The organism is Ectothiorhodospiraceae bacterium BW-2 (assembly GCA_008375315.1).
Classification (GTDB): domain Bacteria; phylum Pseudomonadota; class Gammaproteobacteria; order Thiohalomonadales; family Thiohalomonadaceae; genus BW-2.
The window spans coordinates 2,585,687-2,643,357 of sequence record CP032507.1; the positions used below are offsets into that span (position 1 = coordinate 2,585,687).

At 53.4% G+C, this 57,671-nt stretch carries 50 protein-coding genes, 2 tRNA genes and 4 pseudogenes (2 of these 56 running past the window's edge); 34 read left to right on the forward strand and 22 right to left on the reverse strand.

The annotated features are described in order from the left end of the window. Positions 1 to 1,390 carry the end of a hypothetical protein gene (locus tag D5085_12415; protein QEP43855.1) on the forward strand. It extends 1,628 nt beyond the left edge of the window, so 1,390 of the gene's 3,018 nt are visible here — the last part of the coding sequence; its start codon lies beyond the left edge, outside the window; the stop codon is at positions 1,388 to 1,390. A gap of 44 nt (positions 1,391 to 1,434) precedes the next feature. On the opposite strand, the gene D5085_12420 is transcribed toward D5085_12415, so the two are convergent. The 3 genes from D5085_12420 to rsmA are packed head-to-tail and all read right to left on the reverse strand — an operon-like array spanning position 1,435 to position 4,093. Next, positions 1,435 to 2,790 (reverse strand): YihY/virulence factor BrkB family protein, encoded by a 1,356-nt coding sequence (locus tag D5085_12420; protein ID QEP43856.1) that lies wholly within the window; start codon positions 2,788 to 2,790, stop codon positions 1,435 to 1,437. Then, a complete protein-coding gene (locus tag D5085_12425; protein ID QEP43857.1) occupies positions 2,787 to 3,305 on the reverse strand; it encodes a hypothetical protein in 519 nt (172 codons plus the stop codon). Before D5085_12425 ends, D5085_12420 begins: the two co-directional genes overlap by 4 nt. Beyond that, positions 3,302 to 4,093 carry a 16S rRNA (adenine(1518)-N(6)/adenine(1519)-N(6))-dimethyltransferase RsmA gene (gene rsmA / locus D5085_12430; protein ID QEP43858.1) on the reverse strand — a complete coding sequence of 264 codons (792 nt, stop codon included), beginning with the start codon at positions 4,091 to 4,093 and terminating at the stop codon, positions 3,302 to 3,304. The genes D5085_12425 and rsmA overlap by 4 nt, the downstream gene beginning before the upstream one ends. Before the next feature lie 137 nt (positions 4,094 to 4,230). Here rsmA and clpA point away from each other — a divergent pair, with 137 nt between their 5' ends. Further along, a complete protein-coding gene (gene clpA, locus D5085_12435) occupies positions 4,231 to 6,492 on the forward strand; it encodes an ATP-dependent Clp protease ATP-binding subunit ClpA (GenBank protein ID QEP43859.1) in 2,262 nt (753 codons plus the stop codon). Positions 6,493 to 6,555: 63 nt separating this feature from the next. On the opposite strand, the gene D5085_12440 is transcribed toward clpA, so the two are convergent. Both D5085_12440 and D5085_12445 read right to left on the reverse strand, forming a co-directional pair. Continuing rightward, entirely contained in the window at positions 6,556 to 6,774 is a 219-nt protein-coding gene (locus D5085_12440) for a translation initiation factor IF-1 (GenBank protein QEP43860.1), read from the reverse strand. A gap of 113 nt (positions 6,775 to 6,887) precedes the next feature. Then, positions 6,888 to 8,246, reverse strand: coding sequence for an MFS transporter (locus tag D5085_12445; protein ID QEP45153.1), 1,359 nt, complete (start codon positions 8,244 to 8,246; stop codon positions 6,888 to 6,890). A 178-nt stretch (positions 8,247 to 8,424) separates the two neighbouring features. Here D5085_12445 and D5085_12450 point away from each other — a divergent pair, with 178 nt between their 5' ends. The 6 genes and pseudogenes from D5085_12450 (at position 8,425) to D5085_12475 (ending at position 12,942) form a co-directional block, all read left to right on the forward strand. Continuing rightward, a complete protein-coding gene (locus tag D5085_12450; protein ID QEP43861.1) occupies positions 8,425 to 9,798 on the forward strand; it encodes a S41 family peptidase in 1,374 nt (457 codons plus the stop codon). 3 nt (positions 9,799 to 9,801) lie between these two features. Next, positions 9,802 to 10,692, forward strand: a complete 891-nt coding sequence (locus D5085_12455) for a divergent polysaccharide deacetylase family protein (protein ID QEP43862.1) — start codon at positions 9,802 to 9,804, stop codon at positions 10,690 to 10,692. Continuing rightward, positions 10,632 to 10,739 (forward strand): annotated as a pseudogene (locus tag D5085_12460) (DJ-1 family protein). Before D5085_12455 ends, D5085_12460 begins: the two are co-directional and overlap by 61 nt. A gap of 71 nt (positions 10,740 to 10,810) precedes the next feature. Further along, on the forward strand, positions 10,811 to 11,755 hold the full coding sequence (locus D5085_12465) for a hydroxymethylbilane synthase (protein QEP43863.1): 945 nt from the start codon (positions 10,811 to 10,813) through the stop codon (positions 11,753 to 11,755). Positions 11,756 to 11,765: 10 nt separating this feature from the next. Next, positions 11,766 to 12,485, forward strand: a complete 720-nt coding sequence (locus tag D5085_12470; protein QEP43864.1) for a uroporphyrinogen-III synthase — start codon at positions 11,766 to 11,768, stop codon at positions 12,483 to 12,485. A 70-nt stretch (positions 12,486 to 12,555) separates the two neighbouring features. Further along, a complete protein-coding gene (locus tag D5085_12475; protein QEP43865.1) occupies positions 12,556 to 12,942 on the forward strand; it encodes a DUF2384 domain-containing protein in 387 nt (128 codons plus the stop codon). A 130-nt stretch (positions 12,943 to 13,072) separates the two neighbouring features. On the opposite strand, the gene D5085_12480 is transcribed toward D5085_12475, so the two are convergent. Both D5085_12480 and D5085_12485 read right to left on the reverse strand, forming a co-directional pair. After that, positions 13,073 to 13,768, reverse strand: a complete 696-nt coding sequence (locus D5085_12480; protein ID QEP43866.1) for a mobilization protein — start codon at positions 13,766 to 13,768, stop codon at positions 13,073 to 13,075. A 258-nt stretch (positions 13,769 to 14,026) separates the two neighbouring features. Further along, a pseudogene (locus D5085_12485) lies at positions 14,027 to 14,789 on the reverse strand (hypothetical protein). A 200-nt stretch (positions 14,790 to 14,989) separates the two neighbouring features. Between D5085_12485 and D5085_12490 the strand changes: the two are divergent. Both D5085_12490 and D5085_12495 read left to right on the forward strand, forming a co-directional pair. Next, a pseudogene (locus D5085_12490) lies at positions 14,990 to 15,668 on the forward strand (hypothetical protein). Then, a complete protein-coding gene (locus D5085_12495) occupies positions 15,592 to 16,017 on the forward strand; it encodes a thermonuclease family protein (GenBank protein QEP45154.1) in 426 nt (141 codons plus the stop codon). The pseudogene D5085_12490 and the gene D5085_12495 overlap by 77 nt, the downstream one beginning before the upstream one ends. 56 nt (positions 16,018 to 16,073) lie before the next feature. Here D5085_12495 and D5085_12500 read toward each other — a convergent pair whose 3' ends face one another. Together D5085_12500 and D5085_12505 are read right to left on the reverse strand one after the other, a co-directional pair. After that, entirely contained in the window at positions 16,074 to 16,721 is a 648-nt protein-coding gene (locus D5085_12500; GenBank protein ID QEP43867.1) for an S-adenosylmethionine-binding protein, read from the reverse strand. Positions 16,722 to 16,723: 2 nt separating this feature from the next. Then, positions 16,724 to 17,315: pseudogene (locus tag D5085_12505) on the reverse strand (restriction endonuclease). A 360-nt stretch (positions 17,316 to 17,675) separates the two neighbouring features. On the opposite strand from D5085_12505, the gene D5085_12510 reads away from it, so the two are divergent. Beyond that, positions 17,676 to 17,843 (forward strand): hypothetical protein, encoded by a 168-nt coding sequence (locus D5085_12510; protein ID QEP43868.1) that lies wholly within the window; start codon positions 17,676 to 17,678, stop codon positions 17,841 to 17,843. Continuing rightward, a complete protein-coding gene (locus D5085_12515) occupies positions 17,800 to 18,195 on the forward strand; it encodes a formylglycine-generating enzyme family protein (GenBank protein QEP43869.1) in 396 nt (131 codons plus the stop codon). Before D5085_12510 ends, D5085_12515 begins: the two co-directional genes overlap by 44 nt. Positions 18,196 to 18,202: 7 nt before the next feature. On the opposite strand, the gene D5085_12520 is transcribed toward D5085_12515, so the two are convergent. Next, positions 18,203 to 18,616, reverse strand: a complete 414-nt coding sequence (locus tag D5085_12520; GenBank protein QEP43870.1) for a PIN domain-containing protein — start codon at positions 18,614 to 18,616, stop codon at positions 18,203 to 18,205. Then, on the reverse strand, positions 18,603 to 18,809 hold the full coding sequence (locus tag D5085_12525; GenBank protein QEP43871.1) for a hypothetical protein: 207 nt from the start codon (positions 18,807 to 18,809) through the stop codon (positions 18,603 to 18,605). Before D5085_12525 ends, D5085_12520 begins: the two co-directional genes overlap by 14 nt. A 268-nt stretch (positions 18,810 to 19,077) precedes the next feature. Here D5085_12525 and D5085_12530 point away from each other — a divergent pair, with 268 nt between their 5' ends. Further along, positions 19,078 to 19,305, forward strand: a complete 228-nt coding sequence (locus tag D5085_12530) for a hypothetical protein (protein QEP43872.1) — start codon at positions 19,078 to 19,080, stop codon at positions 19,303 to 19,305. A 126-nt stretch (positions 19,306 to 19,431) separates the two neighbouring features. Here D5085_12530 and D5085_12535 read toward each other — a convergent pair. The 3 genes from D5085_12535 to D5085_12545 form a co-directional block, all read right to left on the reverse strand. After that, positions 19,432 to 19,522, reverse strand: a tRNA-Ser gene (locus D5085_12535). Between the two features lie 13 nt (positions 19,523 to 19,535). Then, positions 19,536 to 19,612, reverse strand: a tRNA-Pro gene (locus D5085_12540). A 116-nt stretch (positions 19,613 to 19,728) separates the two neighbouring features. Further along, on the reverse strand, positions 19,729 to 22,812 hold the full coding sequence (locus D5085_12545; protein ID QEP43873.1) for a response regulator: 3,084 nt from the start codon (positions 22,810 to 22,812) through the stop codon (positions 19,729 to 19,731). An 84-nt stretch (positions 22,813 to 22,896) separates the two neighbouring features. Here D5085_12545 and D5085_12550 point away from each other — a divergent pair, with 84 nt between their 5' ends. Beyond that, entirely contained in the window at positions 22,897 to 24,030 is a 1,134-nt protein-coding gene (locus D5085_12550; GenBank protein ID QEP43874.1) for a response regulator, read from the forward strand. 1 nt (position 24,031) lies between these two features. Here D5085_12550 and D5085_12555 read toward each other — a convergent pair whose 3' ends face one another. Next, positions 24,032 to 24,646, reverse strand: coding sequence for a CBS domain-containing protein (locus D5085_12555; protein ID QEP43875.1), 615 nt, complete (start codon positions 24,644 to 24,646; stop codon positions 24,032 to 24,034). A gap of 74 nt (positions 24,647 to 24,720) precedes the next feature. Further along, positions 24,721 to 27,930, reverse strand: coding sequence for an EAL domain-containing protein (locus D5085_12560; GenBank protein ID QEP43876.1), 3,210 nt, complete (start codon positions 27,928 to 27,930; stop codon positions 24,721 to 24,723). A gap of 191 nt (positions 27,931 to 28,121) precedes the next feature. Here D5085_12560 and flgG point away from each other — a divergent pair, with 191 nt between their 5' ends. The 7 genes from flgG (at position 28,122) to D5085_12595 (ending at position 35,381) form a co-directional block, all read left to right on the forward strand. Next, the gene (gene flgG / locus D5085_12565; GenBank protein ID QEP43877.1) at positions 28,122 to 28,904 is read left to right on the forward strand and encodes a flagellar basal-body rod protein FlgG; all 783 of its coding nucleotides are present in this window, start codon (positions 28,122 to 28,124) and stop codon (positions 28,902 to 28,904) included. A gap of 20 nt (positions 28,905 to 28,924) precedes the next feature. Next, positions 28,925 to 29,587: a hypothetical protein gene (locus D5085_12570; protein QEP43878.1), complete on the forward strand. Its 663-nt coding sequence runs from the start codon at positions 28,925 to 28,927 to the stop codon at positions 29,585 to 29,587. 66 nt (positions 29,588 to 29,653) lie between these two features. Then, positions 29,654 to 30,730, forward strand: a complete 1,077-nt coding sequence (locus tag D5085_12575) for a flagellar basal body P-ring protein FlgI (protein ID QEP43879.1) — start codon at positions 29,654 to 29,656, stop codon at positions 30,728 to 30,730. Between the two features lie 20 nt (positions 30,731 to 30,750). Continuing rightward, a complete protein-coding gene (gene flgJ / locus D5085_12580) occupies positions 30,751 to 31,773 on the forward strand; it encodes a flagellar assembly peptidoglycan hydrolase FlgJ (protein ID QEP43880.1) in 1,023 nt (340 codons plus the stop codon). A gap of 250 nt (positions 31,774 to 32,023) precedes the next feature. After that, entirely contained in the window at positions 32,024 to 33,145 is a 1,122-nt protein-coding gene (locus D5085_12585; protein QEP43881.1) for a hypothetical protein, read from the forward strand. A gap of 241 nt (positions 33,146 to 33,386) precedes the next feature. Continuing rightward, the gene (locus D5085_12590) at positions 33,387 to 34,967 is read left to right on the forward strand and encodes an aromatic hydrocarbon degradation protein (GenBank protein QEP43882.1); all 1,581 of its coding nucleotides are present in this window, start codon (positions 33,387 to 33,389) and stop codon (positions 34,965 to 34,967) included. Between the two features lie 162 nt (positions 34,968 to 35,129). Then, the gene (locus D5085_12595) at positions 35,130 to 35,381 is read left to right on the forward strand and encodes a hypothetical protein (protein ID QEP43883.1); all 252 of its coding nucleotides are present in this window, start codon (positions 35,130 to 35,132) and stop codon (positions 35,379 to 35,381) included. A 19-nt stretch (positions 35,382 to 35,400) separates the two neighbouring features. Here D5085_12595 and D5085_12600 read toward each other — a convergent pair whose 3' ends face one another. Together D5085_12600 and D5085_12605 are read right to left on the reverse strand one after the other, a co-directional pair. Next, positions 35,401 to 36,318 carry a carbohydrate kinase gene (locus D5085_12600; protein ID QEP43884.1) on the reverse strand — a complete coding sequence of 306 codons (918 nt, stop codon included), beginning with the start codon at positions 36,316 to 36,318 and terminating at the stop codon, positions 35,401 to 35,403. Further along, on the reverse strand, positions 36,318 to 37,097 hold the full coding sequence (locus D5085_12605; protein ID QEP43885.1) for an ATP-binding protein: 780 nt from the start codon (positions 37,095 to 37,097) through the stop codon (positions 36,318 to 36,320). Before D5085_12605 ends, D5085_12600 begins: the two co-directional genes overlap by 1 nt. 110 nt (positions 37,098 to 37,207) lie before the next feature. Between D5085_12605 and D5085_12610 the strand changes: the two genes are divergently transcribed. The 3 genes from D5085_12610 to D5085_12620 are packed head-to-tail and all read left to right on the forward strand — an operon-like array spanning position 37,208 to position 41,114. After that, entirely contained in the window at positions 37,208 to 38,116 is a 909-nt protein-coding gene (locus tag D5085_12610) for a MoxR family ATPase (GenBank protein QEP43886.1), read from the forward strand. Positions 38,117 to 38,124: 8 nt separating this feature from the next. Beyond that, on the forward strand, positions 38,125 to 39,093 hold the full coding sequence (locus D5085_12615) for a DUF58 domain-containing protein (GenBank protein QEP43887.1): 969 nt from the start codon (positions 38,125 to 38,127) through the stop codon (positions 39,091 to 39,093). Then, a complete protein-coding gene (locus D5085_12620; protein QEP43888.1) occupies positions 39,090 to 41,114 on the forward strand; it encodes a DUF3488 domain-containing protein in 2,025 nt (674 codons plus the stop codon). Before D5085_12615 ends, D5085_12620 begins: the two co-directional genes overlap by 4 nt. A 5-nt stretch (positions 41,115 to 41,119) precedes the next feature. Here D5085_12620 and D5085_12625 read toward each other — a convergent pair whose 3' ends face one another. The 3 genes from D5085_12625 to D5085_12635 all read right to left on the reverse strand — a co-directional run bounded on the left by D5085_12625 (position 41,120) and on the right by D5085_12635 (position 44,090). Then, a complete protein-coding gene (locus tag D5085_12625; GenBank protein QEP43889.1) occupies positions 41,120 to 41,821 on the reverse strand; it encodes a uracil-DNA glycosylase in 702 nt (233 codons plus the stop codon). A gap of 8 nt (positions 41,822 to 41,829) precedes the next feature. Continuing rightward, positions 41,830 to 43,380, reverse strand: coding sequence for a 2-isopropylmalate synthase (locus tag D5085_12630; GenBank protein QEP43890.1), 1,551 nt, complete (start codon positions 43,378 to 43,380; stop codon positions 41,830 to 41,832). 212 nt (positions 43,381 to 43,592) lie between these two features. Beyond that, positions 43,593 to 44,090 (reverse strand): TIGR00645 family protein, encoded by a 498-nt coding sequence (locus D5085_12635; protein ID QEP43891.1) that lies wholly within the window; start codon positions 44,088 to 44,090, stop codon positions 43,593 to 43,595. Positions 44,091 to 44,390: 300 nt separating this feature from the next. Between D5085_12635 and D5085_12640 the strand changes: the two genes are divergently transcribed. From D5085_12640 to greA, 3 genes are read left to right on the forward strand one after another with little or no spacing between them, the layout of a single operon-like run. After that, positions 44,391 to 45,524, forward strand: coding sequence for a carbamoyl-phosphate synthase small subunit (locus D5085_12640; protein QEP43892.1), 1,134 nt, complete (start codon positions 44,391 to 44,393; stop codon positions 45,522 to 45,524). Position 45,525: 1 nt separating this feature from the next. Beyond that, on the forward strand, positions 45,526 to 48,759 hold the full coding sequence (locus D5085_12645) for a carbamoyl-phosphate synthase large subunit (GenBank protein QEP43893.1): 3,234 nt from the start codon (positions 45,526 to 45,528) through the stop codon (positions 48,757 to 48,759). Further along, positions 48,752 to 49,228 carry a transcription elongation factor GreA gene (greA, locus tag D5085_12650; GenBank protein ID QEP43894.1) on the forward strand — a complete coding sequence of 159 codons (477 nt, stop codon included), beginning with the start codon at positions 48,752 to 48,754 and terminating at the stop codon, positions 49,226 to 49,228. Before D5085_12645 ends, greA begins: the two co-directional genes overlap by 8 nt. An 8-nt stretch (positions 49,229 to 49,236) precedes the next feature. On the opposite strand, the gene D5085_12655 is transcribed toward greA, so the two are convergent. Then, on the reverse strand, positions 49,237 to 49,530 hold the full coding sequence (locus D5085_12655; protein QEP43895.1) for a YhbY family RNA-binding protein: 294 nt from the start codon (positions 49,528 to 49,530) through the stop codon (positions 49,237 to 49,239). 62 nt (positions 49,531 to 49,592) lie between these two features. Between D5085_12655 and rlmE the strand changes: the two genes are divergently transcribed. The 7 genes from rlmE to urtD form a co-directional block, all read left to right on the forward strand. Beyond that, positions 49,593 to 50,216, forward strand: coding sequence for a 23S rRNA (uridine(2552)-2'-O)-methyltransferase RlmE (gene rlmE / locus D5085_12660; GenBank protein QEP43896.1), 624 nt, complete (start codon positions 49,593 to 49,595; stop codon positions 50,214 to 50,216). Positions 50,217 to 50,286: 70 nt separating this feature from the next. Then, positions 50,287 to 52,227 carry an ATP-dependent zinc metalloprotease FtsH gene (ftsH, locus tag D5085_12665; protein ID QEP43897.1) on the forward strand — a complete coding sequence of 647 codons (1,941 nt, stop codon included), beginning with the start codon at positions 50,287 to 50,289 and terminating at the stop codon, positions 52,225 to 52,227. 58 nt (positions 52,228 to 52,285) lie between these two features. Next, positions 52,286 to 53,068, forward strand: a complete 783-nt coding sequence (gene folP / locus D5085_12670) for a dihydropteroate synthase (GenBank protein QEP45155.1) — start codon at positions 52,286 to 52,288, stop codon at positions 53,066 to 53,068. 280 nt (positions 53,069 to 53,348) lie between these two features. After that, positions 53,349 to 54,656, forward strand: a complete 1,308-nt coding sequence (gene urtA, locus D5085_12675) for an urea ABC transporter substrate-binding protein (protein ID QEP43898.1) — start codon at positions 53,349 to 53,351, stop codon at positions 54,654 to 54,656. A gap of 107 nt (positions 54,657 to 54,763) precedes the next feature. Beyond that, positions 54,764 to 56,365 (forward strand): urea ABC transporter permease subunit UrtB, encoded by a 1,602-nt coding sequence (gene urtB / locus D5085_12680; protein QEP43899.1) that lies wholly within the window; start codon positions 54,764 to 54,766, stop codon positions 56,363 to 56,365. Between the two features lie 3 nt (positions 56,366 to 56,368). Beyond that, complete coding sequence (gene urtC / locus D5085_12685) at positions 56,369 to 57,451, forward strand: urea ABC transporter permease subunit UrtC (GenBank protein QEP43900.1); 1,083 nt, start codon at positions 56,369 to 56,371, stop codon at positions 57,449 to 57,451. Continuing rightward, positions 57,451 to 57,671: the beginning of an urea ABC transporter ATP-binding protein UrtD gene (gene urtD / locus D5085_12690; protein ID QEP43901.1), read on the forward strand. It continues 598 nt past the right edge of the window; 221 of the gene's 819 nt are visible here — the first part of the coding sequence; its start codon is at positions 57,451 to 57,453; its stop codon lies beyond the right edge, outside the window. Before urtC ends, urtD begins: the two co-directional genes overlap by 1 nt.

The window sequence follows — 57,671 nt, forward strand, 5'->3', positions numbered from 1 at the left end:
GTCGTTGCAGTTAGCTTGTGAAGGGGCAGGAGGGACTTGGAGTGACTCCCCGGCAGGTTGTGAGACGCAAGTAGTCATTGAGGGGGGCTACACCCTTCCGGCAGGTAAAACACTCTCTATTAGCATGGAGGGGGAGAGTGTTGATGGTAGCTGTGCCATTAATGAGACGGATAACAGTTACCGTTGCACCGCAATTTTGACCAGCAGTTACCGTTGGGATGGCACGCTAAATGCCAGTGGAACTGGGCTTAACTGCCTTTACAATGGTAGTCAGACCTTTACTGAGTTGTATGGCGGGACGACTTCAGGAGCGACCATAGGATGCGTGAACCTAGGTGGAAGCGCTGTGATCAGCGGTAGCTACTCGCTTCCTTCGGACAGCAGCTCTCTGGCTCTCTCTATGAACGGGGAGAGTGGCTACAATAGTGGCGTTTGTGAACTCGATGCGGGCGCTGCAACCTATCGTTGCGAAGTGACCTATGAGGGTGCCGCGTGGAGTGGCTCGGTGGCGGTAACCAGTGCCGTTGATGGTGCCAATGTTCTCGCTTGTACTTCAGCGACTCAGACCTTTACTGGTGTGACGGCAACGGCCAGTGGCAGTGCAATTAACTGTCTGCTGCCAGGAGGTACGGTGGAGATAACCGGAAATTATAGTGTTCCTAGCGGCGATACGCTGCAACTGAGCATGAGTGGTGATAGTGGCTATAGCGCCGGAACTTGTCTTATCGATAGCCCATCGGTAGGTCAATATAGCTGTCGTGCCGACTATAGTGGCGCTGATTGGAGTGGTACGGTGACCGCCTCGACGACAGGAGGGGTTAGCTGTAGCAATGCAAGCCAAGCCGTTACCGAGCAATCATCCAGCGGTGCCACTGTGGCGTGTAAAAATATTGCGACAATTTCTGGGAACTATGCCACAGATGGAGCTATTCCGACATTGACTATCGAGGGGGGGGGTAGTTGTAGTGCCGTCTCGGGGGGATACTCTTGTAGCGTGAGCTTTACCACGGCTACTTGGAGTGGTGATATGAATGCTACCGCAGCAGGCCTAACCTGCGAGCCGGCAACACAATCGTTGAGTGCGCTGGCCCATGGCGACTATTCGGGTGCGGCTATCACCTGTTCTAGTCCTAATGTCTGTAGTGCTGCTGTGGCTGATGCGCCGTACTGCTCGACTAAAACAGCGTGTGATACGGCAGGGCACTGGTGGGATAAGAGTGGATCGGGCTGCTCTGCCATAGCACCAACCACTTCGGCGAGTTGTGGTGGCAATGACTATAGCTGGGAACCCAATAATAGCACCTGTTATCGTACAGTGAGCGATAGACAAGCTCGCTGTACTAGTGTGGGAGGTAAATGGAATTCGGCACAGAACAAATGTAATAAATAGGCTTATTTATGAGGCTTGCGACTCTTTAGCAGCCGCTAGAGACTCTATACCCAGCCACGCCCATCGATACAGGTTCGTAGTGAAAAATTATCAGCGGCTAACTGACTAAAATTTAACGCCCCTAACCGCTCTTCCCTCGCCTCACTTAACGAACTAAATAGCTGCGCGATAGCCGACTCGTGCGCTAACCAAGTGGGGGGAGGGGTATCGTTGCTATCGACAACCTGGAGAAAGTGGTTTAACTGCAACTTCTCTGGGGCGGTGGTTGGCAGATAGCCCTCCGGCTCTTCACGGCAGGTGGCGATAAAGCCGTAGCTGAGCAGTTTTTGCAACAGCAGCTCTAGTAGATCACGCGGCAGTTCGCTCTGCTGATTGAGCTCCTCTAAGGTAATCGGCGGGGCCTCACTCTCAAAACGACGCACGATAGAGACCATAAGCAGTACCATGAGCTGGCGGTAGGCGAGACCGCGCGGCAGAGTGAGCGGTTCACGCCGAATTTGGCGTGGATATTGGATATAGTAGGCGATTTGGGCACCGATGAGCAGAATCAGCCAGTTAAGATAGAGCCAAATCATAAACAGAATGAGAATCGCCAAACCGGAGTAGATGGCGGCATAGCTAGTCGCACCAGCGGCAAAGTGGCCGAAGAGCAGGCCGATACTCTGCCACAACCCCCCCGCAGCGGCTGCACCGAGTAGCGCCGGTCGCAGCCCGATGCGAGTATTCGGGATAAACAGATAGATAAAAAAGAAGGCGGTGGTGACAAACAGAAACGGAATCAGTTTGCCTAGTAGCAGGATAAGGGTACCGAGCGCCTCCATCTCCAGTAACTGCTGCACGATGGTATGGTTACGAATCGAGGCGCTCATCCCCATCGCGGAGAAGATTAACACCGGCCCGACCATAATGACACTTAAGTAGTCGGAGAAGCGGCGCACAATAGTACGAGGCTGTTTGACGCGCCAGACATAGTTGAGCGCCTGCTCAATTTTTTGTACCAACGAAATGACGGTAAAGAGCAGAATCGCCAGCCCGACCGAGCCGAGAACGCCGACCTTCATCCGTTCGACAAACTCCAACACCCGATTAATAATCTCCACCCCCATCTCCCCCATCGGGGCGACAAAGTTAATTAACATCGGTTCAATCTGATTATGGACTCCGAACGCTTTTAGCATCGAGAAGCTGACCGCCAACAGCGGCACTAAAGATAGTAAGGTGGTATAGACTAGACTCATGGCGCGTAGATTCAGCTCACCGATAAAGATATCGCGTCGCAGCACCCACAGCAGTTGCAGCAGTTGAGTGGCGAGGCGCTGCGGTCGTGGCTGCTCGGCCGGATCGGCGTGCCAGAGCCGCTCCCAAAAGGTCGGTTTAGTGTGGGGGTCAGTCGGTGTCATGGTTGGAGGGCACCTGTTAATGGCTCTTGTTGTCGTAGCAGCCAAGTCGGCTCCAGTTGAGGGGTAATTAAGCGGTAGTGTAATAGCCACTGGCGGGCATCATCTGCATCGACGGCAAACCAACGCAGCGGCGATCCTAACCGAAACGAGTAGCCCCACTCAACCATATCGGCCATGAGTCGGGCACGACCGTAGCCGGGGAGCTGTGCTGCTAATAGCAGCGCTAAAAAATTGACCGCACTCTCCTCTAACTCATCGCCGCCTGCATTGGTATGGAGCTGTTGCCGCCGCTCAGGCGCCATGCAGATATAGTGTCCGGCCTCATGTAGCAGCGAGTGGAGGGGGGTGTGGCGGTGAAAATAGAGCCGATTAGCGATTAGCCCCGCCTCGGGGTAGCCGAACCAGCTACCGGGGATAGCGGCGCTATCGACCTGCTGTAGCTGGAGCGAATAGCGATGAAATAGCGTCGTGAGCGACTGCGGCTGCAGGGCTAGATAGTGGCCGACGCTCATCATGGGGTGGGTAGGCTATCTAGGGCGAGAGCTAGCGTTACATAGTCGGCGACCGATACATTATCAGCTCTTAGAGTCGGATTGATGCCGAGCTGCTCTAGTTCAGCGACACTAAAGAGCGGTTTTAAGGTGTTGCGGAGTGTCTTGCGCCGTTGGTTGAAGGCGCATTGGGTGACCTGCTCTAGGAGGGTGCGCCTAACCGACGGAAAGGGCGGATCGCGATAGGGGATGAGGCGAACAATGGCCGAATCGACCTTCGGCGGGGGGGTAAAGGCGGAGGGGGGGACGGTGAAGAGCTGCTCGATCTGGCAATAGTATTGCACTATGACCGAGAGGCGACCATAACTCTTCCTCCCCGGAGCAGAGACTAGCCGTTCCACCACCTCTTTTTGCAACATAAAGTGCATATCGATAATCTGTTCTCGCTGGGCAATAAGGTGCAGAATGAGCGGGGTAGAGATGTTATAGGGGAGATTGCCGACTAGTCGCAGCGGGGTCGGCCATCGGCCATCGGCTAGATCGAGCTTGAGGGCATCGCCACTATGGAGCTGTAGCTGTGAGGAGGGGAACCGCTGCTGTAGATAGCTGACCAGATCGCGATCAAGCTCAATGGCGTGGAGTGAGTCGAGATGGGGCAGCAGCGCGGCCGTCAGTGCGCCGCGACCGGGGCCGATCTCCAGCAGACTCTCCTCGCGACGGGGAGAGAGTGCCGCGACGATAGCCTCAAGCGTGGCCGTATGGTGGAGAAAGTTCTGGCCGAAGCGTTTGCGGGGGCGGTGGATGAGTGTCATGATCTTAGCGTGGCTATTTGAGTAACAGCCATTATGGTGGCTACCCCTTTAAAGTCAACAGGTGGTTTTATTTGGAATCGCTTTAGGGTAACCTCACTCTATAGCTCTACTATCTACCCATTTGTCGAGGAACTGCTGTGTTAAGTCGTGAACTTGAGTTAACTATTAATCGTACCTTCCACCATGCCCGCACCGAACGCCACGAGTTTGTGACGGTGGAGCATCTGCTGCTATCGCTGCTAGACAGCCCGATGGCGGCTCCCATTTTGCGTAGCTGCGAAGCCAATCTCGACCAGCTACGAGAGGAGCTGTCGCTCTTTTTAAGCGAAACCACCCCAATTTTGCAAGATAAGGAGCAGGAGACCCAGCCGACACTCGGGTTTCAGCGGGTGATTCAGCGGGCGGTGTTTCAGGTGCAATCCTCTGAACAGAAGGAGGTGACCAGCGCCAATGTCTTAGTGGCGCTCTATAGCGAGCGCGAATCGCACGCGGTCTATCTGCTAGAGCAGCAAGATGTGACTCGGCTTGATGTGGTGACACTCCTCTCCCATGGCGTTGATAGCACCGAACAGGAGCCGCAACACAGTGGTGCCGAGGAGGAGGGAGAGGAGGAGGAGGTCAAAAGCAATCCGCTGCTCAAATACGCCGTCTGCTTAAACGATTTAGCGATTGAAGGGGAGATCGATCCACTCATCGGCCGACAGCAGGAGCTAGAGCGGATGACCCAAATTCTCTGTCGGCGGCGTAAAAATAACCCCCTGCTCGTCGGCGAAGCGGGGGTGGGTAAAACGGCGCTAGCCGAAGGGTTAGCGAAGAAGATTGTCGATGGTGAAGTACCGGAGGTTCTAGCTCAAGCGACGATCTACGCACTCGATATGGGGGCGCTACTGGCCGGAACGAAATATCGCGGCGATTTTGAGAAGCGACTGAAAGCTATTTTACAGCAGCTAAAGGGGGAGCCGGAGTCGATTCTGTTTATTGATGAGATTCATACGATTATTGGGGCCGGTTCGACCTCGGGTGGGACGATGGACGCCTCTAATCTAATTAAACCGATGCTCGCCTCAGGGCAGTTGCGCTGTATCGGCTCGACCACCTATCAGGAGTTTCGCGGTATTTTTGAAAAAGATCACGCCCTAGCACGACGATTTCAGAAAGTCGATATTCCTGAACCGTCTGTCCCTGAGACAGTAGAAATTTTACAAGGGCTTAAGAGTCGCTTTGAGGCGTTTCATCAGGTCAGCTATCTGGATGAGGCGCTACAGCAGGCGGCGGAGCTCGCCTCACGCTATATGCATGAGCGCCACCTGCCCGATAAAGCGATCGATGTTATCGATGAGGCGGGGGCGAGAGAGCGGATGCAGCTACCTGCGGCGAGGCGGGAGACGGTCGGCGTAGAGCAGATTGAAGCGGTGGTCGCCAAAATGGCGCGTATTCCGCCACGCCAAGTCAGCCGCTCTGATAAAGAGGCGCTACGCAATTTGGAACGCGATCTTAAACTGATGATCTTTGGTCAAGATCAGGCGATACACTCGCTCGCCACAGCGATTAAACTCTCCCGCTCCGGCCTTGGTAGCGAGCAGAAGCCGGTCGGCTCGTTCCTGTTTGCCGGCCCGACCGGCGTCGGTAAGACCGAAGTGACCCGGCAACTGGCCAAAACGCTTGGAATTGAACTGATTCGGTTCGATATGTCAGAGTATATGGAGCGCCACACCGTATCGCGACTCATTGGCGCTCCTCCTGGCTATGTCGGCTTTGATCAAGGCGGTCTATTGACCGAGGCGGTGACCAAAGAGCCCCATGCGGTGCTGCTGCTCGATGAGATCGAAAAGGCCCACCCCGAACTCTATAACCTGCTGCTACAGGTGATGGATCATGGCACCTTAACCGACAACAATGGTCGTCAGGCCGATTTTCGGAATGTGATTGTCGTCATGACCACCAATTTAGGGGCCGAATCGCTCGCTAAACGCTCTATCGGCTTTAGCGAGCAGGATAATAGCAGCGATAGCATGGAGGCGATTAAACGCCACTTTACCCCTGAGTTCCGTAATCGGCTCGATGGTGTGATTCAGTTTAAGCCGCTTGATGATTCGACCATTTTGCATGTGGTCGATAAGTTTCTCATTGAGCTAGAGTCACAATTAGAGGCGAAAGGGGTGACAATGCGCTACGATGAGTCGGTTCGTCACTGGGTCGCGCAACGCGGTTTTGATAAGAGCATGGGCGCTAGACCGATGGCGCGTACGATTCAGGATGAGGTAAAACGGCATCTTGCCGATGAGCTGCTATTTGGAGCGCTAGAGCATGGCGGCGAGGTCGATGTGACGGTGGAGAGTGGCGAACTAAAGTTTACCATTCGTGCGGCCAAGGCTAGCACCGAGGCGGTTAGCGCCTAAGCGGCTCGTAGCAGGAGAGGGAGAGTAGCACAGCGCTACTCTCCGTTGAGAGCTCTTAACAGTTTAACGGGAACGGAAAGTGATCCGCCCCTTAGAGAGATCGTAGGGGGTCATCTGGACGGTAACCTTGTCACCGGTCAGAATCCGAATGTAGTGTTTACGCATCTTGCCGGAGATATGGGCTGTGACTACATGGCCATTCTCCAGTTCAACCCGAAATGTGGTATTAGGTAGCGTCTCAATGACGGTACCTTCCATCTCAATGCCTTCTTCTTTTGCCATACCTTAAATAAATAAACTTGGTTCAAATTAACAGTTAGGGAGGGAGGGGGAGAGTCGTGCACCAACCGATTTTAAGGGCGCGGATACAAGACAAGCGGGGGATTATGCTACATCTACGGGGTAAATTCAAAAACTTTGCGCTCTAAGGCCGCCTCATCGATCTGTTTACGATCAATTTTAAGATAGGCACTCTCATCGCTGCCATCGACTTCAGCCTCAACGACCCCCTCTAGCTCAAGTAGCTGTTGGCGTAGCAGATCGGCCTTTGCGACTGAGAGCGGGCCGACATGGAGAATTAAACTGCTGATATAGGGCGGTTCAGCCATTCCCCGAGCTAGCAGTAGCCATAACAGTAGCGGTAGGGTGGTCGCCCAAAAGAGACCGTGATCGGCGAAATGGTGGTGCAGTAGTCCACCAATGAGGCCCCCGCAGAAGGCACCAAAGAATTGACTACTCGCAAAAACGCCCATGGCACTCCCCTTGCTCGCAGGGGGGGTAAATTTGCTCACTAGCGAGGGCAGCGTCGCCTCTAGCAGATTAAACGCGGCAAAAAAGAGCCCTAGCAGCCCCCCTAGCAGAACGAGCTGATTATCGACGACGCCTAGACCGATCTGGCTTAGCAGTATCACAGCGATAGCCGCGATAAAGCTGCCTCGTAATCGGCGGCGCTTCTCGGCCATAATAATAAACGGGATCGTGACGGCCATCGCCAGCGGCAGGATAATCCCATAGAGCTGCCAGTGATCACTGCCGGCCAACCCCCCCGAAACCAGCCGTAGCGGCAGGGTGACAAAGGTGGCCGTGAGGACAAAATGGAGCACAAAAGCGCCACTATTTAGCCGAAACAGCTCTCTGTCACTCATAATCTGCCATAGTCGAGCGGGTTCGACCTCGGTATCGTGATGAAATCGCTGTCTAGGAGGGGTCGGCACCGCCCACCAGACAATCACCATGCCGACTGCAGCTAGCAGCGCGGTAAGATGAAACAGCCCCGCAATACCGATAAAACGGCTCAGTAGCGGCCCAGCGACCATCGCGACAATAAAGGCAATGCCGATGGTGGTGCCGATTAGCGCCATCGCCTTAGTGCGGTGCTCATCGGCGATAAGATCAGACATGAGCGCCATAATGACAGCGGCGATCGCGCCGGCTCCCTGTAGGGCGCGGCCAACGATTAACATCTCGATAGAGCTTGACCAAGCGGCGACAAGGCTACCGCTAGCAAACAGCAACAGTCCGAGAATAATCAAAGGCTTACGACCAAAACGGTCTGAGGCGATACCAAACGGGATCTGTAGCAGCGCCTGAGTCAGACCGTAGCTGCCGATAGCTAGGCCGATGAGTAGCGAGGTAGCGTGCTCCCTCTCAGCGGCAAATAGCGCTAACAGCGGCAGCAGCATAAACAGGCCTACCATACGAATGGCGTAAACAGCGGCGAGGAGGGTTGCTACGCGCCGTTCGGTAGCGCTCATGGCAGTTTGAATCACAGTGAGTTCTCTTACAGTTAATCGTGGATAAATCGTCGCTAAATAGTCATCGCCATTTTAACAGATTTTTAATGAGTATCGCTTTCGTCTTTATCCCTCTGCCGAAACACGGTACACTGGCGATTAGTTAACAGATTAGCCAAATTGGGAGCAGTTGATTTCAATGATACGATCCATTCGCCACCTTTTGCCACTTATGCTGGGTATCTTAATCGGCACGGTGTTAACCGTAGGGACTACCGTTCTGGCCGACAGAAGTGAGAGCAGCCTTAGTGGCCATCTACCGCTGGAGGAGCTACGCGCCTTTAGTGAAATTTTTGCCAAAGTGAAACAGAACTATGTTGAACCTCCTGAAGATAAAGAGCTGATTGAGGGGGCGATTCGTGGCATGTTAGCAGGACTCGATCCCCACTCCGCCTACCTCAATACCGAAGAGTTTAAAGAGCTGCAGGTCGGTACTAGCGGCGAGTTTGGCGGGCTCGGTATCGAAGTGACGATGGAGGATGGCTTCGTTAAAGTCGTCTCACCGATTGATGATACACCAGCGGAGCGGGCGGGAGTGCAGGCCGGTGATGTCGTGATTCGTCTTGATGAGACGCCGGTGAAGGGGATGAGCCTCTCGGAGGCGGTGAAGATGATGCGCGGCAAGCCGGGTACCGATATTGTCCTGACAATTGTACGGGAGGGGGAGCAGAAACCGCTCTCAATTACCATTACCCGTGATGTCATTAAGGTGACCAGTGTCAAGAGCCGTCTGCTCGATGAGGGTTTTGGCTACATACGGATAACCAACTTCCAGACCCGCACCGCCGAGCAGATACGGGAGAAGCTAGCCGAGCTTAAACAGCAGAGCGAGAGTGAGCTGCGGGGGCTAGTACTCGATCTACGCAATAACCCAGGTGGCGTGTTAACGGCTGCGGTGGGGGTCTCCGACGCCTTTTTGCATCGCGGGCTGATTGTCTATACCGAAGGGCGAGAGGAGGGATCGAAACTACAGTTTAGCGCCAAACCGGGCGATATTCTCAACGGGGTGCCGATGGTCGTGCTCATTAATGGCGGCTCTGCCTCCGCCTCCGAAATTGTTGCCGGAGCGCTGCAAGATCACAAACGGGCGGTGATTATGGGCGATACCAGTTTTGGCAAGGGATCGGTGCAGACTATCTATCCGATGAGTAACCAATCGGCGGTCAAAATCACTACCGCCCGCTACTACACCCCCTCTGGCCGCTCGATTCAGGCGCTGGGGATTGAGCCCGATATTTTGGTACGACCGCTGCGCATTGAAGCCGATGAGGCGGAGTCGGAGCAGAAACTAGATCGTTTAAGCGAGGCGAGTCTTAGTGGCCATCTCGAAAACGGTGACGAGAAGGATCTGAAGGCCAGAGAGCAGAGCAAAGAGGCGAAGATCGCCAAAGAGACCGATTTAGCGCGAAAAGATTTTGTGCTACATGAGGCGCTCACCCTGCTACGAGGCTTGCAGATTCTGCGTAATCAGGGCCACCTGTTGCCGTGCAATAGTGAGCTGGAGAGCTGCTAGCTTATAGCGCCTCTCGTGAGCTACCTCTTCGTTGTACTGCTAGTTAGCCTCTGGCTATCTACCTTAGCGGTCGCGCACGGCACCAACCTGCCCTCTGTTGAGCAGCTATTACAGCCGCAGCTGTTGCAGCAGCTGCGCCAGCTATCACACCGACCACAGGTGGCGATTATTATCGACGATTTAGGCGATAATCTGCGTGAGGGTCAGCAGGCGATCGGGCTACCGGGGGCGTTGACCTATGCGATACTGCCACACACCCCCCACGCCGAAGCGCTGGCAATATTGGCCCACTGCTCCAATAAAGAGGTGATGCTGCACCAGCCGATGGAGGCGCTCAACGGCAAACGGATGGGGCCGGGGGGGATCGATAGCGCGATGGATCGCACCACGATGCTCAACACCCTACAGCAGAATCTACGCTCGGTTCCATACGCCCGTGGGGTCAATAACCATATGGGTAGCCGCTTGACCAGTAGTGAGGCGAGTATGGAGCAGTTTATGCAGCTACTCGCCCAACTTAGGCCGCAGCTCTACTTTATCGATAGTCGCACCACCGCCGATACGGTCGCTCTGCTGAGTGCAAAACGGCACCAGATCGCCTCAACCCGACGCAATATCTTTCTTGACCACACCCCGACCGAGGGGGCGATAACGCAGCAGTTTATGCGTCTAATCGCCCATCTTGCCCGTGAGGGGAGCGCTATCGCTATCGGCCACACCTATCCGCAGACAACAGCAGCGCTAAAGCAGTTACTGCCGCTGCTAGACTATTTGGGCATCGAGCTGGTGGCCACTTCCCGCTTAATTGAGACTCAACAGAGGAGAGATCCGCTATGGCAAGCGTCCTTATCCCGCTCGCCCCCGGCTGCGAACAGCTTGAAGCCGTCACCATAATTGATCTTTTAGTTCGCGCCGGCGTTGAAGTGGTGAGCGCGACTTTGATAGAGTGGTACCCCCCTAGGGGGGTTACCCTCACGCTGATTGAACGATACCCCGATGCAGGAGCAGGTGTGTGACACAAATAGTTAAAGTAGCGACCCGAGATAGCCTGTTAGCGCTATGGCAGGCGGAGTTTGTCGCCGCAGCGCTACGGCACTGCCATGGCGATCTTAAGGTGGAGCTAGTGAAGATAAAGTCGCGGGGGGATAAAATTCTCGATACCCCGCTAGCTAAAATGGGCGGCAAGGGGCTGTTTGTCAAAGAGCTAGAGGAGGCGATGCTAGCAGGAGAGGCCGATATTGCGGTACATTCGATGAAAGATGTGCCGATGGAGCTGCCAGAGGGGCTTGAGCTAGCGGTGATCTGTGCTCGCGAAGATCCGCGTGATGCCCTTGTCTCGACCGAGTTTGGGTCGCTAGATGCGCTACCACAAGGGGCCATCGTCGGTACCTCTAGTCTGCGGCGACAGGCGCAGTTACTCCACTACCGCCCCGATCTACAGATTAACTTTCTGCGCGGTAATGTGCAGACCCGACTGCGAAAGTTGGATGAGGGTCACTATCAGGCGATTATTCTGGCCGCTGCCGGCTTAAAACGGCTGGCGCTAGCGCACCGCATCGCCGAGCTAGTGCCGATTACGACACTGCTACCCGCTGTCGGTCAGGGGGCGGTCGGGATTGAGTGTCGCGCTGAGGATGAGAGAGTTCGGCGGCTACTCGCCCCCTTAAATGATCACCCGACCGCACAGCGGGTGCTAGCGGAGCGGGCGATGAACCAGCGCCTGGAGGGGGGGTGTCAGGTGCCGATAGGGGGGTATGCTGAGATCGATCATGGGGTGATTCTGCTACAAGGCCTAGTGGCGGCGGTAGATGGCAGTGAAGTGGTTCGGGGCGATATTAGCGGTCGTCCCGAAGAGGGGGAGGAGTTAGGTCGGATACTGGCCGAAGATTTACTCGCGCGGGGGGCGGATAGGCTGCTGCGGGCGGTCGGTCTCGGAGAGGCTATCTCTGAACGATAGGGGCACGATTTTGGTGGCCCGCCCCGAACCGGGGGCGACGGCGCTGGTGGCGCAGCTTCATCGAGCTGGGTGGGCGGCGATGGCGTGGCCGGTCATGGTGATCGAGCCGGCTCAAACGCCGCCGCATCTGAGCGATAGCTCGCAGTGGGTGATCTATATTAGCGCTAATGCGGTTCGGTTCGCTCTGCCGCGCTATCCGCAGTTAGTCGCGCTCAGGAGTATTGCCATCGGTCGGGCGACGGCGGCCGCTTTAACTGCTGCGACCGGCAGGGAGCCTATCACCGCTCCCCCCCCCTATAACAGCGAAGCGGCGCTACAGCTACCACCGTTACAGCCGGAGGCGATTGCGGGCGAGTCGGTCACCATTGTGCGAGGGGAGGGGGGGCGAGAGTGGCTGTCTCAGCAGCTAAAACAGCGCGGCGCCGAGGTTAACTACCTTGAGGTCTATCGTCGGCGTCTGCCGACCGCCTCAGAGCTCCCCCCTTTGAGCGAGGTGCAGTGGCAGCAGATAGCGGCTGTGGTTGTGACTAGCGGGGAGGTGCTGCAAAATCTTGTGCAGCTAGTTCCGCCCCTAAAGTATCAACATCGACTGAAGAGACCACTGGTGGTTATCAGTGAGGGGATGGTGCAGCAGGCGCGGCAGCTCGGTTTTGCCGCAGAGGCGATCGTGTTGGCCGCTAATGCGAGTTCCGAGGCGATTATTGCGGCGTTGGGGGCTATATTTGACTAATTTAGTCAGGTAAGGTATGGTGGCCAGCCAATCCAATCCAATCTAACCTAACCACCACAGAGGCCACCTTATGGAACTTACCCTTCAAGAGCGTACGCAGCTTGCGCAGTTAGTTACCGATATTCTCTCGCGCTGGCATATTAGGGAGAGCGATCAGATCGTCCTGCTGGGGCTACCGGATGAGACAAAACCGCGCTATCTGACCCAGTTGCGTCAGGGCAGTAAGCCGATCCCTGATGACGAGAGGGTGATCGATCGTGCTAAACATATTCTTGGGATTCAGGAGTCGCTTGATGTGCTGTTTCCTATGAATCCTAATATGCCCCGTTTCTGGATTCGCAATAAAAACAAGCTGTTTCGGCGCAAAGTACCGCTGGAGATGATGCTAAACGATGGGTTGAACGGGATGGATAAAATTTGGAGCATGCTCGACTGCACCCGCAATTGGGAGAGTTGAACGAGCCAAGATAGGGCACCCACAGGGGGGTGCCCCTACGCAACCACACATCGGGTCAATTGGGATGAATTACCATATCGCCGTAGGGGCAGGCCCCTGTGCCTGCTGATGAAACGATGAACAAGGTCGATTAAGTTAATACCCGATCGAACTCGGCATAGGTTTTGTTCAACCAAACTTTGACGCGCTGTCGCTCCAACAATCCTAGTGTTGGTCCCACCGCTTCGTCTTTGTTATTGGCGGCCGCCCATAAGCTGGCCCCAATACGATCGATTTTACGCATTGCACTAGCGTGTAGTTTGGGTAAGTCAATTATTTTTGCACCGAATGAATCTGCCTTGATTTTTGCTTCAGACTTTTCAAAAGGGGTGAAGTCGCTACCACAACCCCGGTTGCGAACGAGTATGTATTCCGGAGCTGATTGATAGCTGTTAAGTGTCTTTTCTAAAAGACGAATAGCGTCAGTGCCATCGTCCATGACATGCCAGAAAGTGGTCACTATGTCGATTTCTTTGGTTATTTCCATAAGTCCTGACTCAGACATCCATTGGTCAATGTTTCGGGAAGACTGTGCCGCCAAATCCACAATCACATCGCACCCATGCTCTACGGTCACCTCGATGATTTTATCTGCGCTCTCGAAGTGGCTGATATCAACAGGTTGAGCGTAGTCAGCGTAATATCGAATCAATGCCCCATGTGATAAATCACCATCAAAAGCACTAAAGGGCTTATCTCGATCTAAATAGTATTGGGCTAAAGCTCTGGCTAGGACTGATTTTCCTATACCACCCTTTTCTCCGCCGATAAAATGAATGCGGGCCATTATAGTGTTACCTCTAATTTGCTTCTATGCATAATGATACAACAATGTTCTTGGTTACCCATTAACAGAAAATTATTTGCCATCTTTGAATAACCGGCTATAGGTTGTCTCCACTAATCAACGCGCCGAGCCGCAACAAAATGGCCAGGTAGCAGAGTCTGTTCCCCCTTGCCACGGGGCTTAACGACGCTATAGCCGAGGCAAGCTATATTATCAGCTAGTGCAGGCGGAAGCTGTCAAGCAATTTAAGACCAGTGGTTAAAAAAAAGTCACCATTGCCTCTTCGTACACTTTTTCAACCTCAGTAAACTTAGTGACGCTCTCTAGGCGAGTTAAGGTTGTGAGTTTCATCGAGTTTTTCATTGGGCGATGTGGCACATTGGTCACTGGCGTTTGCAGCGAGAGCGGTTTGCCTAGCTCAAATAAATAATACAAATCAGCCGAGCCTGATTTCTTACCCGCTTGATCTTCGGTAATGGCATAGCGTGGTAACACTGTGACTCGCTTAACCGGCCAAAGTTTGTCAATTTGCTTGGTTGAACTTTGGGTGTCAGAGGTAAGCGCTAACGCTAAATAGCGAATTTCCTCGGCGATATGTTGCTTAAATTTCTGCAAAAATGTACTTTGCGGCAAGTGATACCACTGCGCTATGCCTTGCTCAAATTTTTCAAAGTAGCCATTATTACGGCCTCGTTGGCTACCTAATGCCACTGTCATAGTCAAATCAGGGTACAGCACTTGGCGCATGCCGTAATATGGTATGCGTGCAGCTTCTTGTATGTAGAGCCTTTCCGCCATGCCGGCCACTGGATACATAGCCTCATTGCCTTGCCCTGTTTGTGTATTCAGTGCTGTGCCAATTTGGGCTTGCAAGAACTCTAGCAACCACTGGTGACCGGAATAACCGTACTCAGTCTGGCTAGGCAAGAGTGCAAACGCGCCAATACCCACTTCCTCATATTGCGGTTGCGTAGGGGTTTGGTTTTGTAGCTTGAACAAAAAAACCAGGGTATAAACAATACCTTCGCCAAAATTATTCATGCTAGGCAGCCTTAGGTATCTGATTAATACGGCCTCTATTAGCCGCCTGCTGAATAATTTGGTCAATAATAACCGCATCCGGCATTTCTCAATACCTTCGCCAAAAAAATGAGGAGGGCGAGGGGCTAAGGTGATAAGCTTAAGTGACGAAACAACAAGCGAACACCGGAGCCCCAGCCCATGCCAGACATTATGCTACTTTTAACCTGTTTAAGCTACGAGTTAGGAAAAACAAATCAGCGTCGTTTAGTTCGAATCGCTGAAGCGATGCTGTCGATGACAGGCCGAGTCACCATGTTGGGACTTTCCCGCTGGAGCGGTCGAGGGGGGAGCTATCGTACACTTCAGCGTTTTTTTCATAGCACGATTAATTGGCCGCAACTGAATTGGTCGCTGTTTCAGAGTCATCTTTCAGGAGAGGATACAGAATGGGTGATGGCTGCGGATGAGGTTGTGGTCACGAAATCGGGTAAAAAAACATATCAGCAGTGATATCGAATTAGGCTATGAGAAGTTGGTTGACTACTACCGACTCAGATTCCAAATTGAGTTCAATTTTCGGGATGCCAAGCAGTACTGGGGACTGGAAGATTTTATGGCCGTCAAACAAACACCAGTTTACAACAGTGCTAATCTTGCGATGCTGATGGTTAACCTCTCTTATATATTACGCCAGTCCATGCGTGAAGAGTGTCCAGACTTCAGTGTGAACGATCTCAAAGCGGAGTTCAGAGGGCGCCAATATGTCTTGGAAGCTTTAAAATTGCTTCCAGAAATGCCGGATGCGGTTATTATTGACCAAATTATTCAGCAGGCGGCTAATAGAGGCCGTATTAATCAGATACCTAAGGCTGCCTAGCATGAATAATTTTGGCGAAGGTATTGACTGCATTGATACCCCCGAAATAGGGCAGAAGCCGTGGGGCGAGCAGAGTCGGGATCACCTGAGAGCCATTATCGGCAGTGAGATCACCTTAAAACGCCATACCACCGACCGCTATGGGCGGGTGGTGGCGGAGCTGTTTGATGCTACCGGTCAGAGTGTTAATTTGGCTATGGTGCGGGCGGGGAGGGCGGCGGTTTATGGGCGTTATTGTAGTGATGCTGCCTATTTTGCGGCTGAGAGGGAGGCTCGGACGGCTAAATTAGGGATTTGGGCGGTTGATGGGGGGCAGCAGCGGCCTTGGGAGTGGCGGGCTGGGCGGTAACGACCAAGTTCATCAGCTGGTATGGAGCGCAGTGGAATTGACATCTATGAACCTCATCAGCCAGTTCTGGCTTTTTTTATTGGAATTACATTTGATTGAGAATGATTTGAATATGTATCCCAATCAGGAGTGTATTCGTCAGCTTGGTTTCCCCAGCTAAACCAACCTTTTCTTGAACCTCGAGCAAATAGCTCAATACGTGGCCCCCAGCTACATGACTCAATTATTTCATACTGCTCATCTGGTTTTCTACTGTGCTCTCTTTTACGGGAAGATATTATGTTTTCTTGACTTCGGCCTGGTTGCAAAGTGCGTGCGTTTTTACCTCGGACACCGAATAAAATCATTTCTGTGACATTACGGAAGTAGAATCCTACTCCCCTACGATCAGGGCCACCATCTTTTCTAACCTTGTACCAAATTAAGTTGGTTTTATAGGTAAAGCCCCAGTGCTCCATGACCTGCATTCCTTCTGCTAACAGTGCATTAGGAACCCAAAGATAAAGGTGTGCGGTATCTTCTGCAATTGCTTCTACAGGTAGGTCTTTAATTTCCTGTAATGTCATTGTTGGATAACGAGATAATCGTTTATGCTCTGGTGCCATTTTTCCAGTACGGTTTTGAAATTGCCAAGGTGGATCAGCTAAGACTGTTGAGAATTTTCTCGTTCCAACCTCGTTCAGTAAGTCATCTGATGCACTCATGGCTATTCATCCTCGATATATAACTGTTTTGTAATACCGATTACCAGAATTGGGCAGCCAGCACCTCCGCCACCTTCAATTCTTGGCAGTAATTTGCTCATATGAGTTGTTGATGCTCCATAGGATGAGCCTCTTCCAAGATCATTGAAAATTTCTTGTAGCTCATCACACCTTGTAATTATAACACCGACGCTTATCGCCCGAAGATCAAATAACAAACGAAAGTTATTAAGGTCTCTATCGTAGAAAGGGTCTTTATTATTCCATTCAATTTCAAGAGCTACACGATTTTTCAGACAGTCAATTTTATGGGTTGGGGTATCCGTAGATACATCATCAACAACAACCTTTGTTTTAAATTCCTTATTCTTCCCAATTTTTATTATATAAATAGCCATCAATATATGCGGATACCTGAGATTTTCTACCACCTGATTTAGTTATCCAGCTTTTCTTCAACCGAAAGTCAGTTAATACAGAAACAATATCATCCCATTCATTCGGAAAATCTTCTTTAAGGATAGCGCAAGCGTGCTTCCATTCATGAATTTCGTAATTATCTCTTATGAATTGTGGAAGCAAATTAGTGCCCATATTTTCTCCTTATCGTTGGTTGTTCATAACAAGTTACTAAACAAACCCGCCCATTTCCTCATCCTGATGGCTAAAACCGCGATTTCCTAACGGGTTAACTCCGGTTTTTGCAGGATCAGCAGAAACCGCTGATCAATCACGGCTAACCTCAATGAGTATATCAACCCCGCATCCCCTGTCCAGCCTAAATCCCACCTAAACCCTAAAAAACGGCCACTCCCTCAGCCCTCGGCTGCCACTTCTGCCAGCTACCGGTAAACACCGTAGCGCAGTTGTAGGCATCTTGCAGGTACTCCAAATCTTGAACCATTGAGCCGAGATAGGGTAGCATAAACCACAGACAAGCCCGAAGGAGTCCTCATGCGCCATCTTACTCTGCTGTTAATCCTGCTCTGCACCATGCCCGCATGGAGCCAAAACCGTACTGCACTGGTGATCGGTAATAGTGACTATAGCGCATCACCCCTTAATAACCCGGTTAACGATGCCCGCGCGATGCTGTGCTGTGCGGGGAGGGACGACGACTAAATACTATTGGGGTAATAACCCAAGTGGTCGCCATGCAAATGGAAATGAGGCGCATGGTTGGCTAAATGATGGTTATAGCAAAAAAACGGTACCAGTTGGTTCTTTTAAGCCCAACGACTTTGGTCTGTACGATATGAGTGGTAATGTATGGGAGTGGGTGCAGGATTGGTATAGCGGCAGGGCTTATAGCAACCATAGTCGTAACAACCCTACCGGCCCATCGAGCGCCTCCCTCCGGGGCAATCGTGGTGGTAGCTGGAGCAGCGACGCCAGCCGCCTGCGTTGCGTTAATCGCATGTCCTTCTCGCCAGGCCTCCGCAACCACAGCATCGGCCTGCGCCTTGCCAGGTAGAGTTACCTTAGCCCACTAACAACGGATTAATAATCACCAGAGACTCAACCCACTGCCCATGCTGCATATCCTCACTGTAGAGGGTAGTGCAACCGGCTTGTAGCGCTGCCGCAGCAACCTGGCTATCCCAAATAGAGAAGCCGTAACGATTGCGGATGTGCTGTGTCCGGCGAATCGTGGTGCTATCCATCGACTGAACCCGGCAACGCTGCAGCATTCGTTCAATATTGCGGCCAATCGTCGCTTCATCCTCACCATTGCGGCGCATGGTGTTAAAGTATTCAGCACAGACTTGGGCACTTATCACCCTATTCTGGCACTGTTGGGTAAAGTCCCACGCCTTAGATGAGCGTTCATCTGCCGGGGCATCTAGGTGGGCATAGACCCAAATGTTGGTGTCGATAAAGTTAGCGCCGCTCATTGCGCTCTTCGCGTGAAAGTGTAATAACGCGATCTACCCTGCGGCGTTCAAATTCGCTACTCTCTTTATCCGTCCCGATAGAGGTGTCATTGGATAGTGGCCAAATAATCAGCTCTATCCGTTGATGCTGTAAATCTTCCGGTATGGGGATTGAGGCAGGGGCATCATCATAGATTTGTCGGATAGGTTGCATAGTTTAGCTCTCCAGGTAGGTTAGTCCGCTAATCGTATGAGATTTAGCTGCCGCTGTCACCCTGTTCTGCTCACCATGTAACGGCTCTACCGGCTACACCGTTGCCTTCGGCACCTACCACATCAGCCAGTCTACCCACTCTCACTGCTTTCCCTGCGCCCGTACCGCCTGTCACCGGAGGTACGGCCTGAACCACACCACACCCCCTGCCATTTTTAATTGATTATTTAAGGAGGGCAGCAGGGTGGTGTCCGCTTGGGGGTGTGTTATGGCTTCAGGTGCTTTTTGTGGGGTTATAGCAATAGACGAGCGCCACGGCACCCCACGCCAGGCCATCGATGAACAGGCCAAAGCGGCAGACTTAACCCATGCTGCTACTGTTCATCGCATGATTTTAGCTGATTTGATGGATGCAGGGGTTGATGAACGGTGTGCCAGAGCTGTGATTACCGCTATTGCTAAGGGGATGGTGCCGAATGTGACGATTCGTTATTAAGGATAAGCGAGCCAGGGAGGGCTGATTTATTGTCCCACCACAACATTGTGACTGAATCCAAGTGGTGGGATAATTAAATTTAGTTTATTTTTTATTGTTGATAATCAGTGGTTTATGCAATTTAACTGGCGGAGAGCGAGGGATTCGAACCCTCGATAGGCGGTTAGCCTATACACACTTTCCAGGCGTGCTCCTTCAACCGCTCGGACAGCTCTCCTGCAATACGATTTTGGTCGGGATGAGAGGATTTGAACCTCCGACTTCTGCCTCCCGAAGACAGCGCTCTACCAGGCTGAGCTACACCCCGAAGCGGTGCGATTATACTCGGTTGAGTTTAAGTTTCAACTAAAACTGCTGCCGAGGGGGGGGATCGGGTTAGCGTTACGATGGCTGCGGGGGAGAATAGTGTTATGAGTTCGGTAGTTACAGTAGCTGTCGCAGTGCTGTAACCACTTGTGGATAGTGGTCGAGGAGGGCGTCAATGGTGGTCGTATCGATCTCTTGTTGACGCGCCGAGAGCTCGATGGTGAGACAGAACTCGGCGAGTCGCTCCGCACCGAGGGTAGCGCTAGAGGATTTGAGTTTGTGCGCCATCTTTCTGACCTGTTCGCTATCGTGCTGCTCTCTTGCCTGTTGCAGTCGCTGTAGAGTCTCCTCCCCTTGCTGGATAAAGTGGCCTACCATCTGCTCTAGCAGGCCAGGGTTACCCATCTGCTGTAGCTGTAACAGTGGTTGGAGCTTCTCTTGGCGAATGGTTGGGGGGGGTGGGGAGGCGGTCTCGATGGGGTGTTGAGGCTCCTCTGCTGGTGTCGGGGGGGAGGGGGGCTGGCTGGCGGGGGCCGTGGTAGGCGTTAGCCAGCGCTGTAGTAGGGTGGAGAGCTGCTCTAGTTCGAACGGTTTGCTCAAAAAATCGTCCATTCCTGCCTCGCGACACGCCTCTTCGGTGCCGCTAATGGCGTGGGCGGTGAGGGCGGCGATCGGGGTGTGGGGGCGCTGCTGCTGCTGCTCAATGGCCCGAATTTGACGGCTCGCCTGATAGCCATCTAGGTGGGGCATATTGATATCCATTAGGATTAGATCAAAGGGTTCTGAGTGCATTTGGTAGTGCTCAACCGCTTTTAGGCCATCTTCAACTAGGGTAAATTGGCAGCCAAATAGTGGCAGTGTGTGGCGAATCACATCTTGAATGACTTCGTTATCTTCGGCAATGAGTAGCTGTGCTTGGCTAAATTGAGGCAGGTGCTTTTGTGGCAATGAGGCGGGAGGTGAGAGTGGTTGGGGGGCCTCAGTTGCTTGGGGTTGGATCAGGGTAAACCAGAAGCGGGAGCCTCGATTTGGCGCACTTTCGACGCCGATCTCCCCTTGCATCATCTCAACTAGCGATTTGGCAATCGCTAGACCTAAGCCGGTGCCGTGGTTGCTGTGCCACTGGTGATCGTTAATGACTTGGTAGAAGGAGTCGAATAGGTGGCGCTGATCCTCGACACTAATGCCTATCCCCTCGTCGATAACTTCCAACTGGAGCTGGTAGTGAGTCGCCTTGGCCTCTTGTCGTGTGTCGATCAGTCTCCCTTTGAGCTCTATTCTCTTTCCCGCTGGGGTAAATTTAATCGCGTTGCCGAGCAGGTTGTAGAGAATTTGCCGAATGCGATTGGCATCGCCATGGAGTGTGTCGGGTAGGTTCGGATCGAGTGAGAGCTTTAGCGTTAGATTCGACTGGGTCAGACGCCCCTGAAATAGCTCGGCGACCTGTTGTAGTAGTTGTTGGGGTGAGTAGGGGGCGCTGGTGAGGGTAAACTTGCCCGCCTCAATTTTGCTAAAGTCGAGAATATCGTTAATAATCGCTAAAAGGGTGACGCCGGAGGTGTGGATGGTGTCGGCAAAGTGGCGCTGTTCGTGGTCGAGTTCGGTTCGTTGTAATAGGTTTAACATCCCTAAAATACCGTTCATCGGGGTGCGAATTTCGTGGCTCATGCGGGCAAGAAAGTCACTTTTGGTACGATTAGCACTCTCTGCGGCTAGTTTTGCCTGCTCTAACTCCTGAGCCGCAGCCTTTTCGGCGCTAATGTCGTCTAACGCCCAGATGGAGCCCTTCTCTGCGGTTCGACTATCGATTAAGCGTCCGACTAGTCGGCAGGGGACGGTCTTTTGATCCCGACAGTGGAGTAGCTCTTCGCTGCGCCAGACGCCGTTGGTGGCAAAGCAGCGGCGAATTTTGATCTGTAGTCGCTTAAACGCTATGTTGCCACCGAAGAGGTGGCATAATGGGAGCTGCATTAGCTCCGCTTCGCTGTAGCCGAGCAGTTCGGCGGCACGCTGGTTGGTGCGTTGGATAGTGTTTTGTTGAATGAGGGCGATGCCGAGTCCCATGTTACGAATCATGAGTTGGTTCTCCATCGTCAACTCCTGCTGTAGCTGATCGAGCCGAGTGCGGTAGATGGCGGCTCCTATGAGGTTGGCGGTGGTGGTGAGGGCGATATGATCCGAGTCGCTCCAGCGATGGAGCTGCTGCTGCTGCTCCAGCCCCAAGACGCCCCAGAGGCGGGTGTTGCTGAAGATCGGAATAATGTTGAGCTGGCGAATGTCGCTCCGTTGTAGTAACTGCTGTTCGATGGCGGTAAATTCGCTGAGACTGCCTTTGATGCAGTGGTATTGCTGTAGCTGGCGGTGCCACTGCTGCCATAGCTCACTCCACTCCGGCTCGCGGCGTATATGGTAGAGGAGCGGTTCGGTACGGCTCCGATCGCTATTCCAGCAGGCGATTAGCTTGAGCTGTTCGGGGGGGGGCATCCCAGAGGGAATTTGGTAGAGATAGACGCGGGTCGCCTTGGCAGAGAGGGCGAGGTAGTGGAGTACATCTTCGATATGGATCATCCAGTCGCTCTCTTCGAGCAGCTTTTCGGCACAGTAGGCGACGGCGGAGAGCAGCGCGCTGCGATCATCGACCATTTTGTGTAGGTTAACTCGATACTCGGTTAGTTCGGACTGAATCTTGAGATCCTCGCTAATATCGCGATAGAGGCAGAGCAGGCCGTAGATCTCGCCGTGGCTATCGGTTAGGGGGGTTTTGCTAAACTCAACCCATAGGGTGGAGCCATCGGCGCAGTGGCGTGGTTCGATGATATTGCTTAGGGTCTGTCCATGTTGCAGCACATTGAGATCACCTGAGTTAAACTCACTGGGGTGGGGAAATATCTGACTCTCATGCAGGCCGGCTACTTGAGCCGGATCATTAAAGCCGAAGTCAGTAGCGGCAAGGGCGTTACAGCCGAGCAGGGTGCCGTGACGATCTTTCCAATAGATCCGAAACGGCACCGCCCTTATCAGCGGTTGCCAGATAGCTTCGGCGTGGGGAGGAGCCGGTTGGGGAGGGGAGAGGCGCCACAGCCAGATCAGCCATGGGAGCTGAATGAGCACGATTAGTCCGAGCTGTAGTGGCGTCTCGATCTCAGTGAGGGTAATGGCGGCTAGTAGTAGTAGGGTAAGTAGCTGTGCAATAATGACCATAGGGATAATATCGTTGGCGATGAGGGATAAGGTTGGTATGATTCATCCAGATTCTGATGTCGGTAAAGTATAACAGGAGAGAGTATGGCCGAGGAGAAGATCTTAATCGTTGATGATGATCTGATGTTTCAGGGGATGCTACAGGCGCTGCTCAAGTCGTATCGGCTCAAGGTCGTCGCTAGTGGTGAGGAGGCGCTCGCTGAGGTCGAGCAGTTTGCCCCCAAGTTGATTCTGCTCGATATCAATATGGAGGGGATGGATGGCTACGAGACCTGTCGCCAGCTACGCCAGCGTGAGGTCTCTCGGGAGGTGCCGGTTATCTTTATCTCCAATATGGTCGCGCTGGAGGATAGGATGCAGGCCTTCGGTGCCGGCGGCAACGACTATATTGGCAAGCCGCCCGATAGCAGTGAACTGATTGCCAAGGTTGAAAAGATGCTGCAGCTACAGGGCGAGCGTCATAGGCTACAGCAGGAGCTACAGCAGAGCTATTCGCTGATTATGGATCTGCAACAGGAGTCCTCTAATCTACAGAGTGTGAGCCGCTTTATGCAGGCGGGGCTCTTCTGCCACGATCTCAATGATCTCTTCACCCTCTTTTTTCGTACCACACGGGAGCTAGGTATCGGCTGTGCGCTAAAGCTGCTGCTGCCCGATGATCACCAAATTCGTGCCGATAACGGGTCGATTAGTCGGCTGGAGCGGGAGATTTTAGAGATGGCGGAGAGTTTTGATCGCATCTACTCGTTCGGACATGGCCGAGCGCTGTTTAACTGGCAGTACGCTTCGCTGCTGGTGCGTAATGCGACCGATAAGCTTGATATTATTGCCATCTTAATGGATGGCTTAAATGCGAGCATGAAGGCGATTGTGACCGAAAATTCGCTGCTAGAGCAGGTACAGCGGTTAGAGTCTGATAATGGTGAGGTGAAGGATAGGATTTACGATCTGTTTCAGGAGATGAATATCTCGCTAAAAGAGGCGATTTTGTCGCTCGGTGTCACATCGTTAACGATGGATGAGGAGGATAAGCTAAATGATCTAATCGATCTCTTTAATGGCAAAATTAACCAGCAGATGGATAGGTTAAGTCAAAATAATCAGGGGATATTTAGGTTAATTAATGAGCTGCGTCAACCCCCTCCTGAGCTCGAGGAGCTGCTGCGCCAGAGTCATGATAGTGAGCAGCAAGAGAGCGGCGGTATCGCCTTTTTTTAGTTCAGGCAAACAGGCGCAGCGGTGGTTCATTCATCACTGTGCGCAGAATATCTTTGCGCGAGACGATGCCGACCAGCTCATCCTGTTCATCGACCACCGGCAGAGCGTTTAAGTGGTAGTCGAGCATTATTCGTACGATACGACGAATATCGGTAATCGGATCGGCGCTAACAACCTCTTGGGTCATAATCTCCTCGACCCAATCGCCACGACCGTTTAATTGACGGTTTAGCAGCGCCCGCTGGCACTGGTGGCGAGTTAAAATCCCGACCAGTTTATGATAGACATCCATAACCGGTAACTGCCGTATCTCATGGCGCTGAAATAGCTCTCCTGTCTGCTCTAGCGAGGTGGTGGGTTTGACCGAAATCACCGGTGAAGACATAATTTGATAGACATGATAGACCGGTTCGCGTGGCGGCTGCTTAATGGCATCTTTATAACTAGCAATGGCTTGGTCAGACATACGATTTTGACGCTGCTTGAGCTGATTGCGTTCTATCAGCTCGGCTACATTTTGTGGATTTTGGGTCGCGTCTCGTGGCTTTTTGACGCGATAGAGCGCCTCAAGGGTGTCACGAAAACGCCGACCTTCGGTGGTATAGATTGCAAACACTATCTTGGTTTTGCTCCTCTGGTTGTTGGCGTTAGATGATAGTTACACAGCGGCAATAACGGGGAGATATTGAGTTAACTGCTCTGCTCAGGCTCGATGAGGGTGCGGTAGCAGTAGCCGAGCTGGTTATAGTGGTGTAGCTTCTCAAGCAGTTCGCGGTAGGGTAGCGGGCGGCTGAGTAGATAGCCCTGAATCTGGTTACACTGATGCTGTTGTAAAAAGCGTAGCTGTTCGCTAGTCTCGACCCCTTCAGCGACCACATGTAGGCCGAGGCTCTGAGCCATGGAGATAATCGCCTTAACAATCGCCGCATCGGCAGAGTCAACCTCAAGATCGCGTACAAATGACTGGTCGATTTTAAGGGTGTGAATCGGAAATTTTTTCAGATAGTTGAGTGATGAGTAGCCGGTACCAAAGTCATCAATGGTCAGGGTATAGCCCTGGTCGCGCAGCCTAGTCATCTTCTGAATGACCGAGTCGATACTCTCCATGACCATACTTTCGGTAATCTCTAGCTCGATCAGATGGCTATCGGCAGCCACCTCGCCAATAAGATGGATCATCTGCTCAATAAGATCGTGCTGCTGAAACTGGCTAGCCGCAAGGTTGACTGCAATTCGAAAATCATACCCTAAGGCTTGGCTGAACTGGAGTGCATCGCGGGCGGCCTGCTGTAAAATCCACTCACCGGCGGGGATAATTAGGCCGCTCTGCTCTAAGAGTGGAATAAACTGATTCGGCGGCACTAACCCTTTGGTCGGGTGGTTCCAGCGCAGTAGCGCCTCAGCCGAGAGGATGCGATCGGTGTGTAGATCGAGTTTCGGCTGGTAGTAGAGCACAAACTCTTGCTGCTGCAATGCTTGACGCAGCTCACTTTCAAGGGCGATCTTATGGTGCAGGTTCTCCTGTAGATCGCGGGAGAAGAACTGATAGTTGTTGCGGCCGCTATCTTTGGCTTTGTAGAGTGCCATATCGGCATTTTTAGTTAAAGTTTCGATATCCTGCCCATCGGTGGGGTAGATGGCGATACCGATACTGGCGCTAATTTGCAAATGGTGGCCGCCATTGAGTGTCAGTGGCGTGTTGACCGTATCGAGCAGCTCTTGGGCGATAATACCGACATCGTAGAGGTTATCGCCGCTTTCGCTCAGAATTAGGGTAAACTCATCGCCGCCGGGGTGAGCTAATGTATCGACATCCCGTAGCTGCTGCTTCATGGCGCTAGCCACCTTTTTTAACAGCTCATCGCCGCTGCTGTGGCCGAGCGAGTCGTTAATATTTTTAAAGTGGTCGAGATCGATCATCATGAGCGTGGTCTTCAGGCCGCTCTTTTGACAGTGTTTAATCTCCTGCTCTAGTCGCTCGTAGAAGAGCTGCCGGTTAGGGAGTTGGGTGAGTGGATCGTAGTAGGCGAGCTGCTGTAGGCGGGCGCGGGATCGTTTTTGTTCGGTAATATCGGAGAAGATTCCGACAAAGTTGAGAATCTCCCCCTGCTCATTGCGCACGGTGGTGATGGAGAGCCATTTGGGATAGATCTCGCCATTTTTGCGCCGATCCATAATCTCACCGCTCCAGTGATCACCTTGGGTAATCTGCTGCCACATCTCGGTATAAAATGCCTTATCGTGTAGCCCCGAATTGCCGACGCTGGGATTTTTACCGAGCACCTCATCGCGCTGATAGCCGGTGATTAGCTCGTAGGCGTGGTTCACATCTTGAATATTGCCGTTGACATCGGTAACTAGGATCGCCTCGCTGGCGCTTTCGACAACCTTGCGTGCTAGGTGGAGATCGTGCTCGGTTTTGCGTCTATCGGTAATATCGATCGACATCGAACAGATAGCATAGGGGATCTCCTCATCGTTATAGAGTGGGAACTTGATGGTATGGAAGCAGTAGTGGCGTCCCTCAATGGTCAACTCCTCATCGAATGAGGCCGGTTCTAGGGTGTGTAGCAGGCGAATGTCGTTACGAGAGATGGTGTTGTTGTCATTGCCGAAGATCTCGGCATCGCTGTGGTACACCACCTCTTCAAAGCGCTTGTTAAATAGCTGTAAAAAGGCCGGATTGACCACCTGATAGTGGCCGAGTAACTCCTTAATATAGATGATAGCTGGGGCGTTATTAATGACACTCTGTAGCTGCTGCTGTTTATCGCGCAGATCGCGCTCCCGATCGGCGATAGTGGCGATAATACGATTGTAAGCGCGGGTTAGTTGGATAATCTCCTCATCGCGCGAATAGGGCTCAATCGGTGTTAGTGAGCCTTGGCAGAACTGGTTGGTCTGCTCGGTTAGGTGTTGCAGGGGGCGATTAATCCAGCGTTGGCTTAGATGGAGTACTAACGGTACGATAATGGCGACACAGGTCACTAAAATAGCCAAAATGGTGAGCGAGAAGCGATTTAGCTGCGCCGTTAGCTCCGAGAGGCCGCTGTCGATCAGTAGCAGCACGCCGCCAGAGTCGGGGAGGGAGTTACCACCGAGCTGGAGCGCAACGGCGGCGATAGTGGGGCGCTCTGGCGGCAGTAGGGTGAGCGTCAGTGGGGCGTTTTGTGGGGAGAGCGGCTGATATGTCAATAAATTGGCGCTTTGGGTGAGTTGCTGCGCTATCTCCGTGGCCGTCAGGGCAAAGCCGTCAGGTATCGGTGTGAGCGGTTGCTGGCTGTAGAGCAGCAGTTTCGCAGCGGCATTTTGTGCTAGTTGTTGCAACTTTTGCTGATCTAAGGGCTGGCGTAGATGGAGCCAGGCTAGAGTGTTGTGATGGAGAGGATCACGAATCTCACTCATCTGTTCGGTATAGAGCTCTCCACCCTCGCTGACTAGGCGTAAATCGTGCCCCTCCGTGGCTAGCGGCAGGGTGGGGATCTCGGCTGCAAAAGGGGCCACTAGCTTGCCGTTAGGGTGGCGTTTAAGTTGCAGTAGAGGCTCTTTTGCGGGGGTGAGCAGCCTCATCTGCCATAGCAGCGTTGGTGCTAGATCATCCCCTAGAGCGGCGGTAATTCGCCTCTTTTCGTCCTCAGAGAGGGTATGGTTCATCGCCCCTCGACCCAGAGCGACTACCTCGTGGTGGTGAGAGATGATGTAGTTCAGTTTTTGTAGCCGCTGCTGATACTCCTCTAACGCCCGCACCACCCGCTGACCAGTCTGGTTAAGGTTATATTGGTTACCTTGATGGTAGAGGGAGTCGATAGCGAGCAGAAACAGGCCGCTAAAGAGCAGCAATACCAGTGTGATGGTGAGCAGAATCACCGCCACAATTTTATTGCGAATCGAGTTAGGCATTGATAATGTTCATTCTTAAAGTATCTAAATGTTTGGTAGAGAAGCGCATCCATCCTCGCTGTTGGCGCATCATACCGCAAATGGTTCGGGGTGACTATGGTGTGGCAATGCCTCCTGACTCTCTTTTTGGCATGATAACTGCTTTTGCTAGGGGGAGAGTCAATTTTTTGAACGGTTACGGAGGGTAAACGATGAATCCGGCACTCTGGATAGCAAAAACGGGCGTAAGCGCCCAAAGTACCAAATTAGGGGTGGTCTCCAATAACTTGGCCAATGTGAGTACCACCGGTTTTAAACGCGATCGAGCTAACTTTGAAGATCTGCTCTACCAAAATATTCGCCAGCCAGGGGCGCAGTCGAGCGCCACCACCACCTTTCCGAGCGGCTTAATGCGTGGAACTGGGGTGCAGGTGGTCTCGACCACCAAAGAGCACATGCAGGGCAATATCAATCCGACCGATAATGCACTCGATATGGCGATTAATGGCCGTGGTTTTTTTCAGATTCTACAGCCCGATGGGACGATCGGCTATACCCGTAATGGCTCCTTCTCTCTCAATCAGGAGGGACAGATTGTGACGGCTAACGGCTATCCGCTGGAGCCGGCGATCAATATTCCACAAACCGCGCAGAAGATTTCGGTCTCTGCCGATGGGGCGGTGCAATATACGCTGCGAGATGGGACTCAGGAGACTGCGGGCAATATTCAGCTAGCCGATTTTATTAATCCAGTCGGTTTACAACCGGTAGGTGAGAATCTGTTTAACGAGACGATCGCCAGTGGCGCTCCTGTCGTGGCTGCTGGGGGGCAGAATGGGGTCGGCACGATTCAAGGGGGGGCGCTAGAGGCCTCTAATGTCAATGTGGTGACTGAGCTGGTCGATATGATTGAGACCCAGCGGGCCTATGAGATGAACTCTAAGTCGATCTCGACCGCTGATCAGATGTTACAGTATCTGAACCAGAATCTCTAATTAACTAAAGGAGCCGAACCATGAGCCCTTACCTGAAAACTTCGCTACTGCTGCTCGCGTTAGCCGCTGCCGGCTGTAGTAGCGCACCGGAGCGACCGGTGCACGATCCCGAATTTACCCCCGTCTATCCGGTGACTAAGCAGCAGCCGGTGGCGATTAACGGCGCCATCTTTAGTGACGAGGGTAATGGGATATTTCAAAATAACACCAAGGCGCACCAGATCGGTGATCTGTTGACGATTCGGCTGCAAGAGAGTCTTAACGCTAGTAAATCGACCAATACCGCCACTGCTAAAAGCGGTTCGGTCGATATGAAAGCCTCCACGCTACTCGATGGGGCGCTGCTCAACAATCAGCTAGAGGGGAGCAGTGGCTTTAGCGGCACCGGCTCTTCAACCCAAACTAACAGCCTAAGCGGCAATATTACCGTCACTGTGGTCAATGTACTGGCTAACGGCAACTTAATGGTTCGGGGTGAAAAGGTGATGCGGCTTAATCAGGGCGATGAGTTTGTTCGTCTCTCTGGAGTGGTACGACCGAGCGATATCGATACCAATAACAGCGTGGCCTCCTATAAAATCGCCAACGCCGAAATTATCGTCGGTGGTAATGGCGTGGTGGCCAATGCTGGCAAGGCGGGCTGGCTTAGCCGCTTCTTTAACAGCCCGATGTGGCCGTTTTAATGCTTCATCCATCCATCCATCCATCCATTCTGTCTTATCTATTCTATATTTAGAGAGGTTAGTGCCATGAGAGCGATCCCCATCCTGTTGCTACTACTGCTGCCAATGACCACGCTAGAGGCCGGACGGCTAAAAGATCTGGCTACCATCGCCGGCGTTCGTGATAACCAGCTACTCGGATATGGCCTCGTTGTCGGGCTCGATGGCAGCGGTGATAAGGGGACTGTTGCGCGGGAGAGTCTGCGCAGTATCATCTCCCAACTCGGAATGGAGCTACCGGCGGGGGTCAATCCCGATACCGATAATGTCGCCGCCGTCATGGTTAACGCCACGCTGCGCCCCTTTACCAAACCTGGGCAGACCATTGATGTGACTGTCTCCTCGATTGGCAAGGCGGATAGTCTGCGTGGTGGTACCCTGTTAATGACCCCGCTTAAAGGGGTTGATGGCAACATTTACGCCGTGGCGCAGGGGAATCTGGTCGTGAGCGGCTTTGGCGCGGAGGGGGCGGATGGGTCGCGTATCTCCGTTAACCACCAGAGCGTCGGTCGAGTGCCGAATGGCGCGACCGTCGAGCGGGCGGTGCCGACGAGCTTCAATCAGGGTAAACATATCACCTATAACCTACGCAATCCCGACTTCACCACCGCCAATACCCTAGTTGAGACCATTAACGGTATGCTAGGGGCGGGGACAGCGGTACCGATTGATGCCTCATCGATTCGGATTAGTGCCCCGGTTGATCCGACGCAGCGAGTCTCCTTTATCTCGCTGCTAGAGAATATGAGCATCGAACCGGCTGAGGCGAGCGCTAAAGTAATCGTCAACTCTCGTACCGGTACTGTCATTATCAGCAAAAATGTCAGAGTCATGCCGGCGGCGATTACCCACGGCAGCATGACCGTAACGATTAAAGAGAACCAAGAGGTGGTTCCTGGGATTGCCGGTAATGCCTTAGAGCAGGATACCGAGATCAATATCAACACCGGCCCGAAGCGGATGTTTAACTTTCAGCCGGGGGTCGATTTAAACGACATCGTGCGGGCGGTTAATCAGGTCGGGGCGGCACCTGGCGATCTGATGGCGATTTTAGAGGCGCTCAAAGAGGCCGGAGCGCTACGAGCCGAACTAATCGTGATTTAATAGTATTGGAGAGCAGTGAGATGGTCGATTCAGTCACGACAGCGAGAGCGCAGAACTATACCGATATTCAAGGGGTAGGTGCCCTGCGCAAAGGGGCCGAAAACTACGATGAGTCCACCATGCGTACCGTGGCGAAGCAGTTTGAGTCGCTATTTATGCAGATGATGCTAAAGAGTATGCGTGAGGCGACCCCGAAAGAGGGGCTGTTCGATAGCGATGCGAGTCAGACCTATCTTGATCTGCACGATAAGCAGCTAGCGAGCGATCTCTCTACTAAAGGGCATGGATTGGGGTTAGCCGAGATGATCTATCAGCAGATGGTACAGAACCGACCCGGCTATACCCCTCCTGAGCGACAGTTAGCCGCACCGGAGCGAGATAGCAGTCTGGGGAGTTTTCAGCCCCCGCTCGCGACCGTGATGGCTGCCGATGCCGAGCCAAAAGCGTCGCTTAGTGAACGGCCAGCGATCGCCTCAGAGGAGGAGCCCCCCGAACCGCTCTCGCCATTAACATTAACCGCTCTGCCACAGCGATTTGACTCGCCAGCCGAGTTTATCGAGGCGATGCTGCCACTAGCGCGGCGGGTCGCTTCCGAACTAGGGGTAGAGCCGAAGGCACTGGTTGCCCAAGCCGCACTAGAGACCGGCTGGGGGCGGGCGGTGATTCGTCGAGCCGACGGTAACAGCAGTTTTAATCTATTTAACATCAAAGCCGACTCGCGCTGGCAGGGGGAGAGCGTGGTGAAGGCGTCGCTGGAGTTTGATCAAGGGGTTGCGGCACCGGTACGCTCACCGTTTCGAGCCTACGGCAGCTACGAGGAGAGCTTCGCCGACTATGCCGACTTTATTCAGCGTAACCCCCGTTATAGTGAAGCGCTAAAGGCGGCACCCGATGCCGCGGCCTATGTCACAGAACTGCAACAGGCAGGTTATGCAACTGACCCGAACTATGCCTCTAAAATTCATGCTATTATGGCCAGACCAGAGTTTGGGCAGAGGACAGAGCTAGCTGATAGTGGCCATCGTGTCAGCCATTGGCGCTAAAGTTGATGGAGATCAACCATTAATCGCCGCCGTTAAGAATATTAGAATTTACTAATTATGTTTAAATTCATATTATTATGTTGATTACCTAGAATCGAGGTTAAAAAAAAGGAAAAAAAAGTGTTGCAACTCGTTGGGCGTTTGGTCTAAAGTTGCACTGGTTGTAACGATGACCGCAATTAATTAATTAATTGACGATTGAAAATTTTCACCTTTAAGTTTGATTCTCAATTCTAGGAGACTGGAAGATATGAAAAAAAATCTGATTGCTGCAGCAGTTGCTGGCGTATTGGCGGTTCCTTTCGCGGTTCAGGCCGGTTCACATGGCGGCGGCCCTAAGGTCGATGTCGGCGCTGATGCGCAGATGTTCTATCTATATAATGACAACACGACTGCTGACACGACTACCGACGAGTGGCAGAGCCGTGTACGGGTTAAATTCACCGCGACTGATGGCAAAAACGCTATGGCTGCTGCTCGTATCCGTATGCGTGACTACCATGGTGACAAGGCGAAGGATGGTGGTCCTGGTAAGAGCACCAACGATTCGTTCTATGTCGATTACGCTTATCTACAGCTAAATGTCGATGACATGTTTAAGCTGAAAGCGGGTGACTGGGATCGTAACTGGGGTCATAAGCTCTACCTCTATGACAAGGGTGCTCATGGTGCCTCTATCCTCAAAGATATCGGCCCAATTAAACTGAGTCTGCACTATGTCATGATCGAAGAGGATACCGGTAGCGTTGATGCCGATGCGAGCGATGATGATACTTTCAAAGTGGTTCTCTCTGGAACTTTTGATGGTAAGCATGGGGCTCGCCTTGATATGTACACCGATAATGGTGCGGTAGCAGGGGAAGAAGATAGCTACATGGAGTTCGATGCCTTCACAACAATCGGTGTAGGTGGTTGGACACTAGCGGCGGAAGCTGCAATGAAGGAGGCTAAAAAAGTCGGTGCTGACGATCAGACCGCTCTGATGCTGGCTGCTATCGGTAAAGTTGGTCCTGCTGATCTGACCGCGATGTATGCTATGTCTATGGATGGATTCCAGACTGATGACGATATGCTGCCTCTGCCCTTCACCGGTGCTCATGATGGTACTATCTTCGAAGGCTTAGGTCGTCTGACAACCAAAGACTCTAGTATCTTCGCTTTGGTACCTAGTTTTGGAATAACGCCAACCATGACCCTAACCGGCGGTCTGGCTATGGTCTCTCATGATGATGATGTTGACGGTATTCAGGTCTATACCGCTAGCCTAAATAAAGCGTTGACCAAGAAGTCCTCGCTGACTTTCGATGTGGCTCAATTTGATGGTGATGTCGAATTTACCGGATTTGCTGTTTTTGCTGACACCAAGTTCTAAATCGACTCTCTAATCGATTGTTAAAAAGGCACCTACGGGTGCCTTTTTTTTATTAGCTAATAGACTATTTCGGTTCCCTGCTTCAATTTCCTCTTGTCAATTCACCCTCATCTAGGGCATCATGCGACTCGCAGATTGACTTATTTAATATAAGTCAATCATTATATTATAATTTTTTATAAATGCCGGTTTCAAAGTCAAACCGGTCAATAGGACAGATAAATGTTAACGAGGAGATTCAATGAAACAGAATAAAATTGCCGTTGCTGTCGCGCTGACTTTAGCATCATCTTCTAGCTATGCCACTAACGGGATGTCGATGGAGGCGTTTGGTCCCATTTCGGCCGGCTTAGGGGGGACGGCACAGGCCTATAATAATGGCCTCGGCGGGATGATGAATAATCCTGCGACTATGGGGATGGGGGCAGAGGAGGGGAACAAAATTCAGTTTGCGCTCAGTGCGTTGCAACCCGATGTGAGCTCTAAAGCCGAGATGGGTGGGATGACTTTTGAAACGGCTTCAAGCGGTGATCGCTACCTTATGCCCGCCTTTGGCTATGCCCGTAAACAGTCGAATGGTCTCTTAATGGGCGTTGGCGTTATTCCTCAGGGGGGGATGGGGACTGAATATGGCGTTGCAACTTTACCGACCGATCTGTTTGCCGGCGGCATGGATATGGATGCGGATGGGCCTATGGGACCCGATACAGCGGGACAAACTATGTTAAGTGGTCAGCCGATTCGTTCTGAGTTAGGTGTGGGTCGCGCTATTTTACCCATTGGCTATCAGGTCAATAACCGTCTTAATATCGCCGCCTCGCTCGACTATATGTGGGTCGGCATGGATCTACAGATGGATATGGATGGTCAAACCTTTCAAAATATGGCCTACAATCCGCAGACAGGTGCTCGCACTGGCCTAGTTACCGGAACTATGATGGATGGGCTCGAAGGGGCCTTAAATCCACAATCGGGCTCCCCCATGGCAGGCATGATGACCGATGTTAACTACGCCCGCTTCGACTTCTCCAATAGTGACGACTACACCGGTCAGGCCACAGCCGATGGTTTTGCCGCCAAACTGGGGATGACCTACCGCATCTCTAATCAACTGAGTATTGGTGCCTCTTACCACACTAAATCCTCCCTAAGCGATATGACCGGTAGCGGCACCATGACCATGGGGGTTGATATGATGGGGCCAAACCCGGAGACGGGTGCAATGGTGGCGATGGAGAATCAAACCGTGCCGGTTAAAGGAACGGTCACTGTAGAAGATTTCCAGTGGCCGGCCAGCATGGCACTCGGGGTTGCGTTTCATGCCAACGAAAAATGGATGTTCACTGGTGATATTAAGATCATTCAGTGGGAGGATGTGATGGACGCCTTTAGAGTCGGCTTTACCGCTAATCAGGTGCAAAGTGATAACCCAATGGATCCGGCTAACGGCTTTGGTGGTGCTAGCATTAAGGTCATCATGCCACAAGATTGGGATGATCAGGTGGTCACTATGCTAGGTGCTCAATATAAGCCCAAGCCGGAGCTAGCCCTACGAGGCGGGATAAGTCTCTCCAGTAACCCGATTCCCGATGAGACCATGAATCCCCTCTTCCCAGCCATTGTAGAGAACCACTTTAGTCTGGGTGTCGGTTACGCCTTTAATAGTAGCAGCCTAATTGATGCGGCGGTCACCTTTGCACCCGAGGTAGAGCAGACTAACTCAATGAATGGCGTTACCACCAGCCACAGCCAAACCAACTTGCAGCTAATGTACACCTACCGCTGGGGGGTTAAAACGCAACAGTTGACCGATAATTACTAAGCCCCCCCCTTTTTTGGAGCAAAATAGGCTATACTAAAGATTAACAGAAGACTCCTCTACTCCGACTCTCTCCTGCTGAGAGGGGGGGATAAGGAGGGGGAGTAACCGGCTACAGAGGTAGCCATGTTTCGGCATAAAACACGACACTGGGAGTAAACTCAAATGCCTATCGATGCACTACAATCCGTCAATTTTGCCTCCTTCCGTGCGGGTGGAGAGGTGGTTAATCAACAAGCGGTCAACACCTTAGCAAGCCAAGATCGGCGTGCAGACCAGCAGCGGGTGCTACAGTCAGATGAGAGTCGTCGTAGCGCGGCTGACGAACGCCAACCTAATGGTGGTGAGCGCAGTGGTCAAGGGGTTGTACCGACCAGCGGTGGAGGGTTAGGGCAGATTATCGATCTCATGGCCTAGCGCGGCTACTCCTCTTCCTCTATTTAGCTGGTTGAGCCGACCAGCGCTGTAGTAGCGCTTGGTAGGCTTGACGATCAGCCATGGTTGCTCCCTGCTGTCCTACAATCAGTGAGGCAAACTCCTGCCCCCGCTGGAGCGTCAGCTCCAGCGGCCACTTCTCTATCAACCCCATAATGGCGACCGAGGCAAAGGCATCGCCTGCGCCAACAGCATCGATCACCTCAACCTCTGTGGCGGTGACACTTACCTCCTCACCCTGAGCCGTTAGTGCCTGCGCCCCAGCGGCACCGAGGGTGACAATCACCCCCTGAAGCTGAAAATAGTCTAAAAAGGCTTTAGCAGCGTGGAGCGGTTTAGCGTGTCGTAATGGACTGAGCAGCTTTAACTCATCTTCATTCAACTTTACCCAGTCGGAGTGGTGCAGTAGCGTCTCGGCCAGACTCTGATCCCACCACGGCTCGCGTACATTAATATCGACAAAACGGCAGACGGGATCTTTGTGGGTCAGGTAGAGCAGCGACTGCAACGAGCGGTTACTGCGTAGCGCCAGCGTGCCGTGGTAGAGCAGGGTATGGGTGTAGCTGTTAGCTGGCAGTCGGGGCGGTTCGATAAAGTCCCACGCCGCAGGATGGACAATCTCATAACTCGGTTCGCTGCGAGTGATAGTGACATCGACTCGACCGGTCGGATAGCGATTATCGCGCTGTAGATAGCGGCTCTCCATGCCCCAATCCTGCATCGCCTCAATAATCAGCGTGCCGTTATCATCACTGCCAACCCGACTGACAAACAGCGGTAACATGCCAAAGGCGTGCAGATGCCACGCGACATTAAACGGCGCTCCCCCTAGTACCTGACTCCCATCTTCAAAACAGTCGAGTAGAACTTCACCAAATAGGAGTGGCTGTAGCTGCCCTGTGTCCCTCTTTCTAACCATCATGACTCTCCTCGGCTATTAAAAAACTGTTGTGCAGTGCGGCCGCTGCGGCTACCTCGTTCTAACGCATAGCGCAGCGCCTCGGCATGGAGCAGGTGGCGATCGCCTCGATAGTCATTAAAGTAGTGATCTATGAGCGCCAGATAGTGATCTTGGCTATTTGGATGGAACGAGAGCTGCAATCCGAAACGATCAGAGAGCGAGATCTTCTCCTCGGTAGCATCGCCTAAGTGGAGCTCGCCCCCGACCACCTCAGCGGCCAGATTCTCTGCCATCGATTCGGGGAGTAAGTGGCGGCGATTAGAGGTGGCGTAGAGGCGAACGTTGTCGGCCGGTAGCTCAATCGACCCCTCCAGCACACTTTTGAGTGCCCGAAACGAGAGCTCCCCCTGCTCAAAGGAGAGATCATCACAAAAGATGATAAAGCGCTGGCGTAGATCGCGAATCTCATCGACCACCTGCGGCAGATGGATTAAATCGTCGCGCTCGAACTGAATCAGCCGTAGCCCGCGCAGGGCGTAGCGGTTGAGTAGTGCTTTAATGAGCGACGACTTGCCGCTACCGCGACTACCCCACAACAGCGCATTATTGGCCGGTTTAGCGGCTAAAAAGCGTTCGGTATTGGCCACTAGCGCCCTCTTTTGGCGCTCAATACCGATGAGTTGATCGAGCTGAACCGGATCGATATGGCTAACCGGATGGAGATAGCCCCCCCGGCCTCGACGCCATACGGCGGCACGATAGGTATCCCAGTTCACTGGGTTCTGTGGTTGATCCATTGGCTGACCTGTTAATTGCCCTTGCATATTTGTGACCGAATGGTTGTCTTTTTCGTCAATAGTGTGCAAGTATAACCCGAAACTGAATTTAACTCACGACAGAGGATGCGATGAAGCAGAAACTGCAACAGGTTACAGCACAGCTAAACCGCCTGATTTTAGGCAAGCCGGCACAAATTCGTCTGGCGATTACCTGTCTGTTAGCGCGAGGACACCTTTTAATTGAAGATCTGCCAGGGGTCGGTAAAACCACCCTGTCACACGCGTTAGCGCAGGTGATGGGGCTGGAGTTTAACCGCATTCAGTTTACCGCTGATCTACTCCCGACCGATATTTTAGGCGCATCGATCTATGAGCGTCAGAGCGAGCGCTTTAGTTTCCATCAGGGGCCAATCTTTACCCAAGTGGTGCTAGCTGATGAGATTAATCGCGCCTCGCCGAAGTGTCAAAGTGCGCTGTTAGAGGCGATGGAGGAGCGGCAAGTCTCTATTGAGGGGCAGACCTACCCGCTACCGGAGCCCTTTTTTGTGATCGCGACCCAAAACCCGACCGAACAGCTCGGCACCTATCCACTACCCGAATCGCAACTAGATCGTTTTTTAATGGTGTTATCGCTCGGTTACCCTGATCGTGAGGCGGAGTTAGGGCTGCTCTTAGGCGAGGATCGGCGGCAGTTAATGGCCACCTTAGGGGAGGCGATGAGCCATCGGGATCTATTAACGCTACAGCAGCAGGTGGGGGAGGTGAAGGTGAGCGACGCGCTGGCCGACTATGTGCTAGCGCTAGTGCGCTTTAGTCGTGAGGGGCAGCGCTATCGGATGGGGCTCTCCCCTAGAGCGGGATTGGCGCTGTTGCACGCCGCTCGCGCTTGGGCGCTGCTCGATGGTCGAGCTTTTGTTCGCCCCGACGATGTGCAGGCGGTTTTGCCGGCCGTTGTCTCACATCGACTCCAGCTACAGCAGCGGCAGGAGGGGGTCGGTTCGGTGGTGGAGCCGCTACTGCAGGTGCCGCTGCCCTGATTAAAAGCATGCTCCATCCGCTGCAGAGCTGGCGCGACTTTTTGCAGCGACTAAGGCTGCGTGAGCGGCCGCAGCCCTCGCCGGTAGTGCTGTCGATGCGGCGGATCTTTATTCTGCCTAGCCGTAGCGGAATTATCTTTGCCCTAACGCTGCTCGCGATGCTTATCGGGGCGATGAACTACAATAACAGTCTCGGCTTTGCGCTCACTTTTTTGCTGTTTGGGATGGGGTTAATGGCGATTTTGCATACCTTTCGCAATCTAGTGGCGTTGACGGTGAGCGCCGCCCCGACGCATGAGGCGATCTTTGCCGGTGAGTTGGCTAGCTTTACGATCCAAATCGACAACTTAGCGCCGCTAGCGCGGTATGCGCTGGAGCTGGAGGGGGAGCAGGGGGGGATTGAGCGCGGTATCGATATCGCCCCTCATGGGACGACTATGTTGGAGCTAAAACAGCCCTGTTTGCAGCGAGGGGAGTGGTTACTACAGCGCTTTACCCTCAGAACGCTGTTTCCCTTGGGGTTGGTTCGCGCCTGGTCGCCGCTGGCGCTCAATGCAAAGGTCGTGGTCTATCCTAAACCGGTGGCAGCGGGGCCGCTACCTGAACCGGTTGAGCAGGCGGGGAGTGGTAGCGGTATCAGTCGCCAGCGGGGGAGCGATGAGTTTTACCAAATTCGCAGCTACCAGCCGGGCGATTCGCTGCGCCATATCCACTGGAAGGCGCTAGCTAAGGGGCAGTCGGTACAGACACGCCAGTATGGGGGGAGTGTCGGGCAGTCGGAGCTGATATTGAGTTGGCAGCTTTTGGGCAGCTATCGCACTGAGGAGCGACTGTCGCGCCTCTGCGACTGGTGCTTGCAGGCTGAGGCGAGGGGGGATCGTTATGGTCTGGAGCTGCCGCATCAAGCGATTGCCCCCGATAGTGGTCAGCGCCACCTGCAGCGCTGTCTGACTGCCTTGGCGCTTGCACCGGCATGATTAAATTCATGCGTCGAAAAATGGCACCAGAGGCGGCGATTCCATTGCCCTTTTGGGGTCGCATGGGGCTACTACTGGCGCTGATTTTGGTGATTTTGCCCCATACGCTGCGCCTGCCGTGGGCGGTTACCCTCTTTAGTGGCGCCATTATCGCTTGGCGGTTGCTAAAGGAGTATCGCGGCTGGCCGCTGCCACCGCCGCTACTGCGCATCGGCTTGACGCTACTGGCAGTGGTTTTGGTCGTACAGCAGTTTCACTCGCTCATTGGGCGGCTGCCGGGGGCTGCACTGCTGATTATTATGTTGTCGCTGAAGCTGATGGAGCTGCGTTCGCTGCGTGATGCGATTGTGATTATCGCCATTAGCTACTTTTTGGTGGTGGTTGGGTTTTTATTCGATCAGTCGATGTTGGTCGGCGGCTATCTATTTGCAGTCGTGTTTGCGCTCACGCTGGCGCTACTGCTGCTCAACCATCCGGCGGCGAGTCGTGAACATCTGCTAATTCATGGACGAGGTGCCGCTAAGCTACTGCTACAGGCGCTGCCGATCATGGTGCTGCTGTTTCTACTCTTTCCGCGCTTGAATGCCCCGCTGTGGAGCCTGCCCGATGATAGGGGGGTGGCCCAAACCGGTTTAAGCGACTTTATGGAGTTAGGCAATATTACCGAACTGGTGGATGATAACAGTATCGCCTTTCGGGTCGATTTTGAGCCGGGGCAGCGTGTGAATGCCGCCGAACTCTACTGGCGGGTAATGGTGCTGTGGCAGAGTGATGGCTCTCGTTGGCAGCAGCTCGATGGTTGGTTGCTACAGCAGGCGCTCAATAGCGAGGCGAGGCTTCAGCCACAGCGCCAGACGGTGAGTTATACCCTAACGCTACAGCCGCACCAGCAGCAGTGGTTACCGCTGCTAGATCGACCGACCACACTGCCTGAGCTGGAGCAGCCGCTACAGATTCGGGGTGATTTTCAGCTACAGCTACAAAAACCGTTAACTAAAACCGTCCGTTATCGTGCCACTGCGGTGACCGACTATCGTGATTTGGCGCTACCCGAGTGGGCTTGGCGTGCTGGATTACAGCTACCAGAAGAGGCTCACCCCCGCACGCAAGAGCTGGTAGCGCAGTGGCAGCAGCAGGGGCTAACTGAGGCGGCGCTGGTGGAGCAGGCGTTAACCTACTTTCGCGAGCAGCCGTTTTGGTATAGCCGTCGCCCCACGCCACTGACGGAGGATCGGATCGATCAATTTCTGTTTGAGACCCAAAACGGCTTTTGTGAACACTATGCCGCTGCCTTTGTCACCCTAATGCGGCTAGCCGACATTCCGGCACGAGTCGTGACCGGATATCAGGGGGGAGAGTTGAATCCGATGGGGAACTACTTAATGGTACGGCAGGCCGATGCCCACGCTTGGGCTGAGGTGTGGTTGGAGGAGTCGGGCTGGATTCGAGTCGATCCGACGGCGGTGATTCCATCGGAGCGGATCGAGTATCAGGGTGATAATATGCGTTTTGACAGCGTCGAACCGAAGCCTACACGAACAGTCGATATCGATTGGTTGGTCAGCGGTTGGCGGCTGGTGCGTAATAGCTTCGATCTGGTGAACCATAGTTGGAACCGTTGGGTGGTGGGGTTTAATCAGCAGCGACAGCGGGAGTTGTTGCAGCAGCTCGGCTTAGCAGCGTGGTCACTGCAGCGAGTGATGCTAACGACGCTGGTGCTGCTGGCGCTGGTCGTCGGGTGGATGGCGCTGCTGCTGCTGTGGCGTCGTCGCCGTATCGCCCCAGCTGTGCGGCAGTGGCAGCGATTAACCCGTGCGACACAGCGTTATGGGATCACCCCTTTAGCCGGTGAAACCCCTACCCGTTTCGCCCTTCGCCTTCAGCAGCGCTGGCCAGCTCTGAGTGGAGATATTGGTGCCGTGGTTGAGGCGTATGAGCAGTGTCGCTATAACCCCGACTCTCCACCAGAGCGCTACTTAGAACTCGTAGCGGCGGTGAGTCGGTTTAAGTCGCGGCTTTAGAGCCATTACCAGTAGTGTCGCATTAGTAGCTGTAGATCATCCCAACTTTTACGCTTCTCTAGCGGAGCTCTGAGCAGATAGGCGGGGTGGTAGGTGACAATCACTGGGGTCTGGCTCGCTTGATGCCTATGGAGTTGACCCCGTAATGTGCCGAGGGTGGCGTCGGTCTGAAGCAGGGTGTGGGCGGCAAAACGGCCAACGGCTAGAATCACTTTCGGCGCTATGAGTTCGATTTGGCGTAGCAAAAAGGGGTAACAGTGGTGTAGCTCCTCTGGGGTTGGATTGCGGTTGCCCGGAGGGCGACATTTGAGGGTGTTGGCGATATAGATCTCGCTGCGTTCAAAACCGATAGCGTAGAGCATCGCGTTTAAGAGCTGCCCTGCCTTGCCGACAAAGGGCTCCCCCTGCCTATCCTCATCCACACCGGGCGCCTCGCCGATAATTAGCAGTTTGCTGCTACGATTCCCTGTGCCAAATACCGTTTGGGTACGCTGTTGCGATAGCTCCTGACAGCGTTGACAACCGCTTACCTGCTGCTCTAGTTGCTCCCATGTCGTTGCGGGGAGAGGGGGGGGGGGAGGGCTCCTCTGTCGCTGTGGTTCTGGTTCTGGTTCTGGCTTGATCGGCGCTGTGTTAGCTGCGTTACGCTCTACCCAGACTGGGATCTGCAGCGCCTTTAAGTAGGCGTAACGCTGGGAGTCAACCATAACGCGCTTTAGAGGGGGGCACCCTGTGCCTTAACCCGATCTTGTGGCGCGATAATCTTATTGAGTGCATTAATATAGGCCTTGGCCGAGGCGACAACGATGTCGGTATCGGCCCCTTGGCCATTCACAATCCGCCCTGCTTTCTCTAGGCGAATCGTCACCTCCCCTTGTGAATCGGTACCGCTGGTGATAGCGTTGACTGAGTAGAGCTGTAGTTCGGTATCGCTATGCACTTCGCTCTCAATCGCTTTCAGAGCGGCATCGACTGGGCCACTGCCGTCCGCCTCACAGCGACACTCACGGCCATCGCAGCTAAGGGTGAGCTTAGCGTGTGGTTTTTCACCGGTTTCGGAGCAGACATGGAGCGATACTAGTTTAATCTGCTCAATTTGCGTGGCGCTATCGGTCGCGGTCTCACTCGCTAGGGCGTGCAGATCTTCATCAAAAATATCGTGCTTCTTATCGGCTAAATCTTTAAAGCGGCTAAAGGCGTGGTTTAAGGCCTCCTCTGAATCAAATACCACCCCTAACTCGGCCATGCGGCTTTTGAAGGCATTTCGCCCCGAGTGTTTACCTAATACCATACGGTTAGCGCTCCAGCCGACATCTTCAGCGCGCATAATTTCGTAGGTTTCGCGATGTTTTAACACCCCATCTTGGTGAATACCCGACTCATGGGCAAAGGCGTTGATACCGACAATGGCCTTATTCGGTTGTACGGCAAAGCCGGTAATATTAGAGACTAGCTTTGAGGTCGGAACGATATGCTGTGTATCGATATCGGTACGGCAAGGGAAGAGATCTTTGCGGGTGCGCACCGCCATCACGATCTCCTCTAAGGAGGCGTTACCGGCTCGCTCGCCTAAACCATTAATAGTGCACTCCACCTGTCGGGCGCCATGAATGACCGCTGAGAGGGAGTTAGCGACCGCTAGACCGAGATCGTTGTGGCAGTGGACTGAAAATATCGCTCTATCTGAGTTAGGGATGCGCTGGCGCAGTTGGGCAATCATCGAACCAAACTGCTCTGGCATATTGTAGCCGACCGTATCGGGGACATTGAGGGTGGAGGCACCGGCCTCAATAGCCGCCTCAAAGATACGGCAGAGGAAGTCGATATCGGAGCGGCCGGCATCTTCGGCCGAAAATTCGACATCATCGGTATATTGTCTAGCGTGTTTAATGGCGCGTACCGCCTGCTCTACCACCTGATCAGGATTAAGACGCAATTTGCGCTCCATGTGGATGGGGGAGGTGGCGATAAAAGTATGGATGCGGGGGGCATTACACCCCTTTAACGCCTCACCGGCGCGATCGATATCCCTCTCTAGTGCTCGGGCGAGGCCGCAGACGCGCGATTCAGTAATGTGTTGGGCAACAGCTTGCACCGACTCAAAGTCACCTACCGAAGCGACAGGGAAGCCGGCTTCGATAATATCGACCCGCATCCGTTCGAGTGCTTTGGCGATACGAATCTTTTCGTCTTTAGTCATTGAGGCACCAGGGCTCTGTTCGCCATCGCGCAAGGTGGTATCAAAAATGTAGAGTTTATCGCTCATTTAGAGGCTCCAAAAATAGGGTTGGCAGTAGGTAGTCAAAAAGGTAGCGGTGTTTGTGGCCACACCTAGGCACAGAAGCTTCTCTGCCCCTTAGGGCAGTCGTAGTGATAGAGCGATAGTTAGAGGATAGCGGTACATCATAGGCGAAATATAGCGTGAATCGTTCTGAAAACCAACCCTTCATGGCGCTTTTTCCCAGCCGAGAGCAGGGCTTAGTGGGGATGATTTTTATTCATTCGGTCAACATAGGCCATGCCCATCGCTGAGAGGACAAAGGTTGTATGGATAATCACATACCACATCAGCTTATCGTTGGGGATATGGTTGGCGTTCATAAAGGCCTTTAGCAGATGGATGGAGGAGATAGCCACGATGGAGGCCGCCACCTTCTGCTTTAATGAGCCGGCATCTAGCGTACCGAGCCAAGAGAGCTTCTCCTCACCCTCTTTGATATCGATTCGGGAGACGAAGTTCTCATAACCGCTAAACATCACCATCACCAACAGACCACCGACCAGCGCTAAATCGATAAGGGTGAGTACTTTAAGTAGCAGATCCGCCTCAGGCAGCGAGAAGAGTACCGGAAAGATATAGATTAGCTCCTGAAAAAATTTGAGCGCCAGAGCGATCAAGGTTAGACTCAGACCGAGATAGATGGGGGCTAGTAGCCAGCGGCTCGTGTAGAGAGCCGATTCGATAAAACGCTCCACGGCAGATATTCTCCTTAAAAAAACAGTCGGTTAAATGTTTGGCGATCACCAATGGCGGCCATTTTAGCAAATTTGCCTGTCGATAGGCAGTGGAGAGGGCGGTCAAGGGGGGGGAGGAGAGCAATTAACAGATAATTATCGATTGGATGTTAAGAGTCAACGCCCCTAATGGACACTCGCGCCGCCATCCAGTAGAATTGCCCCGCTCTGGCAGAGTACAGGGCGTAGAGTAACTAATATTTTTGCAAAGCGGGCCAAAACGGGTGTCCGTTTTCTGTGTCTGACTGCGGGAGGTGAGTTTTGGGTCCATCGGCTCTGTTGGCGCTTGAAGAGGGGACGCTTTTTTGGGGACAATCAATAGGAGCCCAAGGCGAGACCAGAGGCGAGGTGGTGTTTAATACCGCGATGACCGGATATCAGGAGATTCTCTCTGATCCCTCTTATGCGCGGCAGATCGTAACCTTAACCTATCCCCATATCGGCAATGTCGGCGTGAACCCCGAGGATGATGAGGCGGGGGCAGTCCACTGTGCCGGTCTGGTGATTCGCGATCTGCCGCTGCTGTTTAGTAACTGGCGTGGTAAGGAGAGTCTGGAGGGGTATCTTCAGCGCTGTGGAGTGGTGGCGATTGCCGATATCGATACCCGTCGTTTAACCCGAATTTTACGCCAAAAGGGGGCACAACGGGGGGTGATTATCACCGGTGAGTCGATCGATAGTGACGCTGCGGTAGCGGCAGCGAGAGCCTGTCCTAGTCTGCAAGGGCTCGATCTGGCCAAAGAGGTCACCACGGCTGAGCGCTACACTTGGCAGGAGGGGGGGTGGCGTTTGGCAGCAGGACATCCGTTGCGTGAGCGCGACACGCTGCCCTACCATGTCGTGGCCTACGATTTTGGCATTAAACGCAATATCATGCGCATGCTGGTTGATCGCGGCTGTTATTTAACGGTCGTGCCGGCGACGACGCCCGCGAGTGAGGTACTAGCGCTCAAGCCCGATGGGGTGTTTCTCTCCAATGGGCCGGGCGACCCCGAACCGTGCGACTATGCGATTGATGCGATTGGGGAGTTGACCCGTTCTGGAGTACCGCTCTTTGGGATATGCCTAGGGCACCAGTTACTGTCGCTAGCGAGTGGCGCTAAAACGGTCAAAATGAAGTTTGGCCACCACGGCGCGAACCATCCGGTACAGGATGTCGATAGTGGTGTGGTGATGATTACTTCACAAAATCACGGTTTTGCGGTGGATGAAGCGACACTACCGGAACATCTGCGGGCGACCCATCGTTCGCTGTTCGATGGATCGTTACAGGGGGTGCATCGCACCGACTGCCCAGCGTTCAGTTTTCAGGGCCACCCCGAAGCGAGTCCCGGTCCCCACGATGTTGCACCACTGTTTGACCACTTTATTGAGCTTATCGAATCGAGCCGCTAGTATGCCAAAAAGAACAGATATTGAATCGATTTTAATCATAGGTGCCGGCCCGATCGTAATCGGTCAGGCGTGTGAATTTGACTACTCCGGTGCGCAAGCGTGTAAAGCGCTAAGAGAGGAGGGGTATCGGGTGGTGCTGGTTAACTCCAATCCAGCGACGATTATGACCGACCCAGAGATGGCCGATGCGACCTACATTGAGCCGATTAACTGGCGGACAGTGGCCAAAATTATCGAGCAGGAGCGCCCCAACGCACTCTTGCCGACGATGGGGGGGCAGACGGCGCTAAACTGCGCTCTCGATCTGGCTCGTGAAGGGGTGCTGGATCAATTTAGTGTCGAGATGATTGGTGCTAAGCGCGAGGCGATCGATAAGGCGGAAGATAGGGATCAATTTCGGCGGGCGATGAGCAAAATTGGTCTCGATATGCCCGCCTCAGCGATTGCCCATAGTCTGGAAGAGGCGCTGCAGGTTCAGGTGCAGATAGGTTTTCCGGCGATTATTCGCCCCTCATTTACCATGGGCGGTAGCGGTGGCGGCATCGCCTACAATAAAGAGGAGTTTATCGAAATATGCACTCGCGGACTCGATCTCTCACCGACGAGTGAGCTGTTAATCGAAGAGTCGGTTATCGGCTGGAAAGAGTATGAGATGGAGGTAGTGCGGGATCGCAAAGATAACTGCATCATTATCTGCTCAATTGAGAATATCGATCCGATGGGGGTACACACCGGCGACTCGATTACTGTGGCACCGGCGCAGACCCTGACCGACAAGGAGTATCAGATTATGCGCAACGCCTCAATCGCGGTGCTGCGTGAGATCGGGGTCGATACGGGGGGCTCTAATGTCCAGTTTGCGATTAATCCTGAAGATGGGCGGATGATTATTATCGAGATGAATCCGCGCGTCTCCCGCTCATCGGCGCTCGCCTCTAAAGCGACCGGTTTTCCGATTGCCAAAGTGGCGGCGAAGCTAGCTGTCGGCTATACCCTCGATGAGCTGCAAAATGAGATTACCGCAGGAGCGATGCCGGCCTCATTTGAGCCGGCTATCGACTATGTGGTCACTAAAATCCCCCGCTTTACCTTTGAGAAGTTCCCCCAAGCAGAGGCGATACTAACCACGCAGATGAAATCGGTCGGCGAGGTGATGGCGATAGGACGCACCCAGCAGGAGTCGCTACAAAAGGCGCTGCGAGGGCTAGAGACCGGCCTAGATGGCTTTAATGAGCTGGTCGATTTAAGTGATGAGCACCTTGATGAGCAGCTACGCCACAACCTGCGCCTACCGACTCCGGAGCGGATTTTATATATCGCCGACGCCTTTCGGGTCGGCTTTGCGCTGGAGGAGGTGCAAAATTTAACCAAAATCGACCTCTGGTTCTTAGTTCAAATCGAAGAGCTAGTCGAGCTAGAGCAGCAGCTACGAGATATCGGTGCTAGCGCTCTGGATGAGCCCTTTTTACGCCGACTAAAACGCAAAGGCTTCTCAGATCGCCGCTTAGCGCACCTACTCGGAATGCGTGAGGGGGAGCTGAGAAAGATTCGTCACCAGTTCGGAGTGCGGCCAGTCTATAAACGGGTCGATACCTGCGCGGCGGAGTTTTCCACCTCAACGGCCTATATGTACTCTACCTATGAGGAGGAGTGCGAAGCCGAGCCGACGCAACGCGACAAAATTATGGTGTTAGGCGGCGGGCCGAACCGTATCGGTCAGGGGATTGAGTTCGACTACTGCTGTGTCCACGCGGCGATGGCGATGCGTGAAGATGGTTATGAGACGATCATGGTTAACTGCAACCCTGAGACGGTCTCGACCGACTATGACACCTCCGATAGACTCTATTTCGAACCGTTAACCCTGGAGGATGTGCTGGAGATTGTCGATCTGGAGCGGCCGAAGGGGGTCGTGGTACAGTATGGCGGTCAGACACCCTTGAAGCTAGCGCGTGATCTCGAAGCGGCTGGGGCGCCGATTATCGGCACCAGCCCCGATTCTATCGATCTGGCCGAAGATCGGGAGCGGTTTCAGAAGATGATCGATAAATTACAGCTCCATCAGCCCCCTAATCGAACCGCACGCAACCCCGATGATGCCGTCCGTTTAGCACAAGATATCGGTTACCCCTTAGTCGTTCGCCCCTCCTATGTGTTGGGCGGTCGGGCGATGGAGATCGTCTTCAACGAGGCCGAGCTACGCACCTATATGCGTGATGCGGTCAAGGTCTCTAACGAGAGCCCGGTGCTGCTAGACCGTTTTCTCGATGATGCGGTTGAGGTTGATGTCGATGCGATCTGCGATAGTGAAGGGAGTGTCGTCATTGGCGGCATTATGGAGCATATTGAGCAGGCGGGGATCCACTCGGGCGATTCGGCCTGCTCGCTACCCCCCTTTGATTTAAGTCAGTCGATTCAACAGGAGCTGCGGCGGCAGGTGGCAGAGATGGCGCGCGAGCTGAAGGTAGTGGGATTAATGAATACCCAGTTTGCCATTCAAGGCGAAAAGGTGTTTGTACTGGAGGTTAATCCCCGCGCCTCTCGCACAGTCCCTTTCGTCTCTAAAGCGACCGGTCGGCCGCTGGCCAAAATTGCCGCCCGCTGTATGGTTGGCGTGACCTTGGAGGCGCAGGGAATTTATGGCGAGGTGATACCCGCATACTACTCGGTGAAAGAGTCGGTATTTCCGTTTGCCAAATTCCCCGGCGTCGATCCGATTTTAGGGCCAGAGATGAAATCGACCGGCGAGGTGATGGGCGTTGCCCGCAGCTTTGGCGAGGCCTACTTCAAATCGCAGCTCGCCGCTGGGGTAGTGCTACCGCCGTCGGGCCGCGCCTTTATTAGCGTGCGCGATAGCGATAAAACCCTAGCGGTACAGGCGGCAAGAGAGCTCACTGAGCTAGGATTTACGATTTGTGCGACCCGTGGGACTGCCCGAGCGATTCAGGTGGCCGGCATCAAATGTGTTCGAGTCAATAAGGTTACCGAAGATCGTCCCCATATTGTCGATATGATTAAAAACGATGAAATTCGATTTATTATTAACACAACCGAAGAGAAACAGGCGATAGCCGACTCGGCCCAAATTCGTAAAGAGGCGCTACAGCACAAGGTGACCTATACCACGACACTGTCGGGTGCTTTAGCGATGTTACAGGCGATGCGCAGTCGCTCGGCACGAGGCGATGAGGTCAACCGTCTGCAGGTTTTACATAGGGAGTTAGTCAATGGATAAGGTACCGATGACCCTGAAAGGGGCGGAGAAGTTGCGTGAAGAGCTACAGGATCTAAAATCTGTTCAGCGGCCGCGAGTTATTCGAGCGATTGCCGAGGCGCGTGAACACGGCGATCTGAAAGAGAACGCCGAGTACCACGCCGCTAGAGAGCAACAGGGGTTTATTGAGGGGCGCATTCAGGAGATTGAAGCGAAGCTCTCTACCGCCCAAATTATCGATCCGACCAGTTTGAGGGCCAACGGCAAAATCGTCTTTGGGGCGACGGTAGAGCTACTTGAGGTCGAGAGCGATAGCGAAGTGACCTACCAAATTGTCGGGGATGATGAGGCCGATATTAAAGAGCACAAAATCTCCATCTCCTCCCCCATTGCTCGGGCGCTACTCGGTAAAGAGGTCGATGATGTCGCCGAGGTGAAGGCCCCCGGCGGCGTGCGGGAGTACGAGGTGATCGCGATTCGCTATGAGTAGCCGGAGCGTTAGGCTGGTACGGTTAGTTTCGGTTCCTTGGCGCGGCGGTAGAGCAGAGCGGTCTTGCCAATGAACTGCACCGACTCACAGCTAAGGCGTTGGCAGAGGGTGGTTAACATCTGCTCTCGCTCATCACGATCATCACTCATGAGTTTAATTTTCAGCAGCTCATGGTGCTCTAGCGCTTGATCCAGCTCCGCCAGCAGCGCGTCAGAGAGCCCCTTCGCCCCCGTCTGCATTATGGGTTTAAGGGCGTGGCCGAGGCCACGAAGATGACGCAGTTGCGATTTTGATAGCGACATAGTGCAAACAATCCATTTGGTTAATAACGAGACGACTGTAACGGTTACCCCCCCAAAATACAATGGCAAAACGGAGTAAAACTAGTCGTCAGTGGCTGAAAGAGCACTTTGACGATCCCTTTGTACAGCGAGCCCAACACCAGGGGTATCGCTCTCGCGCTAGCTATAAACTGCTAGAGATCGATGAGCGGGATCGGCTACTTCGTCGCGGGATGAGTGTTATCGACTTAGGAGCCGCCCCCGGGGGGTGGTCGCAGGTGGTGGCGAATCGATTAGGGGGGAGTGGTCGAGTGGTCGCTCTCGATCTGCTAGAGATGGCACCGATCCCCGAAGTAGTCGCGATTCAGGGCGATTTTCGTGAACCGGAGCCCTATCAACAGCTACTGCAACATATTACGCTAGGGGAGGTCGATTTAGTCTTGTCAGATATGGCCCCTAACAGCAGCGGTCAAAAGGCGGTGGATCAGCCACGGGCTCTCTATCTCGCCGAACTGACGCTGCAACTAGCGACCGAGGTGCTGCGACCTGGGGGGGATATGGTAGTCAAGATTTTTCATGGCGAGGGGAGTGACGACTATCTGCGCCAGTGTCGGCAGCAGTTTAAACGGGTCTATACCCGCAAACCGGAGGCCTCTCGTAGCCGTTCGCGAGAGAACTATCTGCTAGCAAGAGGTTTTTGTGGATGATTTTCGTCAAATTGTCCCTATTCTGGTATCATCGTGTTTGGATTGTAGCTAAAATTGAGAGGGGCTTAAATTGAGCGACATTGTAAAAAATATCCTGTTATGGATGGTTATCGCCGTAGTCTTGATGTCGGTGTTCAATAACTTTGGACCGCAACAGCCAGCAAGCCTGCAGCTAGAGTACTCCCGTTTTCTTGATGATGTTAAGCAAGGCAAAGTGCAGCGGGTGATTATTGAAGGGAACTACATTTATGGTTACTACGATAATAATGAGCGTTTTTCTACCTATGGGCCGGATGATCCGGGCCTTATCGCCGATCTACTTAACAATGGTGTGGTGATCGATGCGAAAGCCCCGGAGAAACAGGGACTGCTAACCCAAATCTTTATCTCTTGGTTCCCGATGCTGCTGCTTATCGGGGTCTGGATCTTCTTTATGCGTCAGATGCAGGGCGGAGCCGGTGGCCGAGGGGCGATGTCGTTCGGGAAATCGAAGGCGCGGATGTTAAGCGAAGATCAGGTCAAGGTGACCTTTAACGATGTCGCTGGGGTGGAAGAGGCGAAGGATGAGGTCTCTGAATTGGTCGAATTTCTGCGTGATCCGAGCAAATTTCAGAAGCTCGGTGGCAAAATTCCCCGCGGCGTACTCATGGTCGGCTCCCCCGGTACCGGTAAAACCTTGCTTGCAAAAGCGATTGCCGGCGAGGCGAAGGTGCCCTTTTTTACCATCTCCGGCTCCGATTTTGTGGAGATGTTTGTCGGCGTAGGTGCCTCACGGGTACGAGATATGTTCGAACAGGCCAAAAAGCACGCCCCCTGCATTATCTTTATCGATGAAATCGACGCAGTCGGTCGCCATCGTGGCGCCGGTCTCGGGGGGGGGCACGACGAACGGGAGCAGACCTTAAACCAGCTACTGGTTGAGATGGATGGGTTTGAGGGGAATGAGGGAGTTATCGTTATCGCAGCGACTAACCGCCCCGATGTTCTCGATCCGGCCCTGCTGCGCCCTGGCCGTTTCGACCGTCAGGTGGTGGTACCGCTGCCCGATCTGCGTGGACGGGAGCAGATTTTGAGCGTCCACATGCGCAAAGTGCCGCTCAATGATGATGTTGAAGCCTCAATTATTGCCCGAGGTACCCCCGGCTTCTCTGGGGCCGATCTAGCTAATCTGGTCAATGAAGCGGCGCTATTTGCCGCCCGTTCTGACCAGAAGACGGTGCGGATGGACCATTTTGAGCGAGCTAAAGATAAGATCATGATGGGGGCTGAACGCCGATCGATGGTGATGTCTGAGAAGGAGAAGCGGCTCACCGCCTACCATGAGGCAGGACACGCCATTGTTGGCCGCATGGTGCCCGAACACGATCCGGTGCACAAGGTGACCATTATTCCTCGCGGTCGTGCTCTCGGCGTGACTCTGTTCCTGCCCGAAGAGGATCGTTACAGCCACACGAAACAGCGGCTGGAGAGCCAAATTTCGAGCCTCTTTGGGGGGCGGTTGGCTGAGGAGCTGGTTTTCGGTAGCGATCAGGTCACGACCGGCGCCTCTAACGATATTGAGCGGGCGACTGAACTCGCACGCAACATGGTGACTAAGTGGGGGCTCTCGGCCAAGCTCGGCCCGTTAATGTACACCGAAGAGGAGGGAGAGGTCTTTTTAGGGCGCTCGGTCACTCGCCATAAACATGTCTCTGACGAGACGGCGCATATTATCGATGAGGAGATTCGTCGCGTTATCGATACCAACTTTGACCGTGCTAAGCAGATTTTGACCGATCATATAGAGCAGCTACATCTCATGGCTGGGGCGTTGATGAAGTACGAAACTATCGATGCGAAGCAGATTGACGACATTATGGCCGGTAGAGAGCCGCGCCCCCCCGAAGATTGGGATGATCGTCAAGGTACCCCGACCCCAAAAGATGAGGATGAATCGGCGTCAAAAAGGGCACCTAAGGGCAAGGGCAAGGACGACGCTGGCACCCTCGGTGGCACCGCCGAACAGCACTAAACAGAGAGTGCAGCGGCTTAATAACGGCGGGGAGTTCGATCCCTTCCGGCGTCAAGTGATGGGGGTGCTCAATGTCACCCCCGACTCGTTTTCGGATGGGGGGCGTTTTAACACCCTTGATGCGGCGCTGTGTCAGGCCGAAGCGATGGTGGATGCCGGCGCGGATATTATCGATATCGGCGGAGAGTCAACCCGCCCCGGTTCTGAGGCGGTGGGTGAGAGCGAGGAGCTACGACGGGTCATTCCGGTGATTGAGGCGCTGGCCGCTCGCTTTCAGACGCCGCTCTCAATCGACACCAGTAAGCCTGCGGTTATGCAGGCCGCTGTTGAGGCGGGGGCTTCGATGATTAATGATGTCTATGCCCTGAGAGCCGAAGGGGCGCTAGAGTGCGCAGCGACACTCAATGTCCCGATCTGCCTGATGCACATGCAGGGTGAACCGAAGACGATGCAGCAGCAGCCGAACTATCGTGAGGTCGTTACTGAGGTGGCCGATTTTCTTAGTGAACGAATGCGTGCCTGTGAAGAGGCCGGTATTAGTCGCCAGCGGCTGATTCTCGACCCCGGTTTCGGCTTTGGCAAACGGTTACAAGATAATCTGGCGCTGTTAAATCGGCTACCGCAACTGGCTAGCTTTAAACGGCCCCTTTTGGTCGGGCTATCGCGCAAATCGATGTTAGGCCAGATCACAGGTCGTGAAGTGGAGCAGCGCTTGGCGGGGAGCCTGACGATGGCGGCGCTAGCGCTGTGGCAGGGGGCTAACATTATTCGGGTGCACGATGTGGCGGAGAGTGTCGATCTGGTTAAAATTGTCTCTGCACTAAAGATGCACCATAACTGAATCATTACCGCACCTATTTGGTGCATCTGGCCTTAGAGCCGCGCCGTTCGAGCGACTCGAATGACATCCTAAGTTAATAAAAATTAAAAAAACTCTTATTAAGTGGCGCTCTATTTGCTGATTGTTAGGGCAGTACCGCACACCGAGTGTGGTGTTCACCCGAAACAGCATTCCTTCAAGGAGATATCTTCTATGCCACTTAACTTTCAACCGAAGCCGTTGGCTTTAACTCTGGCGCTAACCGGCGGTTTGTCCCTCTCGATGTTAGCTCAGGCGGCGGATACGATGTAACCGTTCACTCTCCCTCCTTAATCTCCCTCTCCCGGCGGGAGAGGGTTGGGGTGAGGGGTACAATTTAGCGGGGAGAGTGAACGGTTACGATACGATTAAGGTGGGAGTGCTCCACTCCCTCTCTGGTACCATGGCGATTAGCGAAACCACCCTTAAAGATACGATGCTTATGCTGATTAATGAGCAGAATAAAAAGGGCGGCGTGTTGGGCAGGCAACTTGAGGCGGTGGTGGTCGATCCCGCCTCTAATTGGCCCCTATTTGCCGAAAAGGCGCGTGAGCTGGTCGAAAAACGCGGTGTCGATGCGGTGTTTGGTTGTTGGACTTCAGTATCGCGTAAATCGGTACTGCCGGTATTTGAAGAGCTCAATAGCCTGCTCTTCTATCCGGTACAGTACGAGGGCGAGGAGTCTTCCAAAAATGTCTTCTATACTGGTGCCGCACCTAACCAACAGGCGATTCCGGCGGTCGATTATCTGATGAACGATCTCGGTGTCGAGCGCTGGGTTCTCGCTGGCACCGACTATGTCTATCCTCGTACCACTAATAAAATTCTCGAAGCCTACTTGAAAGATAGAGGGGTGGCTGAGGAGGATATTATGATTAACTACACCCCCTTCGGCCACTCCGATTGGCAGTCGATTGTTTCGGATATTAAAAAGTTTGGCACCGCCGGTAAGAAGAGTGCGGTGGTCTCAACCATTAATGGCGATGCCAATGTCCCCTTCTATAAAGAGCTAGGAAATCAGGGTATTTCGGCGGAAGATATTCCGGTGGTCGCCTTCTCAGTCGGTGAAGAGGAGCTCTCCGGTATCGACACTAAACCGCTGGTCGGCCATCTGGCCGCATGGAACTACTTTATGAGTGTCGATTCGGAGGCGAATGATCAGTTTATTAACGCCTGGCACAGCTTTATTGGGGATGAGAAGCGGGTGAGCAACGATCCGATGGAGGCGCACTATATCGGCTTTAATATGTGGGTCAAAGCGGTCGAAAAGGCGGGCACGACCGATCCGGCAGCGGTGCAAGAGGCGATTATTGGGGTCACCGTGCCCAATTTGAGTGGCGGCTACTCGGCGATGATGCCGAACCACCATATCACCAAGCCGGTCTTAATTGGCGAAATTCAGGATGATGGCCAGTTTGCTATCGTTTGGGAGACCTCAGGGCTAGTGGTCGGCGATGCGTGGTCAGACTTCTTGCCCGGCTCGAAGGATCTGATCGCCGATTGGCGTCAACCCCTTGCTTGTGGTAACTACAATGTCAAAACCGCCAAATGTTCAGGGCAAAACTACTAACGGGCTAAGCTATCGCCCTCGATATCTCTTCCTAAGGTGAGTTGGGCTCCCCTGAACCTCTTTTCTCCCATTCTTCAGGGGAGCCCCTTTTTAGTGGAACTCTAGCTATGTCTCTAGCCAATATCTACCGCATCCTGACGCTACTGCTGTTAGGGTTTCCTGTCGTACTAAGCGCTAACTCTCAGTTTGAAGAGGGGTTAGAGCAGCTACAGCAGCGATCTTTTAGCCAAAAGGAGGCGGCGATCACTACCCGTGCTAATAGTGGTGATGCACGCAGTGAGCGGCTCTTAACTGCCCTCATGCAGGGGAAGCTCTATCTCTATAAAGCCGACAAGGCGCTAGTCTATCACCTCGAAGAGGGTGATGAGGGGAGTCTGACCGAGAGCGTTTTGAGCGGGCAGCCGTTGCCGCCGTTGTCTAAACGGGCGCTACAGCGGGTGACGATTAACAACAATATGCGGGGTGAGATTCGCACCGCCTTAGCACAGATGCGGCTCCAGAATCCCGATAGCCAAATTCGTTTAGCGGCAGTTAAGGCGCTCTATAGCGATCTCGATAGCACTCTGGTGAGTGAGCTGCGCCGCCTGGAGGCGCAGGAGATGCATCGTGAGGTGAAGCAGGCGCTAACGGTGGCGTTAGCGATTGCCGATCTCAATGGCAAGGAGCTGCCGCAGCAGTTGGCCGCGATTGAGACTCTCGCCGGATCACTAGAGCCGGAGGTACGCAATCGGCTGCTGCAACTAAGCGAGAGTGAGGTGGTTGAGCTGCAACAGGCCGCCGAGAGGGCGTTAAAGAGGATTGATCAGCAGCGGCAGATCTACGCCAATATCGAGACCCTCTTTTTTGGCATCAGCCTCGGCTCTGTGCTAGTGCTAGCTGCGATTGGGCTGGCGATCACCTTTGGGGTGATGGGGGTGATCAATATGGCCCACGGCGAGCTAATAATGCTCGGTGCCTATACGAGCTGGTTTTTACAGCAGCTAATGCCGAACGCTATCGGCACGGCTTTGATTTTAGCGATACCGGCGGCCTTTTTAGTCTCCGGGCTGGTTGGGATCGCGATTGAGCGGGGGGTGATTCGCCACCTCTATGGTCGGCCACTAGAGACGCTGCTGGCCACTTTTGGTATCAGTTTGGTGTTGCAGCAGCTCGTGCGAACGCTCATCTCACCGCAGAATGTGCCGGTCTCCAACCCCGAGTGGCTCGCCGGTTCGATTGAGATTAACTCGGTGCTGTCACTGACGATGAATCGGGTGGCGATTATTCTCTTCTCTCTGTTGGTTTTTGCAGCGCTCTTTTATGTACTGAAAAAGAGTGTACTGGGGCTACAGGTGCGGGCAGTGGCTCAAAATCGGGCGATGGCGCAGGCGATGGGGGTGCGATCTGGCCGAGTCGATGCGCTGACATTCGGCCTCGGTTCGGGGATAGCCGGCATCGCTGGAGTGGCGCTGTCGCAGTTAACTAATGTCGGCCCCAATTTGGGTCAAGCCTATATTATCGACTCGTTTATGGTGGTGGTCTTTGGCGGGGTCGGTAACCTTTGGGGGACGCTGGTGGCCGGTATGAGTCTGGGGGTGGTCAATAAGTTTATGGAGCCGTGGGCCGGAGCTGTGCTGGCTAAAATATTGGTGCTGGTCTTTATCATCCTCTTTATTCAGAAACGACCGCGAGGACTCTTTCCGCAAAAGGGTCGAGCGGTGGAGGGCTAAGTGATGGGAGTATGGAAGCTGTTGCAGGGTGATCGTGGTGGGCAGGTGATGTTAGCGCTGCTGCTGCTGGTGTTGGTAGGGGTGCCGATTCTCAATAGCCTACCGGAGTCGAGTCCGCTCTATTTAAGTACCTACACTGTCACGCTGCTGGGGAAGTATCTCACCTATGCACTATTGGCGCTGGCGCTCGATCTGGTGTGGGGCTATCTCGGGATTCTTAGCCTTGGCCATGCGGCCTTTTTTGCCCTCGGCGGCTATGCGATGGGGATGTACCTCATGCGCCAAGTCGGTGATCGAGGGGTCTATGGGAACGCCGAGCTGCCCGACTTTATGGTCTTTCTTAACTGGCAGGAGCTCCCTTGGTTTTGGTTAGGTTTTGAACACTTTTGGTTTGCCGCGCTTATGGTGCTGCTCATTCCGGGGCTGTTGGCGTTTCTCTTTGGCTGGCTGGCGTTTCGCTCTCGGGTCACTGGGGTCTATCTGTCGATTATGACCCAGGCGTTGACCTATGCGCTGATGCTCGCCTTCTTTCGCAATGAGATGGGGTTTGGTGGCAATAACGGCTTAACCGACTTTAAAGATATCCTCGGCTTTAGTCTGCAGGCCGATTCGACCCGCATTGGCCTCTTCATCGCCTCTGGTGTGGCGCTTATGGCCGGCTATCTGCTCTGTCGGGCGCTGATTATCTCCCGTTTTGGTCGGCTGATGGTGGCGGTGCGCGATGCTGAGGATCGAACTCGCTTTATCGGTTATCGGGTGGAGAATACGAAGCTGTTTGTCTTTGTCCTCTCTGCTATGTTGGCCGGTGTGGCTGGAGCGCTCTATGTACCGCAGGTGGGAATTATCAATCCGGGTGAATTTTCGCCGTTAAATTCGATTGAGCTGGTGATTTGGGTCGCTGTTGGGGGGCGTCATACCCTCTATGGGGCGGTGATTGGGGCGATAATGGTCAACTACGGCAAGAGCTGGCTGACCGGCGTGATGCCCGATGCGTGGCTGTTCCTGCTCGGAGCGCTGTTCGTACTGGTCACCCTCTGGTTACCCCGTGGGGTTGCTGGACTCTTTCAACGCAAGGGGGCGAGCTAATGGCAATGGCACAGTCGTTACGACGAGATCAGGTGTTCGATTTTTTGGTGCCTAAAGAGGTCGAGGGGCTCGATTTAAGCCACGGCACGCTGCTCTATTTGGAGGATATTGCGGTTAGTTTTGATGGCTTTAAAGCCATTAACAATCTGAATCTCTATCTTGATGTCGGCGAGTTGCGTTGTATTATCGGCCCTAATGGGGCGGGTAAGACGACGATGAT

Bases quoted from the DNA above. Each gene is read 5' to 3' on its own strand.
- D5085_12420 (QEP43856.1), bottom strand. From the start codon at position 2,790: ATGACACCGACTGACCCCCACACTAAACCGACCTTTTGGGAGCGGCTC.
- D5085_12425 (QEP43857.1), bottom strand. From the start codon at position 3,305: ATGATGAGCGTCGGCCACTATCTAGCCCTGCAGCCGCAGTCGCTCACG.
- rsmA (QEP43858.1), bottom strand. From the start codon at position 4,093: ATGACACTCATCCACCGCCCCCGCAAACGCTTCGGCCAGAACTTTCTC.
- D5085_12440 (QEP43860.1), bottom strand. From the start codon at position 6,774: ATGGCAAAAGAAGAAGGCATTGAGATGGAAGGTACCGTCATTGAGACG.
- D5085_12445 (QEP45153.1), bottom strand. From the start codon at position 8,246: ATGAGCGCTACCGAACGGCGCGTAGCAACCCTCCTCGCCGCTGTTTAC.
- D5085_12450 (QEP43861.1), top strand. From the start codon at position 8,425: ATGATACGATCCATTCGCCACCTTTTGCCACTTATGCTGGGTATCTTA.
- D5085_12475 (QEP43865.1), top strand. From the start codon at position 12,556: ATGGAACTTACCCTTCAAGAGCGTACGCAGCTTGCGCAGTTAGTTACC.
- D5085_12480 (QEP43866.1), bottom strand. From the start codon at position 13,768: ATGGCCCGCATTCATTTTATCGGCGGAGAAAAGGGTGGTATAGGAAAA.
- D5085_12495 (QEP45154.1), top strand. From the start codon at position 15,592: ATGCGGTTATTATTGACCAAATTATTCAGCAGGCGGCTAATAGAGGCC.
- D5085_12500 (QEP43867.1), bottom strand. From the start codon at position 16,721: ATGAGTGCATCAGATGACTTACTGAACGAGGTTGGAACGAGAAAATTC.
- D5085_12510 (QEP43868.1), top strand. From the start codon at position 17,676: ATGCGCCATCTTACTCTGCTGTTAATCCTGCTCTGCACCATGCCCGCA.
- D5085_12515 (QEP43869.1), top strand. From the start codon at position 17,800: ATGCCCGCGCGATGCTGTGCTGTGCGGGGAGGGACGACGACTAAATAC.
- D5085_12520 (QEP43870.1), bottom strand. From the start codon at position 18,616: ATGAGCGGCGCTAACTTTATCGACACCAACATTTGGGTCTATGCCCAC.
- D5085_12525 (QEP43871.1), bottom strand. From the start codon at position 18,809: ATGCAACCTATCCGACAAATCTATGATGATGCCCCTGCCTCAATCCCC.
- D5085_12530 (QEP43872.1), top strand. From the start codon at position 19,078: ATGGCTTCAGGTGCTTTTTGTGGGGTTATAGCAATAGACGAGCGCCAC.
- D5085_12545 (QEP43873.1), bottom strand. From the start codon at position 22,812: ATGGTCATTATTGCACAGCTACTTACCCTACTACTACTAGCCGCCATT.
- D5085_12550 (QEP43874.1), top strand. From the start codon at position 22,897: ATGGCCGAGGAGAAGATCTTAATCGTTGATGATGATCTGATGTTTCAG.
- D5085_12560 (QEP43876.1), bottom strand. From the start codon at position 27,930: ATGCCTAACTCGATTCGCAATAAAATTGTGGCGGTGATTCTGCTCACC.
- flgG (QEP43877.1), top strand. From the start codon at position 28,122: ATGAATCCGGCACTCTGGATAGCAAAAACGGGCGTAAGCGCCCAAAGT.
- D5085_12570 (QEP43878.1), top strand. From the start codon at position 28,925: ATGAGCCCTTACCTGAAAACTTCGCTACTGCTGCTCGCGTTAGCCGCT.
- D5085_12575 (QEP43879.1), top strand. From the start codon at position 29,654: ATGAGAGCGATCCCCATCCTGTTGCTACTACTGCTGCCAATGACCACG.
- flgJ (QEP43880.1), top strand. From the start codon at position 30,751: ATGGTCGATTCAGTCACGACAGCGAGAGCGCAGAACTATACCGATATT.
- D5085_12585 (QEP43881.1), top strand. From the start codon at position 32,024: ATGAAAAAAAATCTGATTGCTGCAGCAGTTGCTGGCGTATTGGCGGTT.
- D5085_12590 (QEP43882.1), top strand. From the start codon at position 33,387: ATGAAACAGAATAAAATTGCCGTTGCTGTCGCGCTGACTTTAGCATCA.
- D5085_12595 (QEP43883.1), top strand. From the start codon at position 35,130: ATGCCTATCGATGCACTACAATCCGTCAATTTTGCCTCCTTCCGTGCG.
- D5085_12600 (QEP43884.1), bottom strand. From the start codon at position 36,318: ATGGTTAGAAAGAGGGACACAGGGCAGCTACAGCCACTCCTATTTGGT.
- D5085_12605 (QEP43885.1), bottom strand. From the start codon at position 37,097: ATGGATCAACCACAGAACCCAGTGAACTGGGATACCTATCGTGCCGCC.
- D5085_12610 (QEP43886.1), top strand. From the start codon at position 37,208: ATGAAGCAGAAACTGCAACAGGTTACAGCACAGCTAAACCGCCTGATT.
- D5085_12615 (QEP43887.1), top strand. From the start codon at position 38,125: ATGCTCCATCCGCTGCAGAGCTGGCGCGACTTTTTGCAGCGACTAAGG.
- D5085_12620 (QEP43888.1), top strand. From the start codon at position 39,090: ATGATTAAATTCATGCGTCGAAAAATGGCACCAGAGGCGGCGATTCCA.
- D5085_12625 (QEP43889.1), bottom strand. From the start codon at position 41,821: ATGGTTGACTCCCAGCGTTACGCCTACTTAAAGGCGCTGCAGATCCCA.
- D5085_12630 (QEP43890.1), bottom strand. From the start codon at position 43,380: ATGAGCGATAAACTCTACATTTTTGATACCACCTTGCGCGATGGCGAA.
- D5085_12645 (QEP43893.1), top strand. From the start codon at position 45,526: ATGCCAAAAAGAACAGATATTGAATCGATTTTAATCATAGGTGCCGGC.
- greA (QEP43894.1), top strand. From the start codon at position 48,752: ATGGATAAGGTACCGATGACCCTGAAAGGGGCGGAGAAGTTGCGTGAA.
- D5085_12655 (QEP43895.1), bottom strand. From the start codon at position 49,530: ATGTCGCTATCAAAATCGCAACTGCGTCATCTTCGTGGCCTCGGCCAC.
- rlmE (QEP43896.1), top strand. From the start codon at position 49,593: ATGGCAAAACGGAGTAAAACTAGTCGTCAGTGGCTGAAAGAGCACTTT.
- folP (QEP45155.1), top strand. From the start codon at position 52,286: ATGGGGGTGCTCAATGTCACCCCCGACTCGTTTTCGGATGGGGGGCGT.
- urtB (QEP43899.1), top strand. From the start codon at position 54,764: ATGTCTCTAGCCAATATCTACCGCATCCTGACGCTACTGCTGTTAGGG.
- urtC (QEP43900.1), top strand. From the start codon at position 56,369: ATGGGAGTATGGAAGCTGTTGCAGGGTGATCGTGGTGGGCAGGTGATG.